Consider the following 57,671-nt stretch of genomic DNA (forward strand, 5'->3'; position numbering starts at 1 on the left):
TAAGTATAATATCTCCTATTTGTTGGTGTTCTAAATGCTTTTAATATTCCTTCGTTATCCCATCTTTGCAATGTTCTAACTGATACATTAATTAATTCTGCAAATTCATTTGGTTTATAGTTATTATTTTTCAAATGTACTCACTTCCTTTTCATAAGTGGATTTTACTATATTTGATTACTTTTATTTATATTTTAAATAACTAAAGATGCCTCCTTTTTAATACTACCTTGTTATAAATTTCCTAAATTAGGCTTCTACATTGTCATTCCATTTATATCCTATACCTCTCACAGTTACTATACGTTTTGGACTAGATGATTTATCTTCTATTTTTTCCCTGAGCCTCTTTATATAAACAGACAAAGTATTATCGTCTACAAATTCACCTGAAGAATCCCAGAGCTTTTCTAATATTACTTCTCTTTTTAAAGTTATGTTTGGATTTTGAATAAATAAACATAAAAGTTTATATTCTGCGGGAGTAAGAAAAATCTCCTTATCTCCTTTAAATACTTGTGCCTTTAACACATGTATTTCCATACCATTTGATTGTAGTATAGAAGTATTTTCTTCCACTACTTTTTCTTGAATTACAGTATTTTTTCTTCTCATAACTGCCTTTATTCTAGATATCATTTCTCTCAATCTAAAAGGCTTAGTTATATAGTCATCTCCCCCCATATCTAGTCCCAATACAATATTTACTTCATCATCACAGGCAGTTAAAAATATTATAGGAACTTGGCTCTTTTCTCTTATATGTTTACATAAATCGTAACCATTTCCATCTGGAAGGGTTACATCTAATAAAATTAAATCTATTGAATTCTCCATAAAGATTTTCTTACTTTCCTTTATGGTATTTCCAACAAAAACATTGAAGTTTTCATTTTTTAAACTATACTCTATACCCATAGCTAAAGCTTCATCATCTTCCACTAATAAAATTGTCGCCATTTTCATCCTCCTATTTTGTTGTAAGATCATAATATTATTCTTACCTATTATCCTAAAAAGTTAAATAAGGTACATGAAAAGAAATAACAAGTCAAAGATGCTAGTATATTTTGTGTCAGACAAGGAAGCAGGTTCCGTCGTTAGTCAGACTACCGTGGGGTTCTGCTGACGCAGTATGACGCAAAATAGACTAGCATACTGACTTATTATTTATTTGAATGTGCCTAAATTCCTAGTTATATATCAAAGTAACCCTTGTTCATATATTAACCATTTATGTATAAACATCTATATAAAAAAAATCAGTTCATCTTTATAATACAAAAGTGAAACTGATTCTTCAACTATTTTAATTTATTTATATATCTATATATAGTAGTATCTGAAGCCTTCAGGCTTTTAGCTACTTCGCTCACTCCACCCTTTAGTAAAAACACACCTTTTTCATTTAGCTTTTTAACTACTTGCATTTTTTCTTCTAGACTCATTCTCTCTGGAGGTATTGAATATTCTAGCATTACACTAGTTATTATGGAACTAATTACATCCTCCACATTTTTATCCAAATTTTCAAATACAGATGCTCCCTCTAGCTGCTCTGTACCCTCTTGAACATTTTCCTCTCCAACAGATGCCAATGCATCTAATATGTCTTTTACTTTTATAATATCAGTAATATCAGTATTGACACATATCATTCCTATCAACTTTTCATTATCATCCTTTATGAAATAACTAGAAGATTTTAATGTTTTATTATCTTTAGAACTTCCCTTATAATTACATATGTAGTTTTTATCTTTATAACTTTCATCTTTTAATATCTTTAAAACTAAATCTGTCACAGGACCACCTACAGTTCTGCCACTTATATGCCCATTAGCTATAGCTACTATAGACTTATCAGGATTATTTATATCATGTAAAACCACTTCAGAATTATTTCCTAAAACTTTACCCATGAATTCTACTAGTGGAATGTATTTCTTTAATTTATCTTTGTTTTTCATTACTTTATCTCCTCTATCTAGAATTAAAAAATGTTATACAGCAAATAACCATTCTTTCATATGTAATTTAAACATAAGACATTTTCGTATAAATTTTGTAAAAAGGGTCATTTTAAGTGAAAACTTAAAATAACCCAATTTATATGCTGAACTTATGTGTTATTGATAGTTTTTATAATTTTTTAATTCTTTTCAATAACTTAATATTAGGTACATGAAAATAAATAACAAGTCAAAGATGCTGGTATATTTTGTGTCAGACAAGGAAGCAGGTTCCGCCGCTAGTAGAACTATCGGTGGGTTCTGCTGACGCAGTATGACGCAAAATAGACTAGCATACTGACTTGTTATTTATTTGAATGTGCCTTATGCTATAGCTATTACTTCTATTTCAACTAAAGCATCTTTAGGTAATCTAGCTACTTCAATTGCGCTTCTTGATGGATAATCAGCTGTAAAGAATTGTGCATAAACTTCATTCATTTTAGCAAAATTATTCATATCGCTTAAGAAAACAGTAGTTTTAACAACTTTATTTAAATCGCTACCTGCTGCTTCTAGTATAGCCTTTACATTTTCTAATGATTGTCTTGTTTGCTCTTCTATAGTAGTTGGCATTTCACCTGTTTTAGGATCTATTGGAAGTTGGCCTGAAGTATATACTAGCTCTCCTACTTTTATTCCTTGAGAGTATGGTCCTATAGCACCTGGTGCTGCATTTGTTGAAATAACTGATTTATTCATATTTTTTCCTCCTTGATGATAATTTTTTACCACAGTATTAATTTTTTATCAACTGTAAAATAATTATAATATATATATTCCCTTATTTCAATCTTTTATATAAACAAAACTGAAATTTTTATATAAGCAAATTCTAATTAGGTACATGAAAATAAATAATAAGTCAAAGATGCAGGTATATTTTGTGTCAAACAAGGAAGCAGGTTCCGCCGCTAGTAGAACTATCGGTGGGTTCTGCTGACGCAGTATGACGCAAAATAGACTAGCATACTGACTTGTTATTTATTTGAATGTGCCTTAGTAATTTGCATTACTAATTTAATTACAAAAACTTTTAACAACAAATTTAAAAATTCTCAAAGAAGTTTTATTCTTAATTTTCAATTTTAATTTAAATTTTTATATTACTTTTATAAATTATTAAAATATTTTATGATTATCCTACAAAAAGTATTACATTACTTGAATTATGAAATTTCTCTGGAATGAGTTGCATAAGAAGCGAAGGAACCATTTAAATTTAATTTTAGAAATTCTTCTTTTAGACAGATAAAATTATCGTAACCCTTAAAAGGACGCCAGGCTAGCGAACCTGAGGCAGGACGCTGAATGTGAGCGTTAGATAATTTTATATGGCTAAAAGATTAGAATTTCTTAAATTAAATTTATTGTTCCGAGCTTTTATGCAAGTCATGGAGGAGAAATTTCATAATTCCACCACATTGTACCTTATTGTGGGTTAATCATATTTATATAATTTATTTCAATACCAAACCATCACTATTTAATCTTTATTTATGAACTATATATAGACTTTATTCTTATAAATATTTAAAATATTTAAACTTTATTTAGCGCTTTAAAACTACGTATTGATATTTTTCCAAAAACATTGTAATATATAGTTGTAATTTGTAAATATAAACTAAAATAAAAATATAAACTAAAATAAAAATATAAACTAAAAATAAAAGATACAAGACAAATAAAGTCTGTTGATTATAAACTCTTAGCCTTTGGTTAAGAGATTTTTTTATGGTAAATAATATACTAATAACTAGTACTTAATCGCTATCACCTAAATAAGATACCTAAATTCAATCTTTATTGAAACTGATATTAGAGCTTTATAAAAATAGCTACAAATATATTAACTAAAGTTTTTCATTTATGATTATCTCTTATTAATAGAGAAAATAGTATAAAGGGAGGTTTTAAATATGAAAAAACAATTAAATGTGAAAAGGTTTTTAAAAGAAATGATTTGGCTCCACATTGGACTTATTATAACTGCTGCTGGTACTTATTTCTTTTTAGTTCCAAATGATATTGCAGCTGGAGGGGTTAGTGGCCTTGCCATGGTAATTCAACCTTATATTCCGAAACTAAGTATAGGTTTATTAATGACCTTAATGAATTTGGTATTATTTGTAGTAGGTTTTGTATTTATTGATTCTAGTTTTGGGGCTAGATCCATTTATACAAGTTTTGCATTTTCTTTAATAATATGGATTATGGAAAAGACTATGCCTATGACCCATCCATTTACGGATGATTTATTAATAGAATTATTATTTGGTTCTTTATTAAGTGCTGTTGGTATAGCAATAGTTTTCGAACAAAATGCATCTACTGGTGGTACTGACATAGTAGCTAAAATTCTTAATAAATATGCTCATCTTGAACTAGGAAAAGCTCTTCTATTAGTAGACTTGGTAATAACTATATTAGCTACTTATACTTTTGGAATTAAAAAAGGTATGTATGCTCTATTAGGAGTAATAATACTTGGTATAATAATAGACGTAGTAATAAGTGGTTTTAATGACTACAAAAAAGTAGAAATACTAAGCTGTGAAGGTGAGAAAATAAAAAAATTTATAATAGAAGAATTGGATAGAGGTGCTACATTATATATTGGAAAAGGTGCTTATACCAATGAAGAAAAAGAAATAATAAACACTGTAGTAGATAAAAAACAATTCATAAAATTAAAAAAATTTATACATGAAACAGACAATAAAGCTTTTATAATAACTTACAATGTTCATGAAACCCTTGGAGAAGGATTTAAGAGCTTATCAAACTAAAAAAATTCCAATAAACAATTAAATCATTAAATAAAGAAAAATCTACCTTTAATAAGATATAAAGGTAGATTTTTCTTTAATAATTCAACTTTCGCAGTTGAAAAATAAAAATATAAAATTTAAAGTGAAGAATAAAGCTCTTTTAGAAACTAACTATAATTGAAATTTGCAGGTAAGTAATAGGTAAGAGCTAAGAAGTAAGAAGTAATAGTTAAGGATAAAACTCAAGGAGTTTTTTATAATTAATTTGTAAATAACAAGTAATAAGTAATAGTTGTGCTGAAAATTCAGCTTTGCTGAATTTTTTAAAGAAACTCTTACTTTTTACTTCTTACTTCTTACTTTTTACTTCTTACTTTTCACCTCTTACCTACTCTACAAATTTCTATTTTACATTCTAAATTTTAACCCCTTATTAATCTAATGTAGAGCTTGAACTTTATGTACAAAAGTTGAGTTAATTATATGTTCAGAACAATAATTTTACATACTTGTAATTCTTAAAAAATCACTGTTCATAAAAAGCAGATTGGAGACTAGTGTGATTTTATTGTGTATCCTGTATTCTCTATGCAATTAAGTATCTTTTCTTTAGTAGCAGGACTATTATATTCTATTTCTATACTTCCACGGCCTAGGTCTACTGCTACTTCCTGAACCCCTTCAATCTTATCTAATGCATTTAACACTTTGGTTTTGTCCTGCGAATTTGCAAGACCTGAAACTTCGTAATGGCTAGTTTTCATTATTTAACTTCCTCCCTTATCAATTAAACTCTATAAGAGTATACTTTTTATATTATAGAAGGCTAACCAGATCCACTCTAATTAGCCTTTCAATCATAGAACTTAATATATGGATATGTGTGTATGTAATTAATCCATATATTATTCTTCCAAATATTAAATTATTTATACGCTATATACAATAAAATATTATATGATTATCCCACAAAAAGCATTACATTACCTGAATTATGAAATTTCTCTGGAATGACTTGCATAAAAAGCAAAAGAACTGTTTAAATTTAATTTTAGAAATTCTTCTTTTAGACAGATAAAATTATCGTAAGCCTGGCAAGGACGCCAGGCTAGCGAACCTGAGTCAGGACGCTGAATGTGAGCGTTAGATAATTTTATATGGCTAAAAGATTAGAATTTCTTAAATTAAATTTATTGTTCCGAGCTCTTATGCAAGTTATGGAGGAGAAATTTCATAATTCCATTACATTGTACCTTATTGTGGGTTAATCATTATATTAATATTTTTACTCATTAAGGAATACCTTATACTGTAAAAATTCTCATTAAAAAATCTGCCTTAAGGCAGATTATTACTTCATATTTACTTCTAAGTTTTTCAAAGCCATTAAAGCCATTACGTATCCATATATTCCAAAACCACTAATTTGACCAATACAAGCAGGAGCTATAACAGACTTTTTTCTAAACTCTTCCCTACTGTATATATTACTAATATGAACTTCTACAGTTTTTATATTTACTGCTTTTATAGCATCCATTATAGCTATACTATAATGAGTATAGGCTGCTGGATTTATTACTATACCATCATACTTTCCATAAGCTTCTTGAATAAAATTAACAATTTCCCCTTCTACATTGCTTTGAACTATATGCACTTCTAATCCTAAATTTTTACCCTGCTCTTCTATATAACGGCATACATCTTTATAATTATTGCTCCCATACACTTGCTTTTCTCTTATTCCTAAAAAATTTATATTAGGTCCATTTATCACTAAAATTTTCATAAAAACTCTCCTTTCTTCCAGCTCCCTAGTATCCAATTCATAATCCTTGAAAAACTACCACTTACTTCATAGAAATAATATATTCTTGACTAACGTCTCTACAATAGAGGTTTACTAAAGCTATCAATTTTCCTTAATTGATTTAGTGAACTCTCACTCCACTTGTTTACGCTGAAATAGGTATTCTTGATTAAAATTTCTATAAAGAAAAAATTATATTTAAAATCCCATTCAAAGCTTCTTGTTCATCTTTTGAATTTTCTAGTCTATAGTGACAGCTTTTAGTGTAAAGTTCGTATCTTTCATTATACAATACCTTTAATTCTTCTTTTCCATTATTAAGAAGCGGCCTATTTTCTATTTTAATATCCTTAAATATATTCTCTAATGGTCTATCTATAAAAATAACTATACCACTACTTTTCATAATATCTATATTACATTGTTTTTTTACTATTCCGCCTCCTGTAGCTATTACACACTCTTGATTTTTGCACACTTCACTTAAAGCTTCACTTTCTATATTTCTAAACCTTTCTTCTCCATTTTTAAATATATCTTGTATACTCATATTTTCTCTTTTTTCTATGTATTCATCTAAATCATAAAATTTCATATTTAATTTATTGCTAAGACTCTTTCCCAAGGTAGTTTTGCCACAACCAGGCATACCTATCAATATTATATTATTTTTCATTTTAAACACCTTTTTAAATTTATTGAGTTGCCCATATATATAAACTGATTATCCCAAAAAAATCATTACATTACCTGAATTATGAAATTTCTCTGGAATGACTTTCATAAGAAGCGAAGGAACTGTTTAAATTTAATTTTAGAAATTCTTCTTTTAGTCATATAAAATTATCGTAAGCCTTAAAAGGACGCCAAGCTAGCGAACCTGAGGCAGGACGCTGAATGTGAGCATTAGATACTCATATATTTCATCAATTAATCCTTCTTTTAGAGTTATTTCATTCCATATTTCTTCTGCAGCTACAGCTTGAGCTACTAACATATATAAACCATTTACGCATTTTATACCCTTTTTTTTAGCATACCTTAAAAGCAGTGTCTCCTCTGGATTATATATAAGATCCACTACCCAATTAAAATTACTTAGAAAATCCATAGGTACTGGTGATTCATCTATGTCTGGATACATACCACATGGAGTAGTATTTACTATAATGTATTTATCTTTTAATTCATTTAAATTTTTATATTCTATTATGTGAGCTTTAGGAAAAATATTCCTCTCAATAACAGTTTTTTTATCTCTTGTTACAATAGTTATCTCATCCACGCCACTTTTTAACAAACAATAATAAACCATATTGGCAGCTCCTCCACTACCTAACACCACAGCTTTCTTTCCCATTACATCTATATGCCATTTTTCTAAAACTTTTTTAAATCCAAAATAATCCGTATTATAACCTCTTGTCCTTCCATCATAAAACTTTATAGTATTTACTGCTCCTATATCTTTAGCTTCTTCACTTATCTCACTAATGTATTTTATAATATCTACCTTATAGGGAATTGTAACATTAACCCCTTTAAATCCCACTTTATTTAATTCATCTAAAACCTTAGGGATATTTTCTCTAGTTATCTCTAAAATCTGGTAATCACCATTAATGAACTTTTCTTTGAATATACGTTCATGTATATCTGGTGATAAGCTATGTGATAATTTTTCACCTATAAGTCCATACAAACTTTTATTTTTAATAAAATAATCTTGATATTTTTTGCTCTCACCCATTATCTTCATAAATATTTCTCTAATATAGGTGGAAATTTCATTATTATTAATGTATTCTAAATTTTTATTTAAAACTTCTTCTTCTCTTTTATTATCTAAAAGGGCAACATCCTTACTTTTCTTATATAAAGCTACTTTTTTAACTACATTCATTCTTTTTTCTAGAAGTTTAGAAATTTCTTTATCAATATCATCTATTTCATCTCTTAATTGTTGTATTTTATACATAATTCCCTCCAATGTTTGTTAATTTATATGTTCTAGTTCTCAATCCCAAAATTAATCTTTAGGTACATGAAAATAAATAACAAGTCAAAGATGCTGGTATATTTTGTGTCAGACAAGGAAGCAGATTCCGCCGCTAGTAGAACTATCGGTGATTTCTGCTGACGCAGTATGACGCAAAATAGACTAGCATACTGACTTGTTATTTATTTGAATATGCCTTAGATACTTTTTATCAAACATTACTTGGTAAATATTGATCATTGCCAATAGATATATCCCTAATTAAATAAAGATTAAGAGCTATGAATATTAAAATAAAGTACATCAAAAGCGCTCACTCCTTATGGAGTGAGCGCTGTCAACATATCATCCTGCTTTTTTGTTTCTTTTGCTCCTTTTAACGGTAACTATAATAACACCTATTTAATATTCCATAGAAATTTTTATCTTTACCAATTATAATTATATCCTTTTCATATATATATGTCAACAATATTTAAAGTTTATTTATCATACTAGCTAAATATCCTGCACCAAATCCATTATCTATATTTACTACACTAACTCCACTAGCACAACTATTTAACATTGATAAAAGTGCTGACACTCCATTAAAACTTGCTCCATATCCTACACTTGTAGGCACAGCTATTACAGGTTTGTCTACTAAACCTCCAACCACACTGGCCAAAGCTCCTTCCATACCTGCTACTACAATAACTACCTTAGCACTTCTTATTATATCTAGTTTATTAAACAATCTATGTATTCCCGCTACTCCCACATCTACAATTCTTTCTACTTTATTACCTAAAAATTCAGCTGTAACTGCAGCTTCCTCTGCTACAGGTATGTCTGAAGTTCCTGCAGTAACCACTGCTATATATGTATCTTTTTTAGTAATTTGCTTTTTTTGAACAGTTATTATTTTAGCCATGCTGTTGTACTCTGCTTCACTGCAAATTTCCTTAACAGCATTATACATCTCTTCCGTAGCACGAGTTGCTAATATATTGTTATTTTTAGTATTCATAAATTTTATTATACCTTTTACCTGCTCCACAGTCTTTCCTGCGCAATATATGACCTCAGGATATCCCACTCTTAATTCTCTGTGATTATCTATATTAGCATATCCTAAATCTTTAAAAGGAAGCTCCTTCAGACTATCCAATGCATCTTCTACTGCACAATGACCATTTTTTACATTTTCTAGCAATTCTTTTATTTCATCTTCATTCATGAAATAACTTCCTTTCTATGTTAATTTTTTAAAACTATTTAATAACTAAGAATTAGAAAAACACATGAACAGAAATTAAAAATAGAAAATTAAAGTAATTCTAATCCACTCATTCTATAGCCTTTTACATCCAAAGTCACGTATTTAAATCCATATTCCCTAAGCTTATCACCTATAACATCTAAAAGTTCTTCTTCCAGTATATTTTTAAAGTCTTTCTTATCCACTTCTATCCTAGCCAAATCTCCATGGCATCTAACTCTTACAGCCGTAAATCCAATATTCATAAGATATTTTTCTGACTTTTCTATCTTCTTAAGATCTTCTAATTTAATAAGGCTTTCATAAGGTATTCTGGAAAGCAAACAAGCATAAGCAGGCTTTTTCCAAGTAGGTAATCCTAATTGCTTGGATAAATCTCTTATATCTTTTTTAGTAAAACCCATGTGCATAAGTGGGCTTTTTATATCCAATTCTTTTAAAGCTTTCATTCCAGGTCTATAATCTTTTGTATCATCAAAATTAGTGCCATCAACAACGCAATTATATCCTTCTTCTAGGGCGAACTTTTTTATAGTAGAAAACACATTTTTTTTACATAAATAACACCTTTCCATAGGATTATTTTTTATTTCATCCATTATGGGAATAGTTATAAATTTATGTTTTACTTTTAATCTCTTTGCAAAATCTTTTCCCTCTTTTATTTCCCATCTAGGAATATATGGGGTGTCTATAGTTGCTGCTAAAACTTTATTCCCCAAAACATCTGTACATGCTTTTAACAAAAAAGTACTATCAACGCCTCCTGAAAAAGCTACCACACAGCTATCTAAAGTTTTAATGTATTCTAAAAGTTTCAAGTATTTTTCTTGTAAAGAATTTTTCACCCTCATATCTCCCCTTTACTTTATGCTATTATAAACTTCCCTTACAACATTTCTTATAGGTACATCATTTTCTAATGCAACCTTTTTACAGTCCTCGTATTCAGGCTTTATCTTAAAGTCTTTATCATTTACATAAGCCTTCTTTACCCTGATATCTCCATAAGAAGTTTTAACTACAGAAAAATCTCTTTTTAGAATATCCCTTACCATACTACACTCCCTAACTCCTAGGGTAGAGGTTTCTCTAAATAATACCTTCTTAAGCTCTTCCTTTTTTTCCTTGTGGCAAAGCACACTTAACTTCACACCTGGACGCCCTTTTTTCATTATTATGGATGTGATAAAAACATCCAAAGCACCTTCTGAAAACAATTTTTCATACACATATTCATACATTTCAGGGTTCATATCATCTATATTACATTCTAGTATAAAACACTGTTCTTTAAAATAAAATTTTTCCTTTTTTTCTATTCTTCCTAAATAAATTCTTAATAAATTAGGAATTTCCGTATCTCTATTTCCTACACCATAACCTATTTTATCTATGATAAATTCCTTTTCTTCGGTAAACCTACTAACCATAGTCTTTAATATAGCTGCTCCTGTAGGAGTAGTCGTTTCAAAAGGAACCGCTCCGATCTTTATAGGAACACCTTTTAAAAGCTCACTAACTGCTGGAGCAGGCACAGGAATTAATCCATGAGCACATTTTACGAACCCACCTCCTAATTGAACTGGAGAACATAAAATTTTATCTACATTTAAATATTGAAAGCATATAGCTGCACCCACTATATCCACTATAGAATCCACTGCACCTACTTCATGAAAATGCACTTGGTATAAATCTTTACCATGAATCTTTCCCTCTGCTTCTGCCATCTTTCTAAATATACTTAAACTCATAATCTTAACACTTTTCTCTAATGAACTATCATTTATTATTTTTTCTATATCCTTAAAGCTTCTATGATGGTGATTTTCATCATGAGAATCATGGTGCTCTTCATATTGATTTTCTTTTAAAATTACATCTACTTTTGTACCACTTATACCTTTTCTTTCATCTTTCTTTATTTCTATTTCAAATTCTTCATTTATACTTAATTTCTTAAGTTCTTTAATTAAATAACCCTTATCCACGCCTAGGTCTATCATTGCACCTAAATTCATATCTCCACTAATACCTGAAAAACAATCATAATACAATACCTTCATTTTTCTTCTCCTGCCTATTAAATTTAAGTAGTTATACTTTTATCAATCTCTAATCACTGATATTATTATTCAACTATTACTAATATTTATTATTTAAGTTCTTGTATTATCTAAAGTTAAATAATCAACTTTCGCAGTTATAAAATAAAAATATAAAATTTGAAATTTGCAGGTAAGTAATAGTTGTGGTGAAAATCCAGCTTTGCTGAATTTTTTAAAGGAACTCTTACCTTACCTATTAGTTCTTACTTTTTCACTCTTACTTCTTACTTTTTACCTCTTACCTACTCTACAAATTCCTATCTTACATTCTAAATTTCAAATTTTAAACCCTTATTAATCTAATGTAGAGCTTGAACTTTATGTGCGAAAGTTGAGTAGTTAATATATAAATTATACAGCTTTTTTAAAAATAATCATTTCAGTCTAGGTATTTTTATATAAGCAAACTAAAATAGCACTAGCATATCATCAATTACTTTGAAGAAACCTTTATAACTTTTTACTTTATTTTCTTTTATATCTATTACATTAATGGTTTCATCCCTACTTCTAATACTTGCACAAGTTATTAAATACCTATCCTCCATAAGCTCCTTTATTTTCCCTAAACTATCTGGATAAGTATATTCCACATTTCCTCTTAGCAATTCTTTTACATAGCAAGTTTCATTTTCCATATATTTGCAAGCAAATATATTCTTATTTTTTCCCACTAAATTGTAATCTATATTTAACGTATCTGCAACCTCATCTATACTTTGTACATTTTCTATATTTTCATCTAATTTATTTTGGTTTTTTACAGTATATATAGTTTTTTTCATAGTATTTCTATCTAGAAAAGTTACTATTTCTTCATTAGGCTTTCCAAAATCTTTTTTTACAAAATATATATTATCCTTATCTACTCCTAAAAACATTTCATAACCATCAAAGCCCTTATATGCTATGCTTTTGAAGCTTAATTCCTCTTTTCCTTCTTTTATCTCTTCAATAAACTTATCTGCACAAGTATATTTCAAATGATCCTTAAGATAGAATACATCTTCAATATTTTCTATAACATCTGGTTTTATATATTTATACTTCTTTTTATATGAAGTATTATATATATCCTCTATTGTAGATGCATTTAAATAGTTTTCTTCATAAACAATACACCTTTCTCCTGCCAATTCTGTTCTAAAGAAAACTTGACTAAACCCTCTTAAAAAATTTTTATCCTTTATTTCGTATTGATCACCTGAATCTACATTAAAAATATACCCCTTTTGGTATCCATATTGTTCCTCATCATGTTTTAAATCTAATTCAATATTTATATTCATAATACTAGATTGCTTTGCAAAAACACATATATAGTGGTCATTTATCATCTCAAATTCCATATCAGAATACTGGCTTTCCATATAAAAATTAAATATAGGAAACTCCTTCTCTACACCTTCTAATTCCACCTTATAAAGAGTATATAAATCTTTTGTCTTTTCCCTTTCCCTTGTTACATAATATATGCAATCTTCTCCCTCAATAAACTTATTGTAAACTACACCTTTATATAGATTATTAGAATTACTAGTTAACTTCTTCAATTTTTTAATTTTCAAATCATAGCCATAGTAACCAAATACCCTATGATCCGAAAACATACGCCCTACCCTTTTTATTTTCTCAAAGATTATTTTATCGTTAACCTTCTCTATTGGATTAAGTATTGTGTCACCACTATTTCTCATATCCAATATATCCATACAACCCCTCCTAAATTTGACTTTATACCTATATTCATATCCATTTTGTGGATATTTTAAACATTAAGTCAATATTTCATACCCTTCTCTTGTAACTACTATCGTATGCTCCCATTGAGCTGAAAGTTTTCTATCTTTAGTAAGAACCGTCCATCCATCTTTTAAAACATTGTACTCATAAGTTCCTTGATTAATCATAGGTTCAATGGTAAATACCATTCCTGGAAATAACACCATATCTCTTCCCTTCTCTCCACAATGAGCTACGAAAGGTTCCTCATGAAAACCAAGTCCTACTCCATGTCCACCATAGTCTCTTATTACAGAATATCCATTTTTCTCTGCATATTTTTGCACTGCGTACCCTATATCTCCTAAAGTAGCAAAGGGTTTAACTTGATTTATTCCTTCATATAGGCATTCTTTAGCCACCTTCACTAATCTTTCTGTCTCCTTATCAGCCTCACCAATTATATACATTCTGCTAGAATCTGAATAATAACCATCTAATATAGTAGTTACATCTACATTTACTATATCTCCTTTCTTTAAAACTGTTTCCTCATTAGGTATACCATGACAGACCACCTCATTTATAGAAACACACACACTTTTAGGATATCCCATATAGTTAAGTGGAGCTGGTACCCCACCATGTTCTACTGTATATTCATGAACCCAAGTATTAACTTCTTCAGTAGTAACCCCTTCTTTTATTTTCTCTCCTACCATATCTAGTACAGCTTTGGTTAATCTACCACTTTTTCTTATACCTTCTATCTCCAAATCTGTTTTTATCATGTCCCTATCAGGCACTATATGTCCTTCTGCTGCCAAAGCTTCCAATCTCATATCTAAATCCAAATGACAATCCTTATATTTTTTTCCACTACCACACCAGCATAATTTGTTCCAAAATTCTTTTTTCAAATAAAACACCTCCAACTTTCATAAATAAGAAAAAACTATTGCATATATTTACAGTTTATTTATAATTAACAACCTTCTTTTTATTAATTACTAATTTTTAATTATCTAAAACACATATATTTTAGGTACTTTTTTTAGAGATTAGGAATTTCAACCTATGAATTAAGAACTTCTATTTTCCAAATCTATATTTGTAAAATTACGTAATAACTCTTTCTTAATTATTAACTATACTTATATTATACACTAAATAATCTTTTTTCGTAAAAATCCTAACCCTTTGTTGCAAAGATGGGTAATAAAATGATATAAATGTATTATGCCTTTATCTTTATCTTTAACAAATACTAATTTATGTATTATTTTATTTTGAAAGGAGTAGACTTTATGGATAAATCTAAACAATTAGGCACAGAGAGTATTGGAAAACTCTTATTTAAATTTTCCATACCAGCTATTATAGGTATGCTAGTAAATGCTCTATATAGCATAGTTGATAGAGCATATATAGGACATATAGATAAAATAGGTACCAACGCCCTTTCTGGACTAACCAGCACCATGCCCATCTCCACAACTATAATGGCTTTTGGGATGTTAGTAGGCATAGGTACTTCTGCTTTAATTTCTATAAAGCTGGGAGAAAAAAAGAAAGAAGAAGCAGAAAAAATACTAGGTAATGCAGTAGTTCTTGATACATTAATATCATTCATAGTAGGTATTTTAGGATTTATATTTCTTGATAAATTATTATTACTATTTGGAGCTGGAAAAGAAAGCCTTCCCTATGCCAAAACGTATATAAGCATAATACTTTTAGGTGCTCCCCTACAAAATATAGGTTTTGGTATAAACAACAGCATCCGTGCAGAAGGAAACCCTAAAATGGCAATGCTCACAATGGTATTTGGAGCTATTATAAATATTATACTTGACCCAATATTTATATTCGTATTTGGTATGGGAATTAAAGGTGCCGCTATTGCAACAGTAATTTCTGAAACCTTTAATACCATATGGGTTATGCATTATTTTATAAGCAAAAAAAGTGGAAGTATTTTAAAAGTAAAAAAAGAAAATTTAAAATTAGATTTAAGAATTATAAAATCTATCTTTGCTATAGGTATGTCACCTTTTGCAATGCAAATAGCTGCTAGCATAGTAGTAACCTTGTATAACCGTGGTCTATATACTTATGGTGGAAACAAGGCTGTAGCTGCTATGGGTATAATAAATAGTATTGCCATGCTTATTTTTATGCCTATGTTCGGAATCAATCAAGGGGTTCAACCCATAATAGGGTATAATTATGGTGCTAAAAATTATCTTAGAGTTAAAAGGGCATTAAAATTAGCTATATTAGCAGCCACTACCATAGCTACAGTTGGCTTCTTATGTGTTCAAATATTCCCTAAAACCTTAATAGGATTATTTATAAAAGATGATATAGAACTTTTAAATATAGGTGCTAGAGGACTTAGAATAGATTTAATTTTCTTACCTATAATCGGCATGCAAATTGTAGGTTCTAACTACTTCCAAGCTATAGGTCAAGCTAAAACTGCTATGTTCCTAAGTCTTCTTAGACAAGTAGTTATTTTAATTCCACTTATATTAATACTTCCTACTTTATTCAAATTAGATGGTCTTTGGATGTCGCAACCTTGTGCCGACGTAATTGCTTTTATACTTACAGGATTTTTCTTATATAGAGGCATGAAAGAACTAAAAGTCACTAATTAAGAATATTGTGAATCAATACATTGAAGAAAAATCTGATTTTAATTCCGTAATAAATGTGTAATTTGGGACTGTTCACAATACGCCAAGAACTTCTAAATGTCCCAAATTCCACATTTATTACTACATTAAAATCAGATTTTTAGTTTAATATGTATGTGGTTTGAGAGGAGAGGCCTACTAAAGGATGATTTTCCTCCGCTTCGCTATGGAAAATCTTTAATTTATAAAAAAAGCACTCATAATATTTTTTAGGCGTAGCCTTTCGTTTAATCTACAATCCTAGTTACTAATAATATTTTAACTAATTGTGAGATATAATTAGTCACTTTCATTAGGTACTAGTAACTGTCACATTATTAAAATATTAGATAAAATTTAATATATTTTGCCGTAAGGCATTGACTTGTATAAATCTTAAATTTGTAGGGTAGACCAGGTAAGAGGTAATAAGTAAGAAGTAAAAAGTAAGAGTTAAGGATAAAACTCAAAGAGTTTTTTATAATTAATTTATGAATAAATAACAAGAGAACAGCTAGTAAAAATATGAGCTCTTGAAAAAATTCAGCAAAGCTGAATTTTCACCACAACTATTACTTCTTAGCTATTACCTATTACTTATCTACAATTTCTTATTTGTCTAACAATTAAAGTTATATATTCTTATATATAACTCCTAATCATGCCTATGTATTTAAACTGGCTATCGCCAATAAAAGATTTTTAAAGCGCTTAAAAAGAAAGGCTATAACTATTTTATTTAATGAAATAGTTATAGCTTTTTTGCTTTACCATTTATTTAATTAAAGCTTTTCCGTAACATAGTGGCGGAAAAGCCTCCTTTAGTAGGCTGTCTCCCCCCATAAGTAATGTACATATGAACCGAAAAATCTGTCTTTAAGGTAACAATAAATATATTTTTTTAGACTATTGAGCTAGCCTTAGAAATTCTTTGTTTTCAAATTTCAATACCCGTTAAGAAGCTTTCATGTTTGAGCGCCGTTAGAAGCGAGTTTGAAAGCTTTAGGGGATTGAAATTTGAAAACATTAGAATTTCTTGGCGTATTGTAAGCAGTCTTAAAAAATATATTTATTGTGGACTTAAAGACAGATTTTTCTTGCAGCACTTGCTTCGTAATTTATTCTACTTGTTCATTCTAAGTGTATCGGCTATAGCTGCTAAGTTTCCTAATGAAGATAAAGATTCATTTGGAAGTATAAGTTTATTAGCAGGATTTTTAGCCATTTCTTGAAGAGCTTCTACTTGTTTAAGAGCAATTACCCTTTCATCTGTTCCTGATTCAATAATAGCTGCATTTACCCTTCTTACTGCTTCTGATTGTGCTTCTGCTATAGCTCTTATTGCTTCTGCTTTACCTTGTGCTTCTAAAAGTTGAGATTCCTTAAGACCTTCTGCACGCCTTATGTTAGCTTCTTTTTCAGCTTCTGCTCCAAGTATTCTAGCTTGCTTTTCACCTTGTGCTTTTTCTATTTGGCTTTGTTTTTGTCCTTCTGCTTGTAAGATTGTAGCTCTCTTATCTCTCTCTGCTTTCATTTGTTTTTCCATAGCATTTTGTATTTCTGCTGGTGGTATTATATTTTTAATTTCTACTGATAATATTTTTATTCCATATGCATCAGTGATTTCATCAACTATTTCCAATAATTTACCATTTATTCTGTCTCTTCCTGATAAAACTTCATCTAAGGACATGTCTCCAACTATATTTCTCATATTAGTAATAGTTGAATAAACTATACCTGATTTGTAGTCCTCTATATTATAAACAGCATCTTTTGCACTTAATACTTTATAAAATATAACATTATCTATGGATATATTTACGTTATCCTTTGTTATAACTGTTTGAGGTTGTATATCTAATATCTGTTGCTTTGTAGATACTTTCTTTCTTACATAATCAGCAAATGGAATTACTAAATGCCAACCTGGTTCTAATATTCTGTGGAATTGTCCAAACCTTTCAACTACAAATACATTACCCGTATTTACAACTTTTATTGAACTTAATATGATGGTTATAACTACTACTAATAAAATTATTACTAAAATTTTACCTGGCATAAACACACACTCCTTTAATTATTTTTCTTTATTTTTTCTATAATTAATTTATTCCCTTGTATTCCTACTATTTTTATTCTATCTCCTAGTTCTATTTCTTCACCTTTGTTTTCAACAGTCCAATATATACCGTCTACTTTTAAATTTCCTTTCTCTTTTATATTCTGATCACTAACTATTTCTCTACCAATGTATCCTTCTTCCATGGTTTTTGTCTTAGGTACAGTTCTCTTCATATTCTTTTTAACAATCGGATAGCCCGTAGCCATAAACAGAACACTAACTATGATAAACACTATAATTTGTGTACTAAAAGATAACCCTAGTGTTAAACATATTATTGCTGCTATAGCTCCCGCTGTAAACCATACAAATAAAAATGCGCTGGTGACTATATCTATAAGCAGTGCCCCTATTCCAACTATGAGCCATACAATTAATGGAAACCAGTCCATAAAATCTCCCCCTTTCTATGCATTTAAAATTATCTTTAATTTATGGTTATATTTAAAATATAATATAACTTCCATTAGTATAAAACCTAGTAATTTTATTTATATATTCTATATTATTAATTTATATCCTTTATTATATTATGCTATATAAAATTTTATGATATTTAATTAGGAATATTCCTTGAAATTTCTAAGCTTGTTTATATTATATAGTATAACTAAAAATATTAAAAGTTTATTTACATTCTAAAAAACGTTATTAATTACTATTTAAAGTGTTCTAAATAATCCTCAGTTCTTTTTTCTTATGTTTTCTCCTTTTTCCATTAAAATAGAAAGACTGTAATGTACCTCATTTATTTAATTACATGTTATAATAAAAAAAAGAATCCATAGAATACTTGTTAATGAATAATATTACTATCTATTTATAGAATTGGAGTGAGTTCAATGTACAATGGTTTTATAAAATTATCTACAGCCTGCCCTATAACTAATGTGGCAGACATAAATTTCAACTTGAAAAATATAAAAAAATGTATTGATGAAGCTTTAGAAGACAATTCTAAATTAATAGTTTTTCCTGAACTATCCATAACGTCTTATACCTGCGGGGATTTATTTAATCAAAAAAAGTTACTATTTAAAAGTGAAGAGGCCCTACAAAATTTATGCTTATTTTCTAAAGACAAAGATATCTTAATAGCTGTAGGTGCTCCTTTATACTCTAATTCGTGTCTTTACAACTGTGCATTTATTATATTCAAAGGTAAAATTTTAGGAATAGTCCCAAAAAGTTATATACCAAATTACTCGGAGTTTTATGAAAAAAGATGGTTTTCAGAAGGCCTTAGAATAGTAGATAAACATATTGACTTGAAATTTCAAAAACATATACCATTTGGAACAAACTTAATTTTCACCTGTGGCTCCTTTAAATTTGGAGTGGAAATCTGTGAAGATCTTTGGGTTACAATACCTCCTAGTAGTTATTTAAGTTTACTTGGTGCTAATGTTATAGGAAACCTTTCTGCATCTAATGAATTGGTAAGCAAAGCTAACTATAGAAAAAATTTAATTTCAAATCAAAGTGCTAGATGTATGTGTGCTTATGCCTATGCCTCCTCAGGGGTGTTTGAATCTTCCACAGACTTAGTTTTTGGTGGTCATCTTCTAATCGGTGAAAATGGAAATATATTAAGTGAAAATAATAGATTTCATAGAGAAAACCAAGTAGTAACTTCTATAATAGACATAGATAAACTAGTATCTGAAAGGCTTAAAAATATCTCCTTTAGAGATAGCGTTAAATTATGTCCTTTTGAAGCTTTAGAAATTCCTTTTGAATTTTCTGATTTAAATTTAGGCAAATTTACAAGATATATAGACAAACATCCTTTTGTTCCTGGAAATTCTGAAGAAAGAAGCTTAAGATGTAGTGAAATTTTCAACATTCAAGCATCAGCTCTAGCCAAAAGATTGACCCATACTAACAGTAAAAAAGTTATAGTAGGTATTTCTGGAGGATTAGATTCCACATTAGCTCTTTTAGTAATAGTAAAAACTTTTAAGCTTTTAAATCTTCCAAGTGAAAACATAATAGCTATTACTCTGCCCGGTTTTGGAACCACAGATAGGACCTATAACAATGCAGTATCCCTTTGTCAAAAATTAAAAACTGATTTTAGAGAAATAAATATAGTAGATGCCTGTTTGCAACATTTTAAAGACATAAACCATCCAGTAGAAAATCATGATGTAACCTATGAGAATGTGCAAGCAAGAGAAAGAACTCAAATACTTATGGATATTGCTAATAAAGAAGGCGGCTTGCTAATAGGAACTGGTGATTTGTCAGAATTAGCTTTAGGTTGGTGCACCTACAATGGAGACCATATGTCCATGTACTCCGTAAACTGTTCTGTGCCTAAAACACTTGTTAGATATTTAGTAAGATATGTAGCTGAAAATGAAGTAGCTGAAGATATTTCTAATATACTTATAGATATACTTCATACTCCTGTAAGTCCTGAACTACTTCCTAAAGATAAAAATGGTGAAATAACTCAGAAAACCGAAGATATAGTAGGCCCTTATGAGCTTCATGATTTTTTCTTATATCATTTTATAAAAACAGGCTCCACTAAAGAAAAAATACTATTCCTTGCCGAAAAAGCTTTTGACGGAGACTATAATAAAGAAACTATAAATCTATGGCTTGAAAAGTTCATAAAAAGATTCTTTACACAACAATTTAAACGTTCAGCTATTCCAGATGGACCAAAGGTTGGAACTATAAGCCTTTCTCCAAGAGGAGATTGGAGAATGCCTTCTGATGCCAGCTTTAATAGCTTTCTATAACTACTAACTAAATTTTCAGAGTTATAAAACCACACTTGCCATTTATATTTATCATAAATGGCAAGTCTCCCTACCTAAACTAGCACCCTAGCCCTCTAGCAAACTAACTCCGGCCCCCTAGCACACTGGCACACTAACTCTGGCCCACTATTTATACAGGTCCACAACCAGCCCTGTTATCTCATCAACAGTACTGGCTATATTTAAATTTTCACATTGTTCATTTAAAATAGCTGCAGTGATTTCTTCTAACTTTTCATCCACTGTTTCCACAGTTATAAAGTATTGAGTTTGCCAAAAACTTATATCTTTTTCTACCTTATACATATGCGATAAAACTGATTGCAAATACTCTTTTATAAGATTTTTATAAGCTTTCACATCTCTATAAGACTTAGTAATAGCCAACCTATTTCCCTTTTTCTTTATATTATCTAGCATTTCCTTCATTTCTTTTTGAGATTTTTGTTGTCTTGCAAAATTAAAATTTTGTGAAAAGTCTTTTTTATTCTTAATCTCATGTTTTTCTTGAGGAATTCCTACATTTCTTCCAATTCTATTTATTTCCACAACAACACCTCTATTTCACTTTGTATATTAATTCTCTTTCTTATAAACTTTTAATAATAAAATATATATTTATTAAATAGTGATATGATTTTTATCATTTATATTACTAACAATAATATTCGTAATAATTAATATTTTCTTCACCGAATAAGCTTTTGGTCTTCTATAATTATTATATAACATCTTCTAAAAAAATTCTTCTGTTTGCATATATGAAAATCGAAAGTTATAATTAAGCTTGGAGGTGGAACCATGAACGAACTTTTCACTATGTTCTTAACTTTTTTTAAAATAGGAGCTTTTACCTTTGGAGGTGGCTATGCTATGATACCTCTTATAGAAGCAGAAGTTGTAACTAGAAGACATTGGATTTCTAAGGAAGAATTTGTGGATATAATTGTCATTTCTCAATCATTCCCTGGAGCCCTTGCAGTAAATTGCTCAACTTTTATAGGTTATAAAATGGGGGGAATATTAGGTGCTATACTTGCTCTTTTAGGGGTTATAATGCCCTCATTTTTTATAATAATTGCTATAGCTGCTCTTTTTGTGCAATTTAGAAACAACTACATAGTAGATTTAATATTTAAAGGTATAGGTGCTGCCGTACCAATTTTAATATTAGTAGCCATAAGCAGTCTATTTAAGTCAGTAAAAAAAACTTACATAAATTATATAATTATACTACTATCCATTATAGCTATAGCTATATTTAAAGTTAGCCCTATATGGGTTGTGGTATGTTCTGCACTATACGGAATAATTTTTTTAAGGAAGCAGGTGCAATAATGAAGTTACTAATAGATATATTCTTAACTTTTTTAAAAATAGGTGCTTTCAGCTTTGGTGGTGGATATGCAATGCTTCCATTAATTCAAAAGGAAATAGTAGAAAAACATCAATGGATTAGTTTTAATACATTTAAAGATATAATAGGTGTATCTCAAATGACTCCTGGTCCCATAGCTATAAATTCAGCTACCTTTGTAGGTTATAAAGTTGCAGGAATAAAGGGAAGTTTATCAGGAACTTTAGGTGTTATAACTTTTTCTTTTATATTAGTTACCGTAGCAACTCATTACCTTATGAAGTTCAAAGACTCCAAGTTAATTAAATCAGCTCTTTTAGGTATGCGCCCCGCTCTAGTGGGACTTATAATTGCAGCTTTTATTCAGCTTGGTAAAGACTCTTATGTAGAAATAAAAGCAATTGTAATAGGGCTTATAATTGCCTTTTTATCATTTAAAACAAAACTTCATCCAATCTTAATAATTGTAATTTCAGCTGTATTAGGAATAATCTTTTATAGCATATAAGAAAATTATGACTTTGTCATAATTTTCAGTGGGCTAGGGTGTCCGAGGTCTAGTGGACTAGTAAAGGATTATTTTCCTACACTGTGCTATGGAAAATCTTTGATTTATAAAAAAGAGAGCGCTCATAATATTTTTTAGGCGTAGCCTTTCGAAAAATTATATGATACTTATCAAAATAACATAATAGCTAAAATTTAATTCATTTTGCCGTGAGGCATAGGGTTGTATAAATTTTAGTTTTAGTATTTTCGCTGGCTATCGCCAATAAAAGATTTAAGTTAAACCAAAAAAGATAACATAATTTCACGTTGTGAAATTATGTTATCTTTTTTAAATTGTAAAATTTTTCGTAATGTAATGAAGAAAAATCATCCTTTACTAGTCCTCTAGCACACTGTCCAACTAGCACACTTAAGCCATAAATCGCGGCACTTCTGCCGCAATTTATTCTTATGCTGCTTGTTCTTCAGCTTGTTTTTTGTTTTCTGGTCTATTATACTTTTTAGTAAATACTACTAATAACATTACTGATGCTATTATATATATAACTCCTGTAACATAATAAGCTTTTCCATATCCATTTTGTAGTGAGAATATAAATTGTTTTCCTAATACTCCAGCTACAACTTGTGCAATACCTTGAGCTACATATATAACTGCATTATAAGCTGGTCTAGCTTCTTTACTTACAAACTCCATTGGCAAAGCTTGTTGTACTGGCATAGCTGCATTCATAAATCCTGATCTTAAGAATAAACCTGTTCCTACTGCCATTACCATGTGACTTCCAAAAGCTGCTCCATTTGCTATAACCAACATAAATGGTATTGATACTAGAGCTAGTCCACCTAGAGACACAACTCTTCCTAATTTCTTAACAATCCATGGTGATACAAATATAAACATAACCATTGCAAAGTATTGGTAAGAAATAAGTGATGAAATAGTTGCTCTATCTATTCCCATTCTACTTAAGAATACTGAGAAGTAAGGAGTAATTAATGATGCTCCAAGTCTTATTAAGAATGCGAAAAGTACGAATAATACTATATATTTATTCAAGAATGCTTTCCAGTTCATTTTTTCCTTTGTTTCCTTTTTGACTTTCTTATAGTCTTGAGGAATTTCTTTTATTAATAATATTGGTACAAGTGTCATTGCTGCTACCACAGCGTATATTAATAAAGCATCTTTATGAGCTCCTATATAAGCTTGCAATTGTGTTGGATTAAAATCTGCTATCTTTTCTGTTAAAGTTTTTGCTTCTGCATATCCAATTCCTAATCTTGAAGCAAATCTATGAGATATTAATTTTCCACCTGACCATGTTCCAGCGATCATACCTAATATGTTTGTCCATAAAGTTGTTGAGAATATTTTTTCTCTGTTTTCTTCAGTAGTATAACAGCTTAAAAATGGTGATAATATAGCGTCGAACATACATACACCTATCATTATTACTGATGCTGCTATAGCAACTAACATAACTGAGCTTGACTTAGTTATTAATAATGTTCCTCCTATAAAAGCTATAGGTGAAAATGCTAAAACTTTTTTATAACCAAGCTTAGGTACTATTAATAAAAGAGCTGCACCACCATAAAAACCTATTCCCATTATTATTGACATACTAGCAGCTATTCCTTTTGTAGCTGCTGATGCATCAAGAAAAGTAACCATTGTATCAAGAGCTACTCCACCAAGCACTCCCATGAATATATATGCTATTATAAACATCCAACTATTAAAACTAGATCTCTTTTCCATTTCCATGTTTTTTTGCTCCCCCCCGATTAATCTAAAAGATTAATATCTTAAAACGTTTACTCCATGTTCACCTACCGCATTGCTCTATATTATATAAGTATAGAATCCTACGCTAGTTACACTTTTGAATAATAAATTTTTAGTTTATGTATAAATTTTTCATATTAAAGGATTTATTAAAATAATTTCAACTGCATAATATTTTTTCACAACATCACACTGGGCCCTAATGTGAGTTTTGAAATCAATTACAATATAATATATTTTGTTTTGAAAAGCAACACTTTGTCAAATAGTAGCATAATTGATTTTACAAAGTTAGACACATGCTTTTTTCTAAAAATATTATAATATTAAATTTAAAAAGCATTTTATCAATCCGTAATTGGCACATATATATCTGATATTGTTTTCCTTTGAAATACACATTTCTTCTATTAAGTGTCATTTCAACAGAAACACTTTTTAGCTATTTTACAATAATTTCAAAAATATTAATGCTATAATATTGAATTATTAAAATTCGAGTATTGCATATTTGTTATTTTTTTGCGAATTTATTACAACTTTTTTACAAGAAATATTAACTTATATAAAAAAATTTAAAAAAAAATAGATATTTTTCAGTCATTGTTAAATTTTTGTTCAATTAAAATTTACTAATATGTAATTATATTACATATTAGTATTTAAATTTTCAATAAAATTAAATACTACCTTTGTCGCTAATCTACATTCATCCACTTACAACTTGATCAACTTTCACATATAATTTTTAAATTTAACATCAAGTGAATAAAGAAAATACAAATATAATTTTTAATTTAAAATTAAGATTGAAATTCCTATATAATTTCTTGAATTTATATTTTATCCAAAACTCTTAAATGAGTTTTATCCTTCAATTTTCAATCTTTATTTTATAACTGAAAAAGTTGAATAATTAAATAAAAAGCTTTGAAAATAAGTTTCTTGGAAATTATAAACTTTGTTCACATATTATGAAGTAGGTATTGATATTTATATACATAATATGTTATAATTACCTAAGTTATTATATACAAAGGGGAGTAGCAGAAGCTTAAAAATGCTTTGAATTGTTCGTCATTACGGCTTAGCCCGGACAATTTACTCTAGGAATTGAGTTTGCAAGACCTTTGTCCTAATATTCTTTAGGACAAAGGTCTTTTTATTTATTATATTTCTTTATTCTTTTAAAAATTTATAATAAATTATGCAATTATATTAAATAATATGAAAGAGGTGAATAATAATGTGGTACAAAAAAAGTAAAGAGGAGACCATAGAAGCTTTAAATGTAAGAATTTCCACTGGTCTTTCTTCAGAAGAAGTAAAAAGAAGGAAGGAAAAATATGGTCTAAACCAATTAGCTACTAAAAAACAAAAAAGTCTCTTTAAAATGGTATTTGAACAACTAAATGATATACTAATATACATACTTCTAGCTGCCGCTGTAGCTTCAGGCTTTTTAGGGGAAATAAGTGATTCTATTATAATAGGAATAGTTATAATAATTAATGCAGTCGTAGGAGTTATTCAAGAATCAAAAGCTGAAAAAGCTCTTGAAGCCCTCAAAAAACTTTCCACACCTAAAGCTTTAGTTAAACGTGATGGTGAAGTAAAAGAAATTTCCTCAACAGAAGTTGTACCAGGAGACGTAGTAGTACTTGATGCTGGTAGATTCATACCTTGCGACTTAAGGCTTATAGAAACCGCAAACCTTAAAGTTGAAGAATCTGCCCTTACAGGAGAATCTGTTCCTGTAGATAAAAATGCAGACCTTTTATTAAATGAAGATGTACCTTTAGGTGACCAAAAAAACTCAGCCTTTATGTCCACACTTGTAACCTATGGTAGAGGTCTTGGAATAGCTATAGGAACTGGAATGAACACTGAAATAGGTAAAATAGCAAAAATGCTTGATGAAAGTGAAAATGAACAAACCCCTCTACAAAAGAAACTTGAACAATTAGGAAAAATCTTAGGTATAGGAGCTCTAGTTGTATGTGGAGTTATGTTTTTTGTAGGATTACTTCAAAAAAGACCTGCATTTGAAATGTTTTTAACTTCTATAAGTTTAGCTGTAGCAGCTATTCCAGAAGGATTACCTGCTATAGTTACTATTGTTCTGGCTATGGGCGTTCAAAAGATGATAAAGAGAAATGCCATAGTTAGAAAATTACCTGCAGTAGAAACCCTAGGTTCAGTAAATATAGTTTGTTCAGATAAAACTGGTACTTTAACTCAAAATAAAATGACCGTTACAAAATTCTTTGCAGACGATTCATTGTATAATATTGAAGATTTAAATCCAGAAAATCCTGTACAAAAACTTCTTATGGAAAATTTAATTTTATGTAATGATGCCACTTTTTCTGTTGAGTCAGAAACAGGCGATCCTACAGAAATAGCATTACTAGCTGCAGGAAATAAATTCAATATACTTAAAGAAGATTTAGAAGCTTCTCATACAAGAGTAAATGAAATTCCTTTTGATTCAGATAGGAAATTAATGACCACTGTAAATAAATACGGAGATAAATATTATGTAATGACTAAAGGTGCTATAGATAATCTACTTAATATAATAGATAAAGCCTATATAAATGGAGAATTTGTAACTCTTACTGAAGATCTTAAAAACCAAATAATAAAAGCTTCATATGCTATGTCTGAGGATGCCTTAAGAGTTCTAGGAGCTGCTTATAAAATTATAGATTCTCCTGATATATCTATAGAAGATTTAGAAAAAGATTTAACGTTCATAGGTCTTGTAGGAATGATTGACCCTCCTAGACTAGAAGTTAAGGATTCCATTTCTTTATGTAAAAGCGCAGGTATTAAAACTATAATGATAACTGGAGACCATAAAAAGACTGCTTTTGCCATAGCTAAAGAATTAGATATAGCTACAGATGAAAATGAGGCTATATCCGGTATGGAATTAGATAAATTATCTCAAGAAGAATTAAATAATAAAGTAGACAATTTAAGAGTATTTGCAAGGGTTTCACCAGAACACAAAGTTATGATAGTAAAAGCCTTTAAGTCTAAGGGAAATATAGTTTCCATGACTGGTGATGGTGTAAATGATGCCCCTTCTTTAAAATCTGCTGACATAGGTGTTGCTATGGGTATAACTGGTACCGACGTTGCAAAAGGTGCTGCTGACATGGTACTTACAGATGATAACTTCTCTACTATAGTTAAAGCCATTGAAGAAGGTAGAAATATATTTAATAACATTAAAAAATCTATATTATTCCTACTTTCATGTAATATAGGTGAGATAATAAGTATTTTCCTTTCCGTGCTTTTAAAATGGCCTACTCCACTTATACCAATACACATTTTGTGGGTTAACCTTATAACTGACACACTACCAGCTCTTTCTCTTGGTGTTGACCCTGGTGATCCTGGAGTTATGGATTCAAAACCTAGAAATCCAAAGGACAGCTTGTTTAAGGGTTCTATTGTAAGTTTAATAGGGAATGGAATACTTATAGGATTATTAACCTTAGCTGCTTTTGTAGTTGGAGTTAAAGTTTACACTAAATCTAGTGTCTTATTCCCATTATTACCAGATGTTATTGATGCTGATGCACTAGAACATGCTCAAACTATGGCTTTTGTTGTTTTAAGTGTATCTCAATTAGTTCACTCATTAAATATGAGAAATGAAACTAAATCCATATTCCAAATAGGATTCTTTACAAATAAACTTTTAATAGGTTCAATACTTATAGGTATATTCCTACAAGATGTTATAATAACTGTTCCTTTCCTAGCTAATATATTTAAAGTACATGATCTTAATGCTAAAGATTGGCTATTTGTATCCATACTAAGTTTAATACCTCTACTAATTAATGAAATAGCAAAAGCCATTAAAAAAGCTAGAAAGTAATATGTACCAAATAATAAATATAAAAGAACAACTATTAAATAACAAATATAATAAATACCAAATCTCAAAAATCAAAGATAATTAATAAACAAAAATAGGAAATATATTTTGCTAAATTCACTAAACATCACTGTACATGTTTAAATGCCGTCTTGCACAATATATTTCCTATTTTAATTCTTAATTTAATTGTATTTTGACAATTCATAACTATACATTGCCTTCCACCATTTGTCATTCTATAATTTGTCAGTTCTCAACTTTAACTTGTAAAATTCCTTCTTCTAGTACCTTTACAAATTTCACCAGGTATTCTTCCTCTAAATCTCGAAACCTATTGAATTCTGGGCTATCTATATCTAGAACTCCAAATACTTCATTATTTTTCATTATAGGAATTACTATCTCTGAATTACTTTGGCAATCACAAGCTATGTGTCCAGGAAATTTGTGTACATCTTCTACTCTTACAACTCTTTTTTCTTTCACTGCTGTACCACATACCCCCTTACCAACTTTTATTCTATTACATGCAGGTCTTCCTTGAAATGGTCCTAAAACTAACTCTCCATTTCTCATTATGTAAAATCCCGCCCAGTTTATTCTATCTAATATAACATTAATTATAGCTGAAGCATTAGATAAGTTAGCTATTAAATCCTTTTCTGAACTAATTTGTCCCTTTAATAACATAACCATATATTTATATTTCTGTTCCAAAGTCATTTTTTCGATTCCATCTAATTTAAACATTGCTGTGACCTCCTTATAGTGAACTCTCCCTCCACTTGCCTATGCTGAAGTGAGGGGTTCTTGATTAAAATAATTGCAAATAATCATATGATTATACCACAAAAAGCATTAGGTACATGAAAATAAATAACAAGTCAAAAATGCTGGTATATTTTGTGTCAGACAAGGAAGCAGGTTCCGCCGCTAGTAGAACTATCGGTTGGTTCTGTTGACGCAGTATGACGCAAAATAGACTAGCATACTGACTTGTCATTTATTTGAATGTGCCTTACATTACCTGAATTATGAAATTTTTCTGGAATGACTTTCATAAGAAGCGAAGGAACTGTTTAAATTTAATTTTAGAAATTCTTCTTTTAGACATATAAAATTATCGTAAGTCTGGCAAGAACGCCAGGCTAGCGAACCTGAGGCAAGACGCTGAATGTGAGCGTTAGATAATTTTATATGGCTAAAAGATTAGGATTTCTTAAATTAAATTTATTGTTCCTAGCTTTTATGAAAGTCATGAAGGAGAAATTTCATAATTGCCTCACATTATACCTTATTGTAGGTTAATCATCATATAAACTTTCATATAAAATACTAAATTCTGTATTCACAACTAAGCTCCACATAGTGCTGTGCTGACTTTTTAATACTATCTATTTCCTCTTCTGTAAGTTCTCTTACTACTTTTGCAGGCACTCCCATACATAAAACTCCTGAGGGTATTTTTTTATTTTGAGTTACTAAACTTCCAGCTCCTATTATAGTATTTTCACCTATTTCAGCTCCATTCAATATAATAGCTCCCATTCCCACCAAAACATTATTTTTTACTGTACATCCATGAACTATAGCTCTGTGGCCTACAGTAACTCCGTCACCTAATGTACAGGGTTTATCCATATCCACATGAACTACAGAATTATCCTGTATGTTTGTGTTCTTTCCTATATAAATTTTATTAGTATCACCTCTTAAAACCGCTCCATACCATATATTAGCTCCCGTTTCCAAGGTCACATCACCTATTATATCTGCAGAAGTAGCTATAAAAGTTTTCTCATTTATATTAGGATTTTTGCCCTTAAAATTAGTTAACATATATATTCACCTCTCCTAAAATCTTTTAATTAATTCTAATATATATATAAATCTTTTACAAGGCGCTTATATATATCTTCCAACAATATTAAAACTAGGGCATAACCTGTAAAGTAAATACCCTAGTTTATAAATTAACTTTTTAATAATCAGTAATCATTGGATCTGCTGCTTCGTTTATTCTTTTTTTCTTTTTTACATAAGCGTAGAAAGGAATTCCCATAACTGCAAGTAATAATCCATATAAACATACTTCAACACCTGATCCCGCCATAGCCCAAAAGGCATATATCAATCCTAAACATGGTGTTATACACTTTTTAATAACCGTAATTATATCTATTTCCTTATTTTCTCTGAATATTAACTTTATTTCTGACGCTGCTGCAAAGGCATAAACAGGAAGATATGCCACTGTAGCCAATAACATTATAAAATTAAACGCTGAAAGCATAGACTTTGTGTAATTCATAAGCAAAAGTACATTTGTAAGTACAGACCCTATTATTAAAGAAGCATATGGTGTATTGTATTTTGGATGAACTTTTGCAAATACTTTTGGAAATATTCCTCCCTCACCTGCTGCATAGGAAACACGAGCTGTTGCAAAAATCCAACCTGTAGTAGTGCCAATAACACTTATAATAGAAGCTATTAATATAAATTTAGTAATGCCGCTACCTAAAAATCTAGAAAATATTTCTATAATAGGTGCTGAACTTTTAGCTAATTGTTCTTGTGGTACAGCTCCCATAGCACATACACTTATAAGCATATATACAATTATAGCTATTACAATCCCTAAAATAGTACTTAACTTAATATTTCTCTCTGGATTTCTTATTTCACCTGCTGCTACAGAAGCACTTTCAAAGCCTGTAAATGCCCAAAGTGTACACACCATAGCTGCTGGCAAAGTACTAATTCCTTTTCCAGTTGGAAAAGCTGGTGCTAAAAATTGCGGATTAAAATAGCATGCAGTTACAACTATAAATCCAAAAAATAAAGCTATTTTAAATATAGTAATGGCCGTTTGAATGACACTAGCCTCTTTAACTCCGATTATATTTATTATAGTAAATATCCATAAAATGCTACTGGTATATACAAAGGATAAAAATGGACTTCCTGATATTGATGGTATTAAAGCTCCAGTATAACTAGCCACAGATGTTATTATAGCCGCATTTCCTATCCAAGAAGCATTCCAATATAACCATGCATTTAAAAATCCAACAAAATCTCCAAAAGCCTCTTTAGGGTACTCATAAGGTCCTCCTGTTTTAGTTATTTTAGACCCCAAATTTGCATAGGATAAAGCTAAAAATATAGAACCCATACCTGTTATGGTCCAAGCCATTATAGTAGCACCTGGACCTGTTGTGTTTGCTAAAGTGGCTGGAAGCATAAATATTCCCGAACCAATCATATTTCCTGCCACTAACATGGTAGCAGTTAAAAGGCCCATTTGTTTTTTAAGTGATATTTCCCTTTTCATCTTTAGTTTATCTACCTCCGCATTTAAAAATTAACATGCTAAATTTATCACAGTAAAGTACCCTATGTCAATAAAAAATGCATAATTTATCATTAAAACTTATAATTATAATTTTTAGATAAGTAATGTACGAAGTAAAAGGTAAAAAGTAAGAAGTAAGAGTTAAGGATAAAACTCAAGGAATTTTTTATAATTAATTTGTAAACAAATTCCAAAATAGCTATACTTCCCCCCTTCCATGAAACTTTAATAAATAATTTTCAATTTTATTTTTATTAAATCTTTATAAATCAGCAGTCTTACGCCAAAAAACTTTTTAAGCACTTAAAAAGAAAAGATATAACTACTTCATTTAATGAAACAATTATACCTTTTCCCACTATACCATTTATTTAATTAAAGATTTTCCGTAACATAGTAGAGGGAAATCCACCTTACCTCTTACTTAAATTCATTACCTATAACAATTTATATCCGTTTCTTCTTTAAGCTTTTTAAAATTAATTTCTTCCAACTCTTCTATGAGCTTTTCTTGAACTCTCATCAATGCATGATGCACTGCACATTTTCCATTTTTGTTTGCATTACATTCCTCTGGAGAATAAGTACATCGATTTATACATATAGGACCTTCTACTGCTTCTATAACATCTTTTAAAGTAATATTTTCTGGACTTCTTCCTAAAGAATATCCACCCTTTACACCTCTATAAGATTTAACTATACCTGCAGTCTTGAGCTTTCTTAAAAGTTTTAATAAAAATCTCATAGGTATGGATTGATTTTCAGATATAATCCTAGCCTCTAAAATCTTATCTTCTCCTAATATACTTAAACAAAGTACTGCTCTTATTGCATAATCTGATTCCTGAGTTATATTCATTTCTTCACTCCCACTTTATCCCATAGTGCAGCTACTGCAATATTCATTTTTAAAAATAAGAGTTAACAATAGCTATACAAATTCTAAGTTTTCATTGGAATAAAATCTCATCTAAAACTTAAAAAATCTGTTTATTTAGCTGAATTAAAAATCATTTCTATCATAAAATCGTAAAGATCCTTAACTTTATCATTTTTCTCTGGCATTTTTATATCCATCTTTTTATTTAAATCGAAAAGTACCATATCTATGTCATAAGTTACTTGTGCTCCTTCTAATACTAAATCCATATTAACCTTCTCACTTACAACATAATCGTCTTTTATTCCAAATTGGAAAGTAGCACCTTTATCTCCTATGATTTTAGGCATTTTATCTACATTTTCCAAGCTCTTTTTATAATCTACTTTTCCTTTTTCATCTTTTACAAGTATTTTATCTAGTACTGTTTCTAGTTGAGTTTTTCTCTTTTTATCTGAAAGGAAGGACTTTAAAAATTTCTTAAGCCCTGCATCATCCACTTTTATTTCATATACATCGACATTTTCTTTTTTACCATTTATATCTATATCTTTTTTACCTTGTTTTGTTAGCATTTTCTTTCCATTTTCTTCTACATAACCTTTTACGAATTCATTTAATCCTTCTTGTAAATTCGTCATGCTTTCTGTCATACCTTTTATATCCTCTTGAGGCATGGCTCCAGCTTGAGTTCCCATTTCTTTATTCATTTTTTCTACAGTATCTTTTCCCATATAGATATATTCTATACTTTTATTAGCTAACTGCATTTGACTTTTTAACTCTTCAGGTAATTTTATAAATATCTTATAATCATCCTTATCTAAATCTACAGAAGATATCATATTAATGTTTAATTTTTCACCCATAATATTATAATCAACATTCATATCCATCTTTGCATTTTTATCTTTTTCCGTAACAACCTTTCCGCCTATTTTCATATCTAAATTTTCTAAACCACCTGCAGAAGCCGCTTCTTTTCCTGAAATCTTTACTTTATAATCCCCTTTAAATCCATAGGATTTTAAATTTGAGTTATTATCAATAGCCTTAAATAACTTATCATTAGCTCCACATCCTCCCAGCAAAAATGTTACTAAAGCTAAAATTAACATAGAGCTAACTAACTTTATTTTTTTCATAAAATATTACCTCCTAATTCGTATATAATTATAATTATAACAGAATAACATATAATTACATATATAAATTTAAATAATTATTTACATTTTTTTATTTGGGAGGCAAATTATATACTTTAATCCATAAATAATTTAAAAAGAAAAGGTAAAGCTAGAAATTCATAAATAATTCTATAAAATAGAAGTCAGATAATTTGAATTTAGGTTATATTTATTTTATAATACAACATGTGGTATAACTTTTTCATACTATTAACTATATATAGTATATATTAAGGGTATAGTAAAGATAATACATGGAGGTGAAAAAAGCTGGCATTACCAGCGACTATATGAATGATATAAAAGATTTATTTAAAAGAGTATTTACAAAAGACTTAGAAAATCAAAATGATAAAACTGTTTACGACCTTTTTCAGTGGAAAAAAACTGATGTTATTTTAAAAGACCACAAAAGCGGTAAAATATTATTAGAGATGAAGGATTTAGAGTTTCCCATGCACTATTCACAAAATGCCTGTGATATTATAGCTTCAAAATATTTTAGAAAATCAGGAATTCCTAATAAAATAGGTTATGAAAACAGCATGAAAATGCTCTCCCATAGATTAGTGAGTTTTTGGTGTGAATCTTTAAAAGATGATGGAATTATAGAAACAGAAGAGGAATACTCCATATTTTATGATGAAATGGTTTATGGCCTTCTAAACCAAATGTATGCTCCAAATTCTCCTCAGTGGTTTAATACTGGCTTATCACTATGCTATGGAATCACTGGAAATAAGCAAGGAAATTATTATTTCGATAAAAAATCAAATAAAGTTGTAGAAAGCAAAGATTCCTACACTAGAACCCAAGCCTCTGCATGCTTTATATTATCTATAGAAGATAAACTTCTAGGAAAGCATTCTATTTCAGATCATTTTATAACTGAAACTAGGTTGTTTAAAGGCGGTTCTGGTACAGGAACAAATTTTTCTAATATAAGAGCTAAAAATGAAAATCTTTCTGGTGGAGGAGTTTCATCTGGTCTTATGAGTTTTCTCAAAGCTTTAGATAGAAATGCTGGTGCTATAAAATCTGGTGGCACCACAAGACGTGCTGCAAAAATGGTATGCCTAGACATAGATCATCCTGAAATTCAAAACTTTATAAACTGGAAAGCGAAAGAAGAGCAAAAGGTAAGAGATTTAGGAAAGATGGGTTATGATACTAGTTTTGAAGGTGAAGCTTACGAAACAGTTTCAGGCCAGAACGCTAATAACTCCATAAGATTTTCAGATTCCTTTATGCAAAAAGTCGAAAACTTAAATAATAATCCAGATGCAACTATAGAATTAAAAGGTAGAGTGGACGACTCTGTAAATAAAAAAGTTTTAGTTAAAGATTTATGGAATTCTTTTAATAAATGTGCTTGGGATTGTGCAGACCCTGCCTCCCAATTTGACGATACCTTTAACGCATGGCATACATGTCCTGCAGGAGAAGATGGAAAATTTGGTGCAAAACACAATAGAATTAATTCTACAAATCCCTGTGGTGAATATGCTTTTTTAGATGATACCTCATGTAATCTAGCGTCTATAAATATATACAAATTCTACGACCATAAATATAAAAAATTTAAAATAGACCAATACCTTCACTTAATTGGTCTTACACAATTAGTATTAGAGGCTTCAATAAATTGGGGTCAATTTCCTACAGAAGACATAGCTAGAAAAACTCATATGTTTAGAACCACTGGACTAGGTATTGCAAATATAGCATCATTATTTATGGTAATGGGGTACCCCTATGATTCAAAAGAAGCTAGGGCTTTAGCCTCTGCCCTTACAGGCATTTTGACAGGACATTCATATTATGTATCCTCACTAATGGCAAAAAAAATAGGACCTTTCCCAAAATATGAAATAAATAAGAAATACATGCTTAGAGTCATAAGAAATCACTGTAGAGTTGCCAGTGCCTTAAAGGATAATTTCGAAGGTTTAAACTATACTCCAGTAAAAGTTGACCATAGTATTTTAGAAAAAATGGGGTTAAATTACTTAGGAAATAGTTTAAAAGAAAGTTTTAAATCTGCTTTAGATTGTGGTGAAGAATATGGCTATAGAAATGCTCAAGTATCGGTTATAGCACCTACAGGAACCATATCCTTGGCCATGGATTGTGGCGCCACTTCCATAGAGCCTTATTTCAGTCACTTTGTATACAAAAAGCTTTCTGGCGGAGGCTACATGACCATTGTAAACCCTGTTATAGAAGAATCCCTTAAAAATTTAGGTTATTCACCTAATGAAATAAAGGAAATTATAGATTATATATTAAGAAAAGAAACAGTAATAGAAAATGACTTTCAATATGAAAAAATAGTGGATGGCAAGATAGAAGGTGCCCCTCATCTTAAAGAAGAACATTTATCTATTTTTGATACAGCCAATGTATGCGGCAGCGGAAAGAGATATATTTCCTACAAGGGTCACGTACTTATGATGGCAGCCCTAACTCCACTTATTTCTGGCTCTATATCTAAAACTGTTAATTTACCAAAAGAAGCTTCAGTAGATGATATTAAAAATGTTATATTAAAATCTTGGAAACTTGGAGTAAAAGGAATTTCCATATATAGAGATTCTTCAAAGGTAAGTCAACCTCTTAATAATACTCTAACAGATTCTAAAGAAAAATCTTTAGAAGATTTAAATTACAAAGAGCTACTACAAAAAGCCAAAGGATTAACTGAAGAATTGGATACATTAAAACATGAACATCGATATTCCACAAGACATAAACTTTATGGAATACGCCAAGGAAGAACTCATCCTGCTCAAATAGATAACGTAAAAATATACACTACAGTAAACAGAAATGAATATGGGGAAATATCTGAAATATATATAACAACTGATAGAGAAGGCACTACCATAATGGGACTTTTGAATTCCTTATCAAAATCACTATCTGTAATGCTTCAATATCATGTACCACCAAAAGACATCTCCGCAATGTTAAGAGGACAGATATACGAACCTTATGGTTTTGTTCAAAAACACCCATATATAAAATATGTATCTTCAATTTCAGATTTAGTTAGTAAAATAATAGATATAGAAGTTGGGGACTATAGTAGATGTCAAGTAAAACCAGAATATTTAACCAACGACACCACTGAAGGCTCTAAAGGGCTACTAGGAAGTCTAGATTTAAATGCCCTTGGAGGTAAATCTAAGCCTAGCTTAGATTTAAAAAAACCTGAATCAAAAATCAAAGATAATACTGAAGTTCTCAATAATATGAACTTAGAAAATATAAACTTTCAAGAAAATAAAAATTCTAAGTCTGAAAAATCTTCTAATAATAAAATTGAAGGTGAAAGACTTTACACAGAAATCTGTCCTAATTGTTCCAGCTCACGTATGGTACAAAATGGAACTTGTAAAGTCTGCTTAGACTGTGGATCAACCACAGGATGCTCATAAAATTATTAACTAAAAACTAATAGTTAATAATTCAACTTTCGCAGTTATAAAATAAAAATGTAAAATTTGCAGGTAAGTAATAGGTAAGAGCTAAGAAGTAAGAGTTAATGATAAAACTCAAGGAGTTTTTTATAATTAATTTGTAAGTAACAGGTAATAAGTAATAGTTGTGGTAAAAATTTATGAGCGTTCCCAAATTTTAGGTTTATTGAATTTCTTAAAGAAACCTTACCTTTTACCTATTAGTTCTTACCTGTTCACTCTTACTTCTTACTTTCTATTTCTTACTTCTTACTTTTTAACAAAGCTCACATCCTGTTTTATGTTTAAATATCTCCTTCATTTCCTCAAATACTTCCGGCGCTATAGGTTCCTGTAGCTTTAATGTTACTGAAAAATTAAATGGATTAAAAGATGGATTCTTTTTAAGCATAACTCCTTTTTCGCTACAAAGTGCCAATGCTAAATTAATAATTTCATTTTGATTACATGAAGTAGCTATTTTTATGTTCCAACCCATATTTTCTGAAATACACATTAATTTCTTTAAATATCTTTGACCCACCATAGGAGTTATAAAAGAAACTTCCATATACTTGTACTTTGATATATTCTTTATACTCTTTTTATATGGTCTAAACTCTTCATACATAAAACTATCATCTAAATACTTTATAGCTGCGTTTTGTTCCATTTCATTTACTCTTGAAGTTTTTATTACATCTTCATTTTCAAAATTACATTTGCTTCCCTGTAATTGATTTTTTATTTCCAATGTCATTCCTGTCTTATCATTAAATTCTTTAGCTTTATTTTCAATCTCTTGCTTATTATATTTTTCACTAAATGAACTTTCCTCATATAAATCTAATATTACCTTCTCCTCATCTAATTTATAGGATATTTTCTTTACACATGCAGGTTCAAATAAACTTTTTAACAACCTCTCTGCTGCATTAGTATTAAAACTATCACTTACAGTTATCTTCCAAGAGAATTCCTCTTGGAACTTCTCTATTAATTGATATATGTGCTCTGAAACTCTCTTTGGGAAATTAAAGTAAAGCACAACTTTCTTTTCTTCCATCATAAGACCAGCTTTTTTATAATCAAACCTTCCAAACCTTTCCTGAATAATTTGTGATATTTCATTAGGTTTTAATCCTTCTTTTTTTAAATTTTTCTCCACTTTATCTAAACTTTCAGCCTTAAATAAAAATAGTCTCCTTTCATCTGGTACGAAATAAGGTGTATTTAAAATAACCTTTTGTGCATTAAATATTTCCTCTTCTACAAATACTTTTTTTCCGTTCCAAATATAATAGAGTTCTTCTACTGTAAAAAGTCTATCTCCATAGTTTTCTGTTGTATACTCCCAAAGCTCTCTTATACTATTTTCACCTAAATTTTTACATCTCTTCATAGACTTTAAAGGAGATTTTTTTAGCTGCTTTCTTTTACTTTTAATATCAATATTATAACCTTCACCACTTTCTGGTGTGTATAGTTTTCCTTTAAACTCCTGCATAAGCTCTTTCGCAAAAGTTCCTATTATTTCTCTTTCACCATGAACTAAAAAAAGCTCCTTAGGTTGTACTCTCTGTACAACTCCTTTAATTTCACTTTTGTCTCCATGGGCAGACAAACCTACTCTCTCCACATGACACCTAACAGGTAGGATTTTTCCATTGATTTCTAAGCTCTTCTCTTCTTGTTCTTTTAGCAAATTTAAAAGCTTTCTTCCAGGAGATTCTTCATCCTGATATCCACTTATAACTATATATCCATTTTCCATAGAACATATTTTTTCTGCATAAACAGGACTCCAACCACCTGTTAACATACCAGAGCTGGCAATTATTATACAAGTTTCACTACCATTTATTATTTCATTTCTAATCTCTTTATTATCTACAGCAATTATACTCTCATCATAAAAAGGTTCTATTCCCCTTAATATTTTCTTACCTAAGGAATTTTTAAGATAAAGAGGATTTCTTTTATAGACAGTATTTATATCTTTAATCATTCCATCCACATAAACTTTTATCTTTTTAATTTCACCTTTATTCATAGCCTTTTTGAGCATTAATATAATCTCTTGAGCTCTTCCTAGGGCAAAGGATGGAATAAGCATCTTTCCCTTTACATCTATACATTTCCTAACCAAATCTATAAGCCTTTTCTCTTCTACCTGCCTATTAGAATGAAGCTTATCCCCATAAGTACATTCCAAAATAGCTACATCCGGTCTTAATTTAGGAAATTTAGCTCCTTCTACTGTATTTTGAGAAAATAATGAAAAATCCCCTGAATAAAATAATGCACCCTCATGGCTTTTTATGTACACACAAGAAGCTCCTGCTATATGACCTGCGTTGTAAAATGTGATTTTTATATCTGGAAGTATTTCAAATTCTACTCCATAATTTATAGTAAATATTCTATTGAGCATATCTTCAACATTATTTTGTGCATAAAGAGGTATCTCGCTTTCTCTACTGTTCATAATTTTTAAACTATCATATAATAGAACCTTGGTTAAATCCTTTGTCATATTATTCATATATATTCTAGCATTTGGATATTCCTTACTTATTATCGGAAGGGAACCTATGTGATCCATGTGAGCATGGCTTATAACAATAGCATCTATTCCACCCTTCTCTTGTATAGTTCTGAAATCTGGCAACGGATCTTTACTAGCACTTTGTCTTATTCCGCAATCTAGCAATATATTTTTATTACAAATCCTCAAAAGTATAGAGCTAGCACCAACTTCCCCAGCTCCCCCTAAAAAATAACTATTCATACTCAATCACTTCCTTAAAATCTCTCACTTTTAAATTTATTTTTATGCATAAATCAATAAATTTTTTTTATCATATTTTCAAAACCATATTTTATAGTATTTAAAAATTATGTATATTTTTTTACAATATTATATTTTGTGTAAATTTTTTATAATGTATATTGATTCATATAAAATATTATACTATAATTAAATTGTTAATATATTGAATATATTAATAATTTATATTTCAGGTTATATTTATACATATTTTCTTGAACTTTATTCATAATTGTCTTTTTGAATTTATTCATAATTATGCTTATTTATTCACATAGGCTGACCTCTAAACTTCAAGTATGTTTTTACACCCTTAAAACTTACAAATTACTATTTATATTTATATTTCTACTTATTATTATCTCATTATTCTATATAACATATAAGTATTATGATATATATCCTTAAGATAAAAATTTATTATAGGAGTTGATAATATGAACCTTTCAGAGAAAAGAAGAAAACTAAAAAAGCAAATAACTAATTTACAAACTAAACTAAACAACTCCGTGATTTGCGCCGATGATAATTTAGGCAATAACAAGCTTATCCTTAAAGCTAGCATGGAATTAGACGAGCTCATAAATTCATATATGGATCTGTTAAATAAAGATATAGATAAAGACTATTGATATAAATTTATCATTACATCAATAGTCACTTCTCTAATTATTATCTTTTTTCATAGCCTTATTGGGCTTAGCTTTTGGTTTTATTACATCTTTTTTATTGTTCTTCTTTTTATCATAAGGACTTATATATCTACCTTTAGTCGCATCGGTTTGGATGGCTTCAGATCCCTTCATAAATCCTTTTAAATCCATATACCACAATAAGAATATAATACTTAAACCTGATAATATAATACCTAAAGCACCATAAGGATTTACCCTTAAAAATGATTGAACAACTATAGTAGATAGACCTAATACTAACACTATCCATTTATGTTTTACTTTGATTTTTCTTAAAACATATCTTTTTAGCAAATTATAAGCTATCAACATAACAATAGAAAAAGCTAATAATTTTAGTATAGCCATAAATATTTTCATTTACATAACCTCCTTAAGTCCTAATTATAAGCCTCATATTAATAATTTTATCATAAAATTCACTATATATGTAATTAAATATTTGTTTTACGTATTAAAATTATTAAAAGTGTAAATAATAACTATGAAAATTATTATTAGAAGGAGATGTTTAATTTTGAGAACATTAGATAATATTGCTCTTGTATTAGTTATAATTGGAGCAATTAATTGGGGACTTATAGGATTCTTTAGATTCGACTTAGTTGCTGCTTTATTTGGTAACTTAAGTACATTTTCAAGAATAGTATATGCCCTTGTAGGTATAGCAGGTCTTTATGCTATTTCCTTCTTCGGTAAGGATAGAAGGGAAATAGAGGAATAAAATAAATTTAATCCCCAGTTCTAATTTCAACTCTCCAAATCACTACCATAAGTATTTGAAGTCTGAAATTAAACACTGGGGATTATTACTTATAACTTATCTGCACACTAGGCAACTAACACACCCATCCAATATTCTAGCAAGCTGGAACCCTACCTCTCGCTAACACTCTAACACCCTGGCCCACTAGCACTCTGGCAAACTAGCCCCCTAAATATGCCCTTCTACAGGTTTTCCTATAAATCTAACAATAGCAAATAGAATAAGTGCATCTAATAAAAGAACTATATAAACTGGCATTCCTAAAGTAACTGGTATATATCCAAATATTCCTGTAACAAAAGCTACACATAGTGAATATGACATTTGAGTTTTAACGTGCTTAATGTGATCGCAGCCTGCTCCCATGGAAGATAATATAGTTGTATCTGAAATAGGAGAGCAATGATCTCCAAAAATAGCTCCTGTTAAAACTGCACTTATACTAATGGTTAAATATCTAAAATCCCCTGTACTCATAGCACTGGCAAGAGGTATTGTAAGCGGCATAAGTATTCCCATAGTTCCATAGGAAGTTCCCGTAGCAAATGATATTATAGACGCCATTATAAATATTAAAGTTGGAAGTAAAAATATTGGTATTTTATCTGAAAGCATAGAAACTAGAAATTTAGCAGTTCCCAAATCTTTTATAACACCACTTAATGACCAAGCTAAAAGAAGTATAACTCCTGTTATAACCAAAGTTTTTGTTCCTTCAACCCATGTATCTATGGCCTCTGAAACTGTAAATATTTTTTGCGCAACTCCCATAAATATAGCAACAATACTTGCAAATAAAGCTGATTGGAATAAAACTATACTAGCATCAGATGCGCCAAAAGCCTCCCTTATAGCTGCAAAAGATGCAGGAGCAGTATTAAATAGATCTATCAGTGCTTTATCTTCTCCTGCCATAATAGCATGATATCCATTTAAGTAAAATCCTATAAAAGCTCCAACTATTAATACTAAAATAGGTATTATTGCATTCCAAACATTTAACTTAATTCCTTCCTTAGGCTCTAATTCTTTAGAATCTATATTATCTAATTCTTCTGTTTCACTTCTATTTCTAGCATCTCTTTCAAACTTAAGCATAGAACCAAATTCTCTAAGAGTTATAGCTGTAAATACTATAAATAATAAAATTAGTATATTGTAAAATCTATATGGTATAGTAGAAATAAAAGCGTTGTATGCGTTGGTCTTTGCTCCTATTTGTTGAAAACCATCTTTTATTAAGCTAACTTCATATCCTACCCAAGTAGATATAAGAGCTATACCTGCTATAGGCGCTGCTGTAGCATCTATTATAAAAGCTAGTTTTTCTCTAGATATTTTCATCTTATCCGCCACTGGACGCATTATAGGTCCTACTATAAGTGAATTGGCATAATCATCAAAGAATACAAATATTCCTAAAATCCAAGTAATAATTTGAACACTTACAGGGGATTTTGCCTTTTTGGACAAAGATTCTGCTATAGCCTTTGCTCCACCCATTTTAGATATAAGAGCTATAAGCCCTCCTATAGTCAAACACTGGAGTATTATTCCCGCATTCCAAGGGTCTGCAAGAGATTTTAAAATCTCATTTACAACCATTAAAAATGCATTTGGTATTACAGATAAAATATTAACCCCGTTTAGTTCAAGTAAAATCGCTCCAGAAAATACTCCTAAAAATAAAGACAAAACTACATTTTTAGTTATAAATGCAAGTACTATTGCCACCACTGGTGGAACTAATGTCCAAAATCCAAATTTCTGAGCATTTAAAGCAGCTTTATCCACTTCCTCAGCAAAAACAGTTAAATTTACTGAATAAATCATAATAAATGTAATTAGTACAAATAAAAATCCTTTTCTTCTCATTTTCTTCTCCTCCTATTAGTTTTGGAAGAGAACTAGTGAACAACTAAAAAAGGCCTTGAGCTAAACTCAAGGCCGAATACACATTAGGATACGCAAGAGAACTACATACTGCAAAACAATATAAAATGTTCTCATTTAAAATTCCTTAACGCGTAAACATTGTTGACCAATAGCTCTCCACAAATAATTGCTTACTTGTGACAGTGATACACATATTTTATGTATCCCCAGCATTGAAGATTTTAAGCATCCTCTCCAAGCTTCGGCAGTATTTCCTTTCCTGCTACTTCATAGTGCTTACCTCTGTAGCAATACTCTTAAACACTGCACCTCTATTTTCACAAATATTTACTTGAAAATAATTATATTTGTTTTTATTTAAAACTTATGTAAATGCATTTACCTATGTGTTGATTATAATAAGCTTTACCATCTATGTCAAGAGTTTTTTACTTCTAGTATATTGCATTTTGCGGGTTCTGCTGACGCAGTATGACGCAAAATAGACTAGCATACTGACTTATTATTTATTTGAATGCGCCTAAAATTCTTTAATTATATATAAAAAGTAGTATACTTAATAATATACTGCTAATAAAAAATTACAAGGGGTGATTTAAAATGACTGATTTACCTATAAATTATAAAATAGTAGAAACCACCATAGATGAGCTTTTAAAATTCTTTAAAAAATCTACTATAAGAGGATATTGTAAAAGCTGTCCAAATTACCAAAAGGTTTGGTCTTGCCCACCTTATGATTTTTCTGAAGAAGAATATATAAATGAATATAAATTTGCATATATAATAGGAGCTAAATTAAATTACAGTAATATACAAGATCAGATAAATAAGCTTATTTTAAACAAATTTGATAATATTCACATATCCACAAACATATACTATTCTTTAAGAAAAATTGTTGATAAAAAAATGTTTTCTGTGGAAAATTTATTCACTGATTCCAAAATACTTCTAGGAGGTAAATGTACTTTATGCACTGAGTGTTCAAGACAAAAAAATAACCCTTGCCTCCACAAGGATAAGTTAAGATATTCCTTGGAAAGTTTGGGTTTTGAGGTTTCATCTATAACTGAAAACATTCTAAAGGATAAAATAGTATTTACAGGAGATTCTCTCCCACCATATTGTTTGTCTATATATGCTCTTTTATCAAAGAAAAAGCTTTCAATAGAAGATATTACACTACATCTTTAATAAAATAAAGTTAATTCAGGAATTTCAATAGTAGCGCTATTTGCACTTTTATATTGATCATGTATTTTCTTAATCTTTTCGAAGTTTTTTTCTATAATATCAAAGGAACTTGATGGATAACCCTTAATCTTCTTTCCACTTTCATATGCCTTATTCATAGTAGAAAATCCCTTTTCTACATCTGATGCTCCAATTATATAATAAACAGCTATATTGTTTAAAGTTAAGATATCTTCTTTATCTTCCTTATAGGCCTTATCTAAAAGTTCCTTTACCTCCTTATATTTTCCTTTATAAAAATAGAAAACTGAAAGAGTTCTATAATATTTAGTTTCTGTTGGGTTTAATTTAATACACTGCTTTAAAATTTCTTCACCCTTTGAATTATTACTATCTAGATATATAGTAGCAATATTATATTTAATTTCACTATTATCCTTTTGTAATTTTTCTGCAATTTCATAGTATTTTATAGAATTCTCTATATCTTCTTGAACACTCCAAAAATAATTTCCTGCATTCATCATTACATTATAGTTAAAAGGCTCTCTATAAAAAGCCTCAGTGTAATAGGCAACAATAGAGTTACTATTTTTATCTTCACCTAATATTTCTGGCATTAAATATCCATAATTATCTGTGTATAAAGAATTCTCATCTATAGATTTTAAACAATATTCCTTTGCTTTATCCTTTTGCCCCTTTTTTAAATAGTACCAGGCTATAGAATGATTAGCTACATAACTATCCTTATACTTTTCTTTAAGTTTTTCTTCTACCTTTTGTCCATTATGAAAATCTCCAACATTACTATATATAGATAGTTTTATCATATTATAGCTTAAGCTTTCCTTATTTATATTTTCATCTCTTAAGAGTTTTAATGCTTCTTCACAATTTTCAGGCTTCAAAGAATAAACTTTTGCTAGCCAAAGGTTGTACATAGTACCATCTTCTTTTTCTTTAGTGCCTTTTTTAAGAGTATTTATTTTATTTACAGTTTTAGTAAAATCAGAAGCTGCCATTTGAGAAATTGTATCATAAATTATTATATCATCTTTATTTTTTTTATAAGCTTTTTTTAAGCTTTCTATTCCTTTGTCCACATCTCCAATAGCTATACATAATTTGCCATACTCAGCTAAATCTTCTGAAGACTTTTTACTTATAGGATAGTTCTTTAAAAGTTCTTTAGCTTTGTCATTTTTCCCCTCCATATGATATAAAGTTATCATATGATTTAATATCACTTTATTTTTAGGATATAATTTTACTCCTTCCTCTCCTTCTTTCAAAGCTTCCTTATATTTTCCCTCTATGAAATAATTAGATATTACATAAGAAAGTGCTTCTTCATTTTTTGTATATTTCATGGCCTTAACTTTATCCATATACTCTTTAGATTTATTTTCATCACCCTTTATGTAATATATTCTGCTTATTTTTGCATAATACAGGGAATCCTTCTTTTTTTTCTTAGCTAATTCATTATATTTTACTATTGCTTCATCATATTTCCCCTGCAAAAATAAATTTTGTGCATTGTTCTTCTCTTTTTCAATTAATTTAACTTCTCTTATATTTATAAATATTAAGACTAATAGTAGCACAGCTCCTAAAACAAGCCATTGCTTTTTACCAATTTTTTTCATGAAATTCACCTCTTTATTATTTTATCAGAAAATTTAAACAAAGTCATAGATTTTTTAATAATAGATTTCTAGTGTAAAATTAAAAATAGAAGTTAAAATTTCGTGGTAATTACTTTAATTTATATTTTATAAAAACTGCAAAAGGAGTCTTCTTCTTAATTTTTAATTTCAAATTTTAAATTATGATTTTACAACTATAAAAATCGAATTTTGATGTACATATAAACAAAAATTTATAAATTACTATATAATAAAAGACACTATTACATAGACTTTTATATGTTAATATTATAAAATTATACTTGTATAGTCCGAGGTAATTTATATTAGAAATAATAAAATTTAATAAATAAAGGAGGATGAAAATGGGAGCTAGACAAACTAGGAAAAAACGTAAATTAAAAATAAAAAACATAAAAAGATTTTTTCTATCTTCAGCCTTATCCTTATTAGTACTTATATTGCTTTTTGCAGTTATATATAGCAAACTAGGAAATAAAAAAGTTTCTAAAAATACTAATGGAAATAAGGATATTTCCACAGAAAATAAAGACAAAACTAATAAACAACAAGATTCTAAAAAAGATAAAAAAACATCAAAGGAAGAAAACAAAGAGGATACTTATTCTGAAGTTTTAATAAACTCTGTGGGAGATTGTACTATAGGAACAGATACTAAGTTTGCATATAGTACCAGCCTTCCTTGTATACTTAAAAATAACAATAATGACTTTTCCTATTTTTTCAAAAATGTATCTAGTATCTTTAAAAGCGATGACCTTACTATAGCTAATTTAGAAACAACTTTTACTAATGCTACTGTTAAAAAACAAAAGACTTTTAACTTTAAAGCTGATCCTTCATATGCAAAAGCATTAAAATTAGGTTCCATTGAAACTGTAAATATTTCAAATAACCATATATATGATTATTTAGATAAAGGTTTTCAAGACACCAAAAAAGCTCTAGAGGCTCAGCAAATACCTTACTTTGGAGAAGGTGAAAAAGTTATTAAAAATGTTAAAGGTGAAAACTTTGGTATTCTTGGCTACCAGGCCTGGTCAGACAACAAAGATTTTTTAAGTAAATTAAAGAAAGACATAAATGAATTAAAAAGCAAAAACTGCACAGTTATTATAAATTTTCACTGGGGAATAGAAAGACAATACAAGCCAAATGCTACTCAAACAAATATAGCTCATTTTGCCATAGATAATGGTGCTGATCTTATAATAGGTCATCATCCTCATGTAGTTCAAACTATAGAAAAATATAAGGATAAGATAATATGTTATAGTCTAGGCAATTTCTGTTTTGGTGGAAACTCTAACCCAAGTGATAAAGACACATTTATTCTAGGTACTAAATTTAAATTTAAAAATCACAAACTTCAGGGATATGAAACTAAAGTCATTCCTTGCAGTGTATCTTCAAAGCCCAACACCAACGACTATTGCCCAACGCCAGCTAAAGGCTCTGAAAAAGAAAGAATTTTAAATAAGATAAAAAATCTATCACCAACATATAAAAATAATATAAAAGATGAATTTATTTCTGTAACCAGCAACAAATGATTAAAATATTAAGCTAATTAAACATAGATAAATCAAAACTAAAGAAAAGTATATCCACGGAATTATAAATTCCTATAAACAAAGGGGTGTTTAAAATTAAGGCAAAAGAATTTTTCAGCATAATAATTTCAAAAACAGTTCTCAAACTTTCTAAAACTTTATTAAAAGGGGGAAGTAATTTCCCAGGAAAAGTGGCATTAAAAATATGTCCTGATATTTTAAAAACTATTGGTACTGGCTATAAAGTAATAATAGTCACTGGTACCAATGGAAAAACTACCACTACTAGTATGATACACAATGTATTAGAGTCTTCTGGTAAAAAGGTAATTACCAACAGTACAGGAGCAAATATGTTACCTGGTGTAGTAGCATGTTTTGTAGAAAATTTTTCTTTCAAAAGAAAAAATGAAGATGTATTTGCTGTGATGGAAGTGGATGAAGCCAATGTAAAATTCATTACTAAATACTTAAAACCTGAAATAATAACTATAACAAATCTATTTAGAGATCAGCTAGATAGGTACGGTGAAGTGTATACTACTTTAAACAAAATACTTGAGGGAGTTACTCTTTCTCCAAAATCAAAACTTGTTTTAAATGGTGATGAATCTTTGCTTGGAGATTTAGAATTAAAAAATCCTGTAACATACTATGGATTTAAAACAGTGCCAGATAAAAATAAAACAATAGATGTAAATGCGGATGCTAAATTTTGTAAAAAGTGCAAAACTCCTTATAAATATAACTTCATAACTTATAATCATTTAGGAGATTACTATTGTGATAATTGTGGATTTAAAAGACCTGAACTTAAATACTATGTAGATGAATTTTTAGAAATAACTCCTTCCTATTCTCTAGTAAATATAAACGGAAAAGAAGTTTCTATAAATCAACCAGGTACTTATAATGTATATAATGGTCTTTGTGCCTACTCTATATGCAGAGAATTAAATGTGGAAGAAGATAGCATAATAAATTCTTTGAAAAATCAACAAAGTTCTTTTGGAAGACAAGAGGAAATTAATATAGACGGTAAGGAAATTAAGATTATTCTAGTTAAGAATCCCGCTGGTTATGACGAAGCTCTTAATACCATAACTTTAAATAAATCTTCTCTGGATATGTGTTTTCTTTTAAACGATAATTATGCAGATGGAAGAGATGTATCTTGGATTTGGGATGTAAATTTTGAAAAACTTAAAAACTTATCCATAGGAAAAATTGCTATATCTGGCTCAAGACTTTACGATATGGCCATAAGATTAAAAATAGCTGGTTTAAATCAAGATAAATTTGCACTATGTGAAATTGGAGAAGAATTACTTGAAATCATAAAAAGTTCTCCAAATAACAAAGTATATATTTTAGCTACCTACACAGCTATGATAGACTTTAGAAAATTCCTTCACAACAAAGGATATATAAATAAACTTTGGTAATATTCATATACGATTATATAAATTACTAATGACCAGTTAGTATTTAGACAATAGATTCTAAGGAATATGTTATAAATAACAAAATATAAATATCAAATAACAAGCAAAGAACACTTTCAGTTTCCGCTAAAACTCAACAATATTTTATATTTAATATTTGTACTTTAATATCTGTATTTTGATATTTGTATTGTAAACACATTTAAACCTGCTCATTACTATGCCTTAAATATTAATGTCTAAAGAGACTAGTGATTGGAGATTAACAAAAATATTACCTTATTTATTAGAAAGATGGTGAATTTATTGGAACTAAGTATTTGTCATTTATATCCAGATCTTCTAAATGTATATGGAGATATGGGAAATATATTAATATTAAAACACAGAGCTGAGCAAAGAGGTATTAATGTTAACGTAATAGATGTTTCTATAGGAGATACTTTTCAAAAGGATGACTATGATATAGTATTCTTCGGAGGTGGGCAAGATTACGAACAATCAATCGTTTCTGAAGATCTTATTAAAAACAAGAAAGATGCCCTAAAAGACTATATTGAAGATGGTAAAGTATTTCTTTCCATATGCGGTGGGTACCAACTTTTAGGTAAATACTACACTACGCCCGCAGGAGAAAAATTAAACGGTCTCGATATTTTAGATATATACACTGAGGCAGGAAACACAAGATTTATAGGAAACACCGTAATATATAACCCTATATTTAAAGAAACTTACGTAGGCTTTGAAAATCACTCAGGAAGAACTTACATAGGCAAAGATTTAAAACCTCTAGGTGAAGTTAAGGTAGGCTATGGAAATAATGGTGAAGATGGCTATGAAGGTTGTATTTACAAAAATACTTTTTGTACTTATTTTCACGGATCCTTGCTTTCAAAGAATCCCGAACTAGCAGACAGACTTTTACACACTGCTTTAGAAAATAAATATAAAACTTTCAATTTTCCTGAACTAGATAACTCTCTAGAAATAAAAGCAAAAGAATTTATAGTAAAAAGAGAAGACAAAAACCTGGGCTAGTGGGCTAGTGGGAAGGAAAAGCGAAGCTTTTCCTTCCCACTTTTTAATTGAAAAATTTTTCGCATAGCGAAAAATTCACCTTAACTGGACCCCTAGCACACTAGCAAACTAGCAAACTAATCTAGCACACTAGCAAACTAACTACTTATCTGTCATCTTCTCTTCTGCTTTTTTTACCATTTTTCTAACCATTTCTCCCCCTACATTTAGAGTAGGATCTCCAGAATCCATATCTGGAGATTTCTTGTGAATTAATCCTAATTCCTTCGCTACTTCTATTTTAAAATTTTCCAATTCCGCAGCAGCATTAGGTACTAACGGTCTTTTCCTTGACATATAAATTCTCATCTCCCTATAATTTTACTAACTTTATTTTTTCCGAAATTAGTATTTATATTCAAGGAAAAAATGGTATTTACAATTTCAAAATTCCTGTGAAATGAATGAAAATAAGTCCTATTGCTAATGGTGCCAATATTTTTATGGCAAATGAAAACAACTTACCTCCTTTGAATTTGTATAAACCATTACTTGTAATTTCCTCAATGGCATTTTTGCTTTTCCATACCCATGCTGTAAATAAGCATACTAGTATTCCTCCTGCTGGCAAGAATATGTTTGAAGTTATGAAATCAAACATATCGAAAAAATTCTTTCCTAGTATTTTCACATCTGCCCAAGGTCCAAAGGATAACGTACTTGGTATAGATAATAAAAATATTCCTAAAGCTATAATTACAGTCGCCTTTTTTCTTTCAATTTTAAACTGTTCTGTAACACAAGCTACCACAACTTCCATTAAAGATATAGTAGATGTTATTGCAGCTATAGCTATTAAAACAAAAAACATAGTTTCAAATACCACTCCAAAAGGCATAGACTTAAATACTGCTGGAAGAGTAACAAATATAAGTCCTGGTCCTTGCGATGGTTCTAATCCATAGGCAAATACCGCTGGAAATATTACAATTCCTGCCATCAAAGCTATTAATGTATCTGCCACAATTACTTGAAATGTCAATGAAATAAGATTTTCTTTCTTGCCCACATAACTTCCATAAGTCATTATAATACCCATTCCAAGGCTTAAAGAATAAAATGAGTGTCCTAATGCTTCCAAAAATCCTTCCTTTGTAAGTTTAGAAAAATCCGGCTTAAATAAAAACTCTAATCCCTTCCAAGCTCCTTCTAATGTTACAGACCTTATCATAAGAATTACTAAAATAAATAATAATAAAGGCATTAAAACTTTACTGCATTTTTCTATTCCCTTTCTAACTCCAAATAGTACTATTGACGTAGTAATTCCTATTACTACAAAAGTCCATATTACCGGTTCAACTCCACTAGATATAATTCCTCCAAAGTAATTTGCAATGTCCTTATGTTGTACTGAAAGGAGTTGCCCACTACCAGCTCTCCATATATATGCAAAAACCCAACCAGCTATAATTGCATAAAAAGATAATATAATAAAAGCTGTAGTCACTGATAGAACACCAGTTAAAAGCCATGGTTTTCTTGGAGCTAATTCTTTAAAAACTCCCACTGCATTTTTTTGCACCTTTCTTCCTAATGAAAACTCTGCAAGCATTACTGGTACTCCTACTAAAGCTATGCATGCTAAATATACAAGTATAAAAGCTGCACCACCATTTTTTCCTGTAATATAAGGAAACTTCCATATATTACCTAGTCCTATAGCAGAGCCTGCTGCTGCTGCTAATACCCCAATCCTAGATCCGAAATTTTCTCTTTTCATTTATATTGCCCCCTTTTCTTTTGTAAAATTTATATATAATAAAAAATCTTCCGAACCTATGAACATATTTATATGAACATAGGGACGAAAGATTAATATCATCGTGGTACCACCCTACTTTATAATTGACAATCAATTACCTTATTTAAGGTCATAATAAATGCTGATAAGAATTTATAAAATGCAATTTATCAAATATTCTTATTCAAATAACACTTATTTTAACCCGAGTCATATAACGGTGACTTCCGACATTGCGTACTAAATAAATTTTCCGCAAAATAGCTCTAGAGTGATCATTATATACTATATTTAACGCTAACTCTCATCAAATATTAGCTTTCTGTGGTTAAACTGTTAGTATTTTTCTCTCCGTCCTAGCTTTTTTTTATTAAATATTTAAATCGTATTATATAGAATATTCATGTAAATGTCAATACTAAAATTAAATTTAAAAATGTTTTTTGCATTTTTAAATTTAACTTCTTGCAGTTAACAGTATATATTTTTATTATTTACCACTAACTCTTAACTACTCTTATATATCATCCATTAATCACCATATGTTATTCCTTAATTATTTTAATGATTATCCCAGAAAAAGCATTACATTACTCCAATTATGAAATTTCTCTGGAATGACTTTCATAAGAAGCGAAGGAACTGTTTAAATTTAATTTTAAAAATTCTTCTTTTAGACGATAAAATTATCGTAAGCCTTAAAAGGACGCCAGGCTAGCGAACCTGAGGCATGAATGTGAGCGTTAGATAATTTTATATGGCTAAAAGATTAGAATTTCTTAAATTAAATTTATTGTTCCCAGCTCTTATGAAAGGCATGGAGGAGAAATTTCATAATTCCATGGCATTGTACCTTTTTGTGGTTTAATCATATTAATAAATTTCTTTTCAATTACAAACCACCCTAAACAAAAGCCTAGTAATTATTACTGACTAAAGTAAGGGTGGTTCTCTTACCATAACTCTATGAATTATTCTATATACTTATTAATATACTTAGTTTATTAATTCTTAATTGATAACTCTCCCTCTATTTCATCAACCTTAACTAAATCACCTTCGTTAATCTCTCCTCTAATAATCCCCTTAGCTATTCCAGTTTCTAAAGTTCCTTCTATATATCTCTTTAGTGGCCTTGCTCCATAAACTCCATCAAAGCCTTCTTTAGCCATAAGTCCCATAGCTTCTTTAGTAACTTCCAAGCTTATATTCTTATCTTGAAGTCTTCTTCTTATATCCCTTAAGAATATTTCCACTATATGCTGAATTTCATCATCGGTAAGTGGTTTAAACATTATTATGTCATCCAATCTATTTAAGAATTCTGGTTTAAATCTATTTTTCATAGTTTCCATTACTTTTTTTCTTATGCTCTCATCTATCCCGTCAGCTTTATTATTTTCTAAGAGATGACTGCTTCCTATATTAGAAGTCATTATTATTATGGTATTTTTAAAATCTACTACCTTCCCCTTGTTATCTGTAAGCCTTCCATCATCTAATATTTGAAGGAATATATTAAATACATCATCGTGAGCTTTTTCAATTTCATCAAATAAAATTACGCTATATGGCTTACGTCTAACTGCTTCAGTAAGTTGCCCTCCTTCTTCATAACCTACATATCCTGGAGGGGCTCCTATAAGTCTTGAAACAGAGTATTTCTCCATATATTCAGACATATCAATTCTTATTATATTTTCTTCACTGTCAAATAAGGTTCTAGCTAAAGTTTTAGCCAATTCTGTTTTACCAACTCCGGTAGGTCCTAAAAATATAAATGAACCTATAGGTCTTTTTTCATCCTTAAGTCCTGCTCTAGCCCTTATAACTGCATCTGATACAGCTTTAACTGCTTCTTTTTGTCCTACTACTCGCTTAGAAAGCTCCTCTTCTAATTTTACAAGTTTTTGTCTTTCTCCCTCCACTAATTTAGATACCGGTATTCCCGTCCATCTAGATAAAATTTCTGAAATTTCCTCCTCGGTAACCTCTTCTTTTAAAAGAGCTGTCTCTGAGTGTTCTTTTATTTCTTTTTCAAAATTCTTTATTTCATCCTCTATTTTAGGAATAGAACCATATTTAATTTCTGCCACTCTATTAAAGTCTGCCTCTCTTTCTGCTTTCTCCATGTCACCCCTAGCTTTATCTAGACTTTCTTTTAAGTTTCTAACCTTAACTATTTGATCTTTTTCCTTTTGGTATTTAGAAGACATTTCATTGTCCTTTTCTTTTAATTCACTTAATTCCTTTTCCAAAACTTTTAATCTCTTCTTAGAAGCCTCATCTTTTTCTCTCAAAAGAGCCTCTTTCTCTGTTTGAAGTTGAAACAATTTTCTCTTAACCTGATCTAACTCTGTAGGCAAACTATCAATCTCAGTTCTTATCATAGCACCTGCTTCATCTATAAGGTCTATAGCTTTATCCGGAAGATACCTATCACTTATATATCTATGTGAAAGTTTAACCGCACTTACAATAGCAGAATCATGAATTCTAACACCATGGTGTATTTCAAATCTTTCTCTTAACCCTCTAAGTATAGATATGGCATCCTCTACAGTAGGCTCTTCTACCACTACTGGTTGGAATCTTCTCTCTAATGCCTTATCCTTTTCTATATACTTTCTATATTCATCAAAGGTTGTAGCTCCTATGCAGTGAAGCTCTCCTCTTGCAAGCATTGGTTTTATAAGATTTCCCGCATCCATAGAACCTTCCGTTTTCCCTGCTCCTACTATAGTGTGTATCTCATCTATAAAAAGAATTATTCTTCCATCGCTGTTCTCTACTTCCTTTAATACAGCCTTTAATCTCTCTTCAAATTCGCCTCTAAATTTTGCCCCTGCAATTAAAGCTCCCATATCTAAAGAAAATATAGTTTTGTCTTTTAATCCATCAGGTACGTCTCCCCTTACAATTCTTTCAGCTAACCCTTCTACTATAGCTGTTTTACCAACACCAGGCTCACCAATTAAAACCGGATTATTCTTAGTTCTTCTTGAAAGTATCCTGACAACTCTTCTTATTTCTTCATCTCTTCCTATAACCGGATCTAACTTATGCTTTTTAGCATCTTCCACTAGATTTCTTCCATACTTAACTAAAGCTTCATAAGTACCTTCTGGATCTTGTGTATCAACTCTTTGACTGCCCCTCACCTGAGATAAAACCTCCATAAAATTCTTTTTATTTATACGGTATTTAGAAAATATTTTTCCCAAATCCCCTCCACTACAAACTTCCATTATTGAAAGCATCACATGTTCTACACTAACATAGGAATCCTTAAAATTCTTAGCTATATCTTCCGCTTTTAAAAATATTTGCTCAAATCTCCTAGAAGCATACACACCTGCTGTCTCTGCTCCCTCACCGGTTATTTTGGGCATATTATCTAAAGTTCTATGAGTGTCCTCTCTTAAGCTTCTGATATCTATTCCCATCTTTGAAAATATATTAGGTATGAGTCCATCATCCTGTGATAAAAGTGCCATAAAAAGATGAATGCCATCTATTTGCTGATGATTATATTTCACCGCCACTAACTGTGCCTCATTTATACTTTGTTGAACTTTTACTGTTAATTTATCTATATCCATATTATTCACCTCTCATATATTATTACCAATTTTATATTTAAATAATATTATAAAAGTCAAAGAAAGTCAAAGTATATTTTATCTGAGAAATACTTAAAAATCACCAAAAAAATAAATAAAGATGCTAAATGCACCTTTACCTATATTTTTTTCTCCATTTTAAGCGCCAAATCAAAATATTTCACAGAGTCTTCTATACTTCCTAAATTATAATACATGTGTCCCATTTCCAGGTATCGCTCATATAATTCCTTGTTGCTTCCAAATTTAACCAAAGCATCTAAACATAAATTCATACAAATTTCAGCTTGATCTTCTTCCTTTAACTTCATTAATATTTTTGCTTTATAATAATACGCTTTTTCTATAAACTCTATTTTATTAACTTCTATGGCATAGTCCAAAACTTCGTTACATACTTCTTTACCAAAATCCAATATATCATTGTCACAAAGTTCTTCTACCACCCCAAGCATAAAGTATACCAAACTAAATTTATCATGTTTTGGAAAATATTTAATAGATTTTCTTACATATTTAACTGCTTCTTCTTGGTTTTTTAAACGAAACAAAGTTACTGCATAATTGTACATAGCAATAGCTTTTTTTTCATTATTATCACCATATAGTTCATTTGCTTTCTGCTTATACTTTTTAAAACACTCTTTATTTTCTCTTAAGCACATCATTGCTAAAAGATGATAAATTTCCGCTTTTTTCTTTTCATCTTTTTCTAAATCAACTATTTCAGCAAGCTCCTTGGAAACTTTATAAGCCTTTTCATATTCTTTTAGCATAATATTACATACTATTTCATTGTATGTTGTTATTACTAAGTATTCTCTCTTTAAATTTTCATCTAAAATTAAAAACTTTCTTACATCATTATAAAAATTTATAGCTTGTCTATATTCTTTATTTACAAAACAATATCTAGACATATCTAAGTAATAAATTATTCTATTTTTATCATTACAAACCTTTTGATACAAATCATAAAATTCACTAGTAATAAGCTGTATGTTTTCCAAAGTATTTTTATCTATATAATAGTTAAATAGTGTATGCATAAAACTAAAAGCATTATCATAAAATTTGTGATTTGTAGCTACTTTTAAATTATATCTAAGTTTTTCATCATAATCTCTTAAATTAGTATTATCTTTTAAAAGCTGAAAATTTTCTTCTAATTGTTCCTTCACACCTTGCTTTAAATATTCTAAGTCCAATTCTAACTTTTTTGCTATATACTTTAATATATCTTCTTCAGCATCTACCTTATCATTTTCCACACAACTTAATTTAGAAACAGAAATTTTATCCCCACATACATCTTTTAAAGTTAACCCTTTGTATATTCTTGCCCTCTTTATTTTTTCTCCCCTGCTCAATATTTCCATATAATCACCTATCCGTAATTTAAAAATCTTTTATAATTCCTAGCTCCTTGAATAATTCAA

44 protein-coding genes and 1 riboswitch (1 of these 45 running past the window's edge) are annotated in these 57,671 nt (G+C 29.4%); of the genes, 13 read left to right on the forward strand and 31 right to left on the reverse strand.

The annotated features are described in order from the left end of the window. From C1715_RS06220 to C1715_RS06235, 4 genes are all read right to left on the reverse strand, one after another. Positions 1–134, reverse strand: a 134-nt coding sequence (locus tag C1715_RS06220) for a MerR family transcriptional regulator (protein WP_146005377.1), incomplete at its 3' end; no start/stop codon positions are given. Positions 135–249: 115 nt separating this feature from the next. Next, the gene (locus C1715_RS06225) at positions 250–960 is read right to left on the reverse strand and encodes a response regulator transcription factor (protein ID WP_102399712.1); all 711 of its coding nucleotides are present in this window, start codon (positions 958–960) and stop codon (positions 250–252) included. Between the two features lie 344 nt (positions 961–1,304). Then, positions 1,305–1,970, reverse strand: a complete 666-nt coding sequence (locus C1715_RS06230) for a helix-turn-helix transcriptional regulator (RefSeq protein ID WP_102399713.1) — start codon at positions 1,968–1,970, stop codon at positions 1,305–1,307. Positions 1,971–2,336: 366 nt separating this feature from the next. Continuing rightward, positions 2,337–2,714: a RidA family protein gene (locus tag C1715_RS06235; RefSeq protein ID WP_102399714.1), complete on the reverse strand. Its 378-nt coding sequence runs from the start codon at positions 2,712–2,714 to the stop codon at positions 2,337–2,339. Positions 2,715–3,934: 1,220 nt separating this feature from the next. Here C1715_RS06235 and C1715_RS06240 point away from each other — a divergent pair. Continuing rightward, a complete protein-coding gene (locus C1715_RS06240; protein WP_242971903.1) occupies positions 3,935–4,804 on the forward strand; it encodes a YitT family protein in 870 nt (289 codons plus the stop codon). A 536-nt stretch (positions 4,805–5,340) separates the two neighbouring features. Here the strand turns inward: C1715_RS06240 and C1715_RS06245 are convergent. The 9 genes from C1715_RS06245 to map form a co-directional block, all read right to left on the reverse strand. Continuing rightward, positions 5,341–5,550: a heavy-metal-associated domain-containing protein gene (locus C1715_RS06245; protein ID WP_102399715.1), complete on the reverse strand. Its 210-nt coding sequence runs from the start codon at positions 5,548–5,550 to the stop codon at positions 5,341–5,343. A 587-nt stretch (positions 5,551–6,137) separates the two neighbouring features. Continuing rightward, complete coding sequence (gene aroQ / locus C1715_RS06250; protein ID WP_102399716.1) at positions 6,138–6,578, reverse strand: type II 3-dehydroquinate dehydratase; 441 nt, start codon at positions 6,576–6,578, stop codon at positions 6,138–6,140. A 199-nt stretch (positions 6,579–6,777) separates the two neighbouring features. Next, on the reverse strand, positions 6,778–7,275 hold the full coding sequence (locus C1715_RS06255) for a shikimate kinase (RefSeq protein ID WP_102399717.1): 498 nt from the start codon (positions 7,273–7,275) through the stop codon (positions 6,778–6,780). 195 nt (positions 7,276–7,470) lie between these two features. After that, positions 7,471–8,577, reverse strand: coding sequence for a shikimate dehydrogenase (aroE, locus tag C1715_RS06260; RefSeq protein WP_180964013.1), 1,107 nt, complete (start codon positions 8,575–8,577; stop codon positions 7,471–7,473). 496 nt (positions 8,578–9,073) lie between these two features. Next, on the reverse strand, positions 9,074–9,820 hold the full coding sequence (larB, locus tag C1715_RS06265; protein WP_102399718.1) for a nickel pincer cofactor biosynthesis protein LarB: 747 nt from the start codon (positions 9,818–9,820) through the stop codon (positions 9,074–9,076). An 89-nt stretch (positions 9,821–9,909) separates the two neighbouring features. Continuing rightward, positions 9,910–10,710, reverse strand: coding sequence for an ATP-dependent sacrificial sulfur transferase LarE (gene larE / locus C1715_RS06270; protein WP_242971904.1), 801 nt, complete (start codon positions 10,708–10,710; stop codon positions 9,910–9,912). 15 nt (positions 10,711–10,725) lie between these two features. Next, positions 10,726–11,931, reverse strand: coding sequence for a nickel pincer cofactor biosynthesis protein LarC (larC, locus tag C1715_RS06275; protein WP_102399720.1), 1,206 nt, complete (start codon positions 11,929–11,931; stop codon positions 10,726–10,728). A gap of 449 nt (positions 11,932–12,380) precedes the next feature. Further along, the gene (locus tag C1715_RS06280; protein ID WP_102399721.1) at positions 12,381–13,685 is read right to left on the reverse strand and encodes a hypothetical protein; all 1,305 of its coding nucleotides are present in this window, start codon (positions 13,683–13,685) and stop codon (positions 12,381–12,383) included. Between the two features lie 63 nt (positions 13,686–13,748). Continuing rightward, on the reverse strand, positions 13,749–14,615 hold the full coding sequence (map, locus tag C1715_RS06285; protein WP_102399722.1) for a type I methionyl aminopeptidase: 867 nt from the start codon (positions 14,613–14,615) through the stop codon (positions 13,749–13,751). A gap of 387 nt (positions 14,616–15,002) precedes the next feature. On the opposite strand from map, the gene C1715_RS06290 reads away from it, so the two are divergent. Then, positions 15,003–16,358: an MATE family efflux transporter gene (locus C1715_RS06290; protein ID WP_102399723.1), complete on the forward strand. Its 1,356-nt coding sequence runs from the start codon at positions 15,003–15,005 to the stop codon at positions 16,356–16,358. Between the two features lie 1,141 nt (positions 16,359–17,499). Here C1715_RS06290 and C1715_RS06295 read toward each other — a convergent pair. Both C1715_RS06295 and C1715_RS06300 read right to left on the reverse strand, forming a co-directional pair. Beyond that, positions 17,500–18,441 carry an SPFH domain-containing protein gene (locus tag C1715_RS06295; RefSeq protein WP_102399724.1) on the reverse strand — a complete coding sequence of 314 codons (942 nt, stop codon included), beginning with the start codon at positions 18,439–18,441 and terminating at the stop codon, positions 17,500–17,502. Positions 18,442–18,455: 14 nt separating this feature from the next. After that, complete coding sequence (locus C1715_RS06300; RefSeq protein ID WP_102399725.1) at positions 18,456–18,896, reverse strand: NfeD family protein; 441 nt, start codon at positions 18,894–18,896, stop codon at positions 18,456–18,458. A gap of 450 nt (positions 18,897–19,346) precedes the next feature. Here C1715_RS06300 and C1715_RS06305 point away from each other — a divergent pair, with 450 nt between their 5' ends. Continuing rightward, complete coding sequence (locus C1715_RS06305; protein WP_102399726.1) at positions 19,347–21,257, forward strand: NAD(+) synthase; 1,911 nt, start codon at positions 19,347–19,349, stop codon at positions 21,255–21,257. A 147-nt stretch (positions 21,258–21,404) separates the two neighbouring features. On the opposite strand, the gene C1715_RS06310 is transcribed toward C1715_RS06305, so the two are convergent. Continuing rightward, the gene (locus C1715_RS06310) at positions 21,405–21,827 is read right to left on the reverse strand and encodes a YaaR family protein (protein ID WP_102399727.1); all 423 of its coding nucleotides are present in this window, start codon (positions 21,825–21,827) and stop codon (positions 21,405–21,407) included. A gap of 252 nt (positions 21,828–22,079) precedes the next feature. Between C1715_RS06310 and C1715_RS06315 the strand changes: the two genes are divergently transcribed. Then, positions 22,080–22,616, forward strand: a complete 537-nt coding sequence (locus C1715_RS06315) for a chromate transporter (RefSeq protein WP_102399728.1) — start codon at positions 22,080–22,082, stop codon at positions 22,614–22,616. Further along, entirely contained in the window at positions 22,616–23,143 is a 528-nt protein-coding gene (locus C1715_RS06320) for a chromate transporter (protein ID WP_102399729.1), read from the forward strand. The genes C1715_RS06315 and C1715_RS06320 overlap by 1 nt, the downstream gene beginning before the upstream one ends. Before the next feature lie 450 nt (positions 23,144–23,593). Here the strand turns inward: C1715_RS06320 and C1715_RS06325 are convergent, their stop codons facing one another. Then, positions 23,594–24,916 (reverse strand): MFS transporter, encoded by a 1,323-nt coding sequence (locus C1715_RS06325; RefSeq protein WP_102399730.1) that lies wholly within the window; start codon positions 24,914–24,916, stop codon positions 23,594–23,596. A gap of 1,267 nt (positions 24,917–26,183) precedes the next feature. Between C1715_RS06325 and C1715_RS06330 the strand changes: the two genes are divergently transcribed. Then, a complete protein-coding gene (locus C1715_RS06330; protein ID WP_102399731.1) occupies positions 26,184–28,838 on the forward strand; it encodes a cation-translocating P-type ATPase in 2,655 nt (884 codons plus the stop codon). A gap of 249 nt (positions 28,839–29,087) precedes the next feature. Here C1715_RS06330 and C1715_RS06335 read toward each other — a convergent pair whose 3' ends face one another. The 5 genes from C1715_RS06335 to C1715_RS06355 all read right to left on the reverse strand — a co-directional run bounded on the left by C1715_RS06335 (position 29,088) and on the right by C1715_RS06355 (position 34,227). Then, a complete protein-coding gene (locus tag C1715_RS06335; protein WP_102399732.1) occupies positions 29,088–29,591 on the reverse strand; it encodes a GAF domain-containing protein in 504 nt (167 codons plus the stop codon). Between the two features lie 585 nt (positions 29,592–30,176). After that, on the reverse strand, positions 30,177–30,680 hold the full coding sequence (locus tag C1715_RS06340; RefSeq protein WP_102399733.1) for a gamma carbonic anhydrase family protein: 504 nt from the start codon (positions 30,678–30,680) through the stop codon (positions 30,177–30,179). Between the two features lie 142 nt (positions 30,681–30,822). Continuing rightward, positions 30,823–32,178: an APC family permease gene (locus C1715_RS06345; RefSeq protein ID WP_102399734.1), complete on the reverse strand. Its 1,356-nt coding sequence runs from the start codon at positions 32,176–32,178 to the stop codon at positions 30,823–30,825. 454 nt (positions 32,179–32,632) lie between these two features. Further along, entirely contained in the window at positions 32,633–33,061 is a 429-nt protein-coding gene (locus tag C1715_RS06350; RefSeq protein ID WP_102399735.1) for an RrF2 family transcriptional regulator, read from the reverse strand. Positions 33,062–33,192: 131 nt separating this feature from the next. After that, positions 33,193–34,227 carry a hypothetical protein gene (locus C1715_RS06355; RefSeq protein ID WP_102399736.1) on the reverse strand — a complete coding sequence of 345 codons (1,035 nt, stop codon included), beginning with the start codon at positions 34,225–34,227 and terminating at the stop codon, positions 33,193–33,195. Between the two features lie 332 nt (positions 34,228–34,559). Between C1715_RS06355 and C1715_RS06360 the strand changes: the two genes are divergently transcribed. Further along, the gene (locus tag C1715_RS06360; protein WP_102399737.1) at positions 34,560–37,709 is read left to right on the forward strand and encodes a vitamin B12-dependent ribonucleotide reductase; all 3,150 of its coding nucleotides are present in this window, start codon (positions 34,560–34,562) and stop codon (positions 37,707–37,709) included. Positions 37,710–38,007: 298 nt separating this feature from the next. Here the strand turns inward: C1715_RS06360 and C1715_RS06365 are convergent, their stop codons facing one another. Beyond that, complete coding sequence (locus C1715_RS06365) at positions 38,008–40,521, reverse strand: MBL fold metallo-hydrolase (protein WP_102399738.1); 2,514 nt, start codon at positions 40,519–40,521, stop codon at positions 38,008–38,010. Between the two features lie 476 nt (positions 40,522–40,997). Here C1715_RS06365 and C1715_RS06370 point away from each other — a divergent pair, with 476 nt between their 5' ends. Beyond that, positions 40,998–41,192 carry a Spo0E family sporulation regulatory protein-aspartic acid phosphatase gene (locus C1715_RS06370; RefSeq protein ID WP_102399739.1) on the forward strand — a complete coding sequence of 65 codons (195 nt, stop codon included), beginning with the start codon at positions 40,998–41,000 and terminating at the stop codon, positions 41,190–41,192. 33 nt (positions 41,193–41,225) lie between these two features. Here C1715_RS06370 and C1715_RS06375 read toward each other — a convergent pair whose 3' ends face one another. Next, entirely contained in the window at positions 41,226–41,615 is a 390-nt protein-coding gene (locus C1715_RS06375; protein WP_102399740.1) for a hypothetical protein, read from the reverse strand. A gap of 157 nt (positions 41,616–41,772) precedes the next feature. Here C1715_RS06375 and C1715_RS06380 point away from each other — a divergent pair, with 157 nt between their 5' ends. Beyond that, entirely contained in the window at positions 41,773–41,979 is a 207-nt protein-coding gene (locus C1715_RS06380; protein ID WP_102399741.1) for a DUF378 domain-containing protein, read from the forward strand. Positions 41,980–42,189: 210 nt separating this feature from the next. Here C1715_RS06380 and C1715_RS06385 read toward each other — a convergent pair whose 3' ends face one another. After that, on the reverse strand, positions 42,190–43,896 hold the full coding sequence (locus C1715_RS06385; protein ID WP_102399742.1) for a Na+/H+ antiporter NhaC family protein: 1,707 nt from the start codon (positions 43,894–43,896) through the stop codon (positions 42,190–42,192). A gap of 162 nt (positions 43,897–44,058) precedes the next feature. Further along, positions 44,059–44,239: riboswitch (Lysine riboswitch) on the reverse strand. Between the two features lie 278 nt (positions 44,240–44,517). Here C1715_RS06385 and C1715_RS06390 point away from each other — a divergent pair. Continuing rightward, entirely contained in the window at positions 44,518–45,114 is a 597-nt protein-coding gene (locus C1715_RS06390; protein WP_102399743.1) for a DUF2284 domain-containing protein, read from the forward strand. Here C1715_RS06390 and C1715_RS06395 read toward each other — a convergent pair. After that, complete coding sequence (locus tag C1715_RS06395) at positions 45,111–46,766, reverse strand: tetratricopeptide repeat protein (RefSeq protein WP_102399744.1); 1,656 nt, start codon at positions 46,764–46,766, stop codon at positions 45,111–45,113. The two genes, C1715_RS06390 and C1715_RS06395, sit on opposite strands and share 4 nt — an antisense overlap. 365 nt (positions 46,767–47,131) lie before the next feature. Between C1715_RS06395 and C1715_RS06400 the strand changes: the two genes are divergently transcribed. The 3 genes from C1715_RS06400 (at position 47,132) to C1715_RS06410 (ending at position 50,826) form a co-directional block, all read left to right on the forward strand. Further along, complete coding sequence (locus C1715_RS06400) at positions 47,132–48,340, forward strand: CapA family protein (protein ID WP_102399745.1); 1,209 nt, start codon at positions 47,132–47,134, stop codon at positions 48,338–48,340. 86 nt (positions 48,341–48,426) lie between these two features. Next, a complete protein-coding gene (locus C1715_RS06405) occupies positions 48,427–49,785 on the forward strand; it encodes a Mur ligase family protein (RefSeq protein ID WP_102399746.1) in 1,359 nt (452 codons plus the stop codon). 306 nt (positions 49,786–50,091) lie between these two features. Then, complete coding sequence (locus C1715_RS06410) at positions 50,092–50,826, forward strand: type 1 glutamine amidotransferase (protein ID WP_102400002.1); 735 nt, start codon at positions 50,092–50,094, stop codon at positions 50,824–50,826. Positions 50,827–50,967: 141 nt separating this feature from the next. Here C1715_RS06410 and C1715_RS06415 read toward each other — a convergent pair whose 3' ends face one another. From C1715_RS06415 to C1715_RS06435, 5 genes are all read right to left on the reverse strand, one after another. Beyond that, complete coding sequence (locus tag C1715_RS06415; RefSeq protein ID WP_102399747.1) at positions 50,968–51,162, reverse strand: alpha/beta-type small acid-soluble spore protein; 195 nt, start codon at positions 51,160–51,162, stop codon at positions 50,968–50,970. A 79-nt stretch (positions 51,163–51,241) separates the two neighbouring features. Further along, positions 51,242–52,588, reverse strand: a complete 1,347-nt coding sequence (locus C1715_RS06420) for a sodium-dependent transporter (protein ID WP_102399748.1) — start codon at positions 52,586–52,588, stop codon at positions 51,242–51,244. A gap of 1,025 nt (positions 52,589–53,613) precedes the next feature. After that, positions 53,614–56,211, reverse strand: coding sequence for an ATP-dependent chaperone ClpB (gene clpB / locus C1715_RS06425; protein ID WP_102399749.1), 2,598 nt, complete (start codon positions 56,209–56,211; stop codon positions 53,614–53,616). 140 nt (positions 56,212–56,351) lie between these two features. After that, entirely contained in the window at positions 56,352–57,611 is a 1,260-nt protein-coding gene (locus tag C1715_RS06430; protein ID WP_102399750.1) for a helix-turn-helix transcriptional regulator, read from the reverse strand. A 19-nt stretch (positions 57,612–57,630) separates the two neighbouring features. Next, a protein-coding gene (locus C1715_RS06435) for a helix-turn-helix domain-containing protein (RefSeq protein WP_102399751.1) crosses the window boundary here: on the reverse strand, positions 57,631–57,671 show its 3' portion. 1,282 nt of this gene lie beyond the right edge of the window; only the last 41 of its 1,323 coding nucleotides appear in the window; the start codon falls outside the window, past its right edge; it ends in the stop codon at positions 57,631–57,633.

This window comes from Haloimpatiens massiliensis, assembly GCF_900184255.1.
In the GTDB taxonomy this organism is placed as follows: Bacteria; Bacillota; Clostridia; order Clostridiales; family Clostridiaceae; genus Haloimpatiens; species Haloimpatiens massiliensis.

What these genes read in the sequence shown, in the direction of transcription:
- C1715_RS06390 (WP_102399743.1), top strand. Translation starts at nt 44,518, where the DNA reads ATGACTGATTTACCTATAAATTATAAAATAGTAGAAACCACCATAGAT.
- C1715_RS06395 (WP_102399744.1), bottom strand. Translation starts at nt 46,766, where the DNA reads ATGAAAAAAATTGGTAAAAAGCAATGGCTTGTTTTAGGAGCTGTGCTA.
- C1715_RS06290 (WP_102399723.1), top strand. Translation starts at nt 15,003, where the DNA reads ATGGATAAATCTAAACAATTAGGCACAGAGAGTATTGGAAAACTCTTA.
- C1715_RS06295 (WP_102399724.1), bottom strand. Translation starts at nt 18,441, where the DNA reads ATGCCAGGTAAAATTTTAGTAATAATTTTATTAGTAGTAGTTATAACC.
- C1715_RS06335 (WP_102399732.1), bottom strand. Translation starts at nt 29,591, where the DNA reads ATGTTTAAATTAGATGGAATCGAAAAAATGACTTTGGAACAGAAATAT.
- C1715_RS06225 (WP_102399712.1), bottom strand. Translation starts at nt 960, where the DNA reads ATGGCGACAATTTTATTAGTGGAAGATGATGAAGCTTTAGCTATGGGT.
- C1715_RS06360 (WP_102399737.1), top strand. Translation starts at nt 34,560, where the DNA reads ATGAATGATATAAAAGATTTATTTAAAAGAGTATTTACAAAAGACTTA.
- C1715_RS06355 (WP_102399736.1), bottom strand. Translation starts at nt 34,227, where the DNA reads ATGAAAAAAATAAAGTTAGTTAGCTCTATGTTAATTTTAGCTTTAGTA.
- C1715_RS06345 (WP_102399734.1), bottom strand. Translation starts at nt 32,178, where the DNA reads ATGAAAAGGGAAATATCACTTAAAAAACAAATGGGCCTTTTAACTGCT.
- C1715_RS06235 (WP_102399714.1), bottom strand. Translation starts at nt 2,714, where the DNA reads ATGAATAAATCAGTTATTTCAACAAATGCAGCACCAGGTGCTATAGGA.
- aroQ (WP_102399716.1), bottom strand. Translation starts at nt 6,578, where the DNA reads ATGAAAATTTTAGTGATAAATGGACCTAATATAAATTTTTTAGGAATA.
- C1715_RS06340 (WP_102399733.1), bottom strand. Translation starts at nt 30,680, where the DNA reads ATGTTAACTAATTTTAAGGGCAAAAATCCTAATATAAATGAGAAAACT.
- C1715_RS06300 (WP_102399725.1), bottom strand. Translation starts at nt 18,896, where the DNA reads ATGGACTGGTTTCCATTAATTGTATGGCTCATAGTTGGAATAGGGGCA.
- C1715_RS06315 (WP_102399728.1), top strand. Translation starts at nt 22,080, where the DNA reads ATGAACGAACTTTTCACTATGTTCTTAACTTTTTTTAAAATAGGAGCT.
- aroE (WP_180964013.1), bottom strand. Translation starts at nt 8,577, where the DNA reads ATGTATAAAATACAACAATTAAGAGATGAAATAGATGATATTGATAAA.
- C1715_RS06375 (WP_102399740.1), bottom strand. Translation starts at nt 41,615, where the DNA reads ATGAAAATATTTATGGCTATACTAAAATTATTAGCTTTTTCTATTGTT.
- C1715_RS06305 (WP_102399726.1), top strand. Translation starts at nt 19,347, where the DNA reads ATGTACAATGGTTTTATAAAATTATCTACAGCCTGCCCTATAACTAAT.
- C1715_RS06245 (WP_102399715.1), bottom strand. Translation starts at nt 5,550, where the DNA reads ATGAAAACTAGCCATTACGAAGTTTCAGGTCTTGCAAATTCGCAGGAC.
- C1715_RS06420 (WP_102399748.1), bottom strand. Translation starts at nt 52,588, where the DNA reads ATGAAAAGAGAAAATTTCGGATCTAGGATTGGGGTATTAGCAGCAGCA.
- C1715_RS06385 (WP_102399742.1), bottom strand. Translation starts at nt 43,896, where the DNA reads ATGAGAAGAAAAGGATTTTTATTTGTACTAATTACATTTATTATGATT.
- C1715_RS06415 (WP_102399747.1), bottom strand. Translation starts at nt 51,162, where the DNA reads ATGTCAAGGAAAAGACCGTTAGTACCTAATGCTGCTGCGGAATTGGAA.
- C1715_RS06280 (WP_102399721.1), bottom strand. Translation starts at nt 13,685, where the DNA reads ATGGATATATTGGATATGAGAAATAGTGGTGACACAATACTTAATCCA.
- C1715_RS06365 (WP_102399738.1), bottom strand. Translation starts at nt 40,521, where the DNA reads ATGAATAGTTATTTTTTAGGGGGAGCTGGGGAAGTTGGTGCTAGCTCT.
- C1715_RS06330 (WP_102399731.1), top strand. Translation starts at nt 26,184, where the DNA reads ATGTGGTACAAAAAAAGTAAAGAGGAGACCATAGAAGCTTTAAATGTA.
- clpB (WP_102399749.1), bottom strand. Translation starts at nt 56,211, where the DNA reads ATGGATATAGATAAATTAACAGTAAAAGTTCAACAAAGTATAAATGAG.
- C1715_RS06370 (WP_102399739.1), top strand. Translation starts at nt 40,998, where the DNA reads ATGAACCTTTCAGAGAAAAGAAGAAAACTAAAAAAGCAAATAACTAAT.
- C1715_RS06230 (WP_102399713.1), bottom strand. Translation starts at nt 1,970, where the DNA reads ATGAAAAACAAAGATAAATTAAAGAAATACATTCCACTAGTAGAATTC.
- larB (WP_102399718.1), bottom strand. Translation starts at nt 9,820, where the DNA reads ATGAATGAAGATGAAATAAAAGAATTGCTAGAAAATGTAAAAAATGGT.
- larC (WP_102399720.1), bottom strand. Translation starts at nt 11,931, where the DNA reads ATGAAGGTATTGTATTATGATTGTTTTTCAGGTATTAGTGGAGATATG.
- C1715_RS06255 (WP_102399717.1), bottom strand. Translation starts at nt 7,275, where the DNA reads ATGAAAAATAATATAATATTGATAGGTATGCCTGGTTGTGGCAAAACT.
- C1715_RS06240 (WP_242971903.1), top strand. Translation starts at nt 3,935, where the DNA reads ATGAAAAAACAATTAAATGTGAAAAGGTTTTTAAAAGAAATGATTTGG.
- C1715_RS06350 (WP_102399735.1), bottom strand. Translation starts at nt 33,061, where the DNA reads ATGAATATAACTCAGGAATCAGATTATGCAATAAGAGCAGTACTTTGT.
- C1715_RS06400 (WP_102399745.1), top strand. Translation starts at nt 47,132, where the DNA reads ATGGGAGCTAGACAAACTAGGAAAAAACGTAAATTAAAAATAAAAAAC.
- C1715_RS06320 (WP_102399729.1), top strand. Translation starts at nt 22,616, where the DNA reads ATGAAGTTACTAATAGATATATTCTTAACTTTTTTAAAAATAGGTGCT.
- C1715_RS06325 (WP_102399730.1), bottom strand. Translation starts at nt 24,916, where the DNA reads ATGGAAATGGAAAAGAGATCTAGTTTTAATAGTTGGATGTTTATAATA.
- C1715_RS06430 (WP_102399750.1), bottom strand. Translation starts at nt 57,611, where the DNA reads ATGGAAATATTGAGCAGGGGAGAAAAAATAAAGAGGGCAAGAATATAC.